We start from the raw sequence: 57,671 nt of genomic DNA, 5'->3' as shown, positions 1-57,671 counted from the left end.
CTTATAATGAAGAAGGTAAATTCTTACCATGGGTAATGCGTATTTCTCATAATCTGGTAGTGGATCATTATCGAAAAACAAAAAAAATGCCTATGTTCAGAGAAACAGAGGAGTTTTCTATTTTTTCAATAATGTCTGATGATTCGTTGACTATAGAAAATAAAATCATAGCGGACCAAGTCCAAATGGATTTACAAAAACTAATAGAAGAACTTCCAGCCGATCAAAAAGAAGTTTTGGTCATGCGTATGTACCAAGATATGAGTTTTAAGGAAATATCAGAGTCTACCGGAGTGAGCATTAATACTGCCTTAGGGAGAATGCGTTACGCTTTGATGAATTTGAGAAAAGTAATTGATAAACACCAAATTGTTTTAACCAATTAACAATATCTTGAAAGTTGCTGCGTTGTAATAGAAAACAAAAAGGTATTACTTTATGGCAAAAACTTACTCAAAAAAATCATTAGTTTCCCAAACGATGAAACCAAGTAAAGAAACAATTTCTTTTTTATTAGGCTATTCCAAAGCACTAAGCATAATAAAAATACACGATAAAAGTTTCGAAATTATATCGAATTAGGACTAACTTGATTGAAAAAAAAATCACTTTTCAATTGTAACCAACTTAAAAATCCCACCGTATTCCAAATGGAATCGGTGGGATTTTTTATTTTTTGCTACTTTGCTTTTTGAGATAAGTATCAAGTACAGTTTTGCGACCAATAGTTTTGGTAATCACATCTTTTTCTAAATCCCAGCCACGAGCTGGAGAATATTCCCTCCCGTACCAAATAATCTGTAGGTGTAAATCATTCCATATTTCCTCGGGAAAAATACGTTTCGCATCTTTCTCCGTTTGCACTACGTTTTTTCCATTGGTCAAATTCCAGCGGTACATCAATCTATGAATGTGAGTATCAACAGGAAATGCAGGAACTCCAAACGCCTGAGACATTACCACACTCGCTGTTTTATGTCCCACAGCCGGCAGTTCTTCTAAATACTCAAAACTTTGAGGCACTTTTCCACCATGTTTGTCAATTAGTATATGAGATAATCCATGAATTCCTTTCGATTTCATTGGCGATAGACCGCAAGGTCGAATGATTGCTTTAATTTCCTCCACTGACATTTTAATCATATCGTATGGATTATCTGCCTTGTCAAAAAGCAAAGGGGTAACTTGATTTACACGCACATCCGTGCACTGTGCCGATAACAAAACGGCAATTAATAAGGTGTAAGGATCTTTGTGATCCAGCGGAATAGGGATCGTTGGATATAATTCTTTTAACGTATTTATAACAAAAGTTACACGTTCTTGCTTATTCATTTTTGTATTTTTATACGTGTAAAAATAGTGTAATTTTTAGTATGTGCCTAATCCAGCTGTACATTGCAAGTCCTCCTTCAAAAAACTTTTTTTCTAAGGTCATAAATGAGCTTCCTGCCGGTCGCTCTATATTACCAAGAAAAAATAGTTTTTTTTAGTCTGGGCTTTACATTGCCATCTGGGGCAGTAAATAGTGTATAGAGGTGTACTTCGATACATTTGAGAGTAGTACTTTCAATTAAAATTAATAGAAATAGCATTAGTAAAAATAGCTAAGTTTTAAAAAGCAATAGCAATGTTGCGAACTTTACGGTTAACAAACAAACAAAATTATGACAACATTAAAAAAAGGCGATAAAGCCCCTGATTTCTCTGCCTTGGATCAGGATGGAAAAGCACATCAATTAGCCGATTACGCTGGAAAAAAACTCGTAGTTTTCTTTTACCCGAAAGCAAGTACACCTGGATGTACAGCAGAAGCTTGTGATTTAAGAGATAATTTTGAGCGTTTTCAAGCTAATAATTATGCTTTGTTGGGTGTAAGCGCTGATTCAGCCAAAGCGCAAGCCAAGTTTAAGGACAAGTACGAATTTCCTTTTCCCTTACTAACCGATGAAGATAAATCCGTTATTCAGGCTTTTGGGGTTTGGGGTCCCAAAAAATTTATGGGGAAAGAATATGATGGAATCAACAGAACCACTTTTGTAATAGACGAAAACGGAATTATTGATGAGGTTATCGAAAAAGTAAAAACTAAAGAACACGCTGCGCAAATATTAAAGTAAATCTTTAGTAGTAAAAAAATAAACCTCTTTTAGAATCTAATTCTCAAATATTTCAAAATTAAAATAGACAGAAACAAACATAAATATTTGTTACTGTCTATCTAAAATAATAAAATACATATAAATACAAAATCCTTGACTGTTTACACAATCAAGGATTTTGTATTTAAACTATAATAAAGGTATTAATTAGTTTCTTTCAAAACTTTATTTGGATCATAGCCAAAGAGTTGGTGTTCTTTTATTATTTCGGCAATACCAGAAGGAAGCATGGTTTCCCAGCCCATTTTGCCTTGATTGATCATGTTTAAAACTTCACGGGAGAACACTTCTAAAATAGAAGGATCATAATCATTTATATCAACTACTTTCCCATTGAACTTAAAGAATTTATACAGTTCTTTCATTCTAGGATGTACCTTCAAGTTTTCTGAGGTAATTATTTCACCGTTTTCACCAATCATTGGATACAAGAACACCTTCATATCGCGATAAAATAATTTACCAAAAGCTTCTAGTATTCCACCACTTAAATGACGGTAATATTTCTCGTCAAAAATATCCACCAAATTATTCACACCCATGGCTAATCCCATTCTTGCCTTGGTATAATTAGCAAAATATTCTACTACTTTATAGTATTCTTGAAAGTTCGAAATCATAACTGTTTGCCCAAGAGAGCAGAGTAACTCCGCTCGATCCATAAAATCTCTTTCATCGATTTCTCCATCAGAACGAAGGTTTGACAGCGTGATTTCAAAAATTACAAGTGTATTTTCTTTATTTACCTTGTTTTCATTCAGAAACATTTTCAATGATTTCTCATACATATCCATGTTAACCTTTGTCACCGGACGAAAACTTCCACGGAAAGCAAGAATATTTTTTTTGTACAAGATGGCTGCTGGAAGAATGTTCTTGCCGTCAGGATTAAACATTACTGCATCAGTCATGCCATTTTTAACAAGTTGCAGACTCATCAAACGATTATCAACATCGGCAAAACGAGGACCTGAGAAGTTGATCGTATCTATTTCTAATTGATCTTTATCTAGATGATCATACAAATAACGCAATAAGCGTTTTGGATCGTTGTATTTGTAATACGCTCCATAAATTAAGTTTACTCCAAGAATTCCGAGGGTTTCTTGTTGTAAACGAACATCCGTTTCTTTAAAACGAATGTGGAGTATAATTTCGTTATAATCCTCGTCAGGCTCAATTTGATAACTAATACCTACCCAACCATGGCCTTTGAATTGTTTGGCAAAGTCTATTGTGGCAACGGTATTGGCATAACTAAAAAACATTTTATTGGGATGTTTTTCTCGGCTCAAACGTTTTTCTATTAAATTGACCTCATGAGATAGCATTTTTTTGAGTCGGCTTTCAGTAACATATCGGCCGTCTTCTTCAATGCCATAAACGGCATCACTAAAGTCTTTGTCATAAGCTGACATAGCTTTTGCAATTGTTCCAGAAGATCCACCAGATCTAAAAAAATGTCTTACAGTTTCCTGTCCAGCTCCAATCTCTGCAAAAGTACCGTAGATATTTTCATTTAAATTGATACGTAGTGCTTTATCTTTTATTGAAGGGATTTGTTCGATGATTCGATCACCTTTTAATTTTATTTCTGTATCCATTTTCTTCTAATATGGCTAATTTTTTTCAAAGTTAATGAAATAGGTTTCTAATGAAAGATAATTAACCCTATTTTTGTAAATAAAATCAAGAAATTTGAAGGTATATTTTTTAGGAACTGGTACGTCACAAGGGATTCCTGTCATTGGGAGCAATCATCCTGTATGTAAAAGCACTGATAGTAAAGACAAAAGACTCCGTGTTTCTGTTTGGATTTCGTGGGGTAATTATTCTTATGTAATTGATTGCGGACCTGATTTTAGACAACAAATGCTTTTTTCACATTGCCAGAAGGTTGATGGGATTTTATTTACCCATGAACATTCAGATCACACGGCAGGAATTGATGATATACGGCCATTTAATTTTAAGCAAGGGGAAATACCAATTTATGCGCATCAAAGAGTCATTGATAATCTGAGAAGACGCTTTGAGTATGTTTTTGAAACCGTTAATAAGTATCCTGGAGCGCCGTCTATAGAAACCATTGAAGTGATTAATAATAAGTCCTTCTCAATTGGAAATAAAACCATAATTCCCGTTAATGTGATGCATGGAAATCTTCAAGTTTTTGGTTACAGAATAGACGATTTTGCTTATTTAACAGATGTCAAAACGATTGAAGATAGCGAAATTTTAAAGCTTAAAAATTTAAAAGTATTGGTTATAAATGCTTTACGAGAAGAACCACATGATACGCATTTCAATTTGAAAGAAGCACTAGATTTTATAACTTTGGTCCAGCCTGAAAAGGCCTATATCACACACATAAGTCATATTATGGGATTTCATGAAGAGGTGCAAAAAAATCTTCCAAAAAATGTTTTCCTAGCCTATGATAATTTAGAAATTACACTATAATACCAGTCCAAATGAAAAAATCATTATTTCTCTATTTATCTATTCTTGCCGTGCTTTTTGCTGTGTTTACTTATTCTTTCTTGGGTAGCGAGGTCAAATTTGAACGAGAAAGGTACAAAAAAACAACTACTAAGCTGCGGGACAGTATCAATTTGTTAACTACTAAATTAGCAGATGCCAACTATTTTTCTTTGGAAAAAAATGAAAATGCTCAAAATTATTTTGATTCGGGAAGTTCAGAAAAGATGATTCAATACGAGAAATTAATTCCTGTTGTTACTGAAAAATTATTGGATTTAAACGCCAATCCAAAAGGAAATCCTTACACAGGACAAGATCAAATAGGTGCGAATAAATTTATCATCAATAAAGTAAAAGTCTTGAATCACCGATGGATTATCGCAGATTTTAGTGATGGGGATATTTGGGGGGAAGTTTTATTGAAGTACTTTGTCAATGAAGATGAAAGTATATCTTTTGAAGTAAATCAGTCTTTGTTATACCAGAAACAAAAATAGCCAATAGGTTAATCGGAGAAAAATCCTTTACTTAAGATTATTCGACATTCGATTATCTCCTTTCTGAGGATTTGTATCAGGTTTTATTTGGCCATTTTAATTTTCAATCGCAGATAGTTCACTTAGTGAAACTGCGATTGAAAATTATTTATTTAAGATCCACAAGCCAACTTTTGAAATCATAAAAATTTTGCGGAGCCACTCCATGGCCTATTGGATACTCCTTGTACGTTATGTCAATTCCTAAATTTTCTAATATTACAGGTGTTTTCTTGGCCCAAGCTACGGGGATAACTTGGTCTGAAGTACCGTGCGAAGCAAATATTTTTAAATTGTTAAAATTATTTTTAAGGTAATCATCGCTAACAATTTCTAAATTTAAATAGCCGCTCATAGCCACTACTTTCTGTACCTTTTCTGGATAGGAGAGGGCAACAGCATAACTTAAAATCGATCCTTGACTAAAGCCAATTAAAGTTACTTTTTCAGGATCAATTGGATAGGTTTGAATTAATTCGTCAATAAATCCTGCAATTAAATCTCTGGAAACTTTAGCTTGATCGTGGTCGGAAAACTTATTTTGGTCTGCATCAAAATTGATATCGTACCAGGCATAGCTACCATGTTGCATGTTGTACGGTGCGCGGGCTGAAATTATATAATATTCATCAGGAAGCTCATCTGCAAATGAAAATAAATCAGCTTCGTTGCTGCCGTAACCATGCAGTAGAAGCAAAAGTGGGTTTTTATCTAATATTACTTTGGGCTCGCGTATTTTATATTCTAAAGATAAATTCATTTTTATTTATTGTTTTAAGAATCTTTATCAAAGTTTTAAAAAGTGATAAGGATAAAGTACTTTGAAATTAAATTTAGGATATGTTGGATAACCATTTTTGAAAATAAGCTCCTAGTAAGGGAACAGGCTTTGTTTCACCTTTTATGGCGCTGGTAATCCCATAAGACCATAGAACTAGTACAAAAATCCACATGGGTGCTGAAATCATTAAACTATCAAAATTACTGATGATAAGTCCTAGTGATATAAATGTTAAAGTGAGTCCGAGTCCTTGTCTAATGTGGAAGGACGCAAAGGCATTTTTATCTTCTGAATTCATAGACATGGCTATAAAAACGCCAATTCCTAAAATATAACTCGTTATAGCAGCTGTTTTTCCTGATTCAGTGGTAGTATTATTATTCATTTTTTTATGCTAAAATTAATTTTGCTTGATTCACAATCCCATATACTTTTCCTTTTATTTTTGTTCCTAAAAATGCAGAATTTTTAGATTTTGAAAGGATTGCTGTTTTTGTAAAAATACTTTTTGGTTCTGGATTAAATAAGGTCATGTTTGCTTTTGAACCTTCATCTATAGTTTGCATTTCAATACCAAATGATGTTTTCCCGGCGGTCAATTTCTCAATTACAATTTCTAATGGCAAGACAGTCATCAACGCACCAAAAGCGCTTTCTAGTCCTATTGTTCCATTTTTGGCTCCATCAAATTCCATTTTTTTATGCTCAATATCCATTGGGTTATGATCGGAGGTAATCATGTCAATCGTTCCATCTTTTATCGCTTTTAGTAATGCATTTCTATCCGTTTCCGTTCGAAGCGGCGGTGAAACTTTATATCTAGTATCAAAACCTTCTAATTTTTCATCTGTCAACACTAAATGATGCACGGCAACACTGCACGTTACCTGCAGACCATTGGCTTTTGCATCTTTGATTAATTGAGCGGATTTTTTAGTAGAAATCGTAGGTATATGTAACCTCCCACCAGTGTATTCTAAAAGGAATAAATTTCTTGCGATTTGTAATTCTTCGGCAAGGTTTGGAATTCCTTTTAATCCTAATCGAGTAGAAACAATGCCTTCATTTGCCACTCCATTTCCTTTTATATTTTCGTCTTGGGAAAAAGCTACAATTAATCCATCAAAATCCTGAACGTATTGCAATGCGATTTTTAGCAAATTAGCATTGTCTAGACTTTTATTGTAATCTCCAAAAGCGATGGCACCTGCTTTTTTCATGTCGTATAATTCGGCCATGTCTTTTCCGGTACTTTCTTTGCTTAAAGCGCCAATGGGATAAAGTTGTGTTGCACATCCTAATGCTTTATTTAATACAAAATTTACTTGGGACTGATTGTCAATAATAGGGAAGGAGTTGGGTTGTAGCGCTATTGCTGTAAAACCACTTTTAGCTGCTACGGTAAGCCCATTTACTATCGTTTCTCGGTCTTCAAAACCCGGTTCTCCTAGGCAAACACTAGAATCAAACCAACCTTGAGAAACATGCAAATTATCAAGTTGTATCTCTTCGGCATTTTCAGAATTTGAAAGCGAGGTTCCTATTTTTTTTATAAAACCATCAACAATTAAAATATCTACTGTCTTATTGTGAAAAGGACTTTTTGAATCGATAATTTTGGCGCTTCTGATGATAAATTTCATAAGTTTATTTTAATTATTTGAACTTCGTTAACTATTTTACGAATCTTATAATTGCCATTTCTGCAATGAGAAATAACAGTGCAAAGATAACAAACCATTTCCAGATTTGATTATCCGTTCGATCAGATTGTAGTGTATCAAAAAACGATTGTATGGATTCAGTTGTTTTAAAGTCGGAGAAATTGCTTTGATTGGCTGAAGCCAAATCACTTTCGGTTCTGCCATAATTAAAACTTATGTTTTCAATCCATTGTTTTTTGCGGAGGATTATAAAATTACCCGCCTGTTTAGGAAAATCATTGAAAGTCATTTTAACTTTGTTTGTCAGGATTTGTTGCAGAGGAATAAATTCTTCATCGGAACCTTGTACCGTCAAAATTGCGTCTTTATCCAAGGATACTTCAGTCCAATGAGGGGTGTTATTTCCTATAATCAAAGCATCAATACCATTATTTTGATTGTTCGTTGCCATTTTATAAAAAGTAGGGACAATAAGCGGAGATTGTTGAAAATTTGAGTTCTCAAGAGAAATCGGAGCTGCAAAGACGGCTACTTTACCGCTTGAATTGTTGGTTGAAGTCAAAAAAATGCTTTGATCTTCATAGGATAAAATAGCTGGATTTGAACTCGTTAAAGAAAACGATTTTTTTGTTTTAGGATATTGAAAATTAATTACTTTTTTCTCGAAAACACTATTGTAAATGGGATGATTGAAGTTGATTTTTGTAATTTGTTTTTCGTTATTCTCTAGCGTATTAAATTTCAGGGACCCAAAATTGGATGCAAAAGAATTCAGATTTGTGATGGAACCTTCTGCCGAAGGAATCAGAATTAAATTCCCGCCTTTTTGTACAAAAGATTTTAAAGTGGTTGTTAAAGCTTGGGGGATTTCATCTAATTCATTTAATACAACAGCATCTTGATCCTCTAGTTTGTTATAATCCAAGGAGCTTAAAGTATAGGTGTCGAAATTGAATTCTTCTGCAGTATAAATCCGAGAAAGGAAATTGTTTTTCGCCGGTTCGCCAATGCTGATAACATTTGTTTTTTTTATTTTTGAAATACTAAAATAATAGGTGTTATCATAAATCAAGCCATTGTCAATAATTGAAACATAGCCATGAAAAGCTTGTTTTGGAATGGTGAAATTAATACGTTTTTTGGATGTATCCAGTGGTACTGTCGTTTTTGCAATAAGCGTATTATTGTTGTATAACGAAACTGGAATGGGATCGAAATCTCCACCATATCCGCTTAGTTGGATACTTATCTCATAAAAATCATCAAGTGTTTTATCGATGAAAACGCTATCAATGGAAACGTTGTTTTTTTGCTCTGCCTTTGGGATGATAAAAATAGGGACATCTTTTAACGCGACATTTTTCAATTGTTTTTGATCAAGTCCAATTCCGTCGGTAATGATTATGATATCCTTTTTATAAGAACTTTTATGGGCTTTTAATTGGGCTAGGATATTGTCCAACTGAAAAGGAAAGGCGCTGTGTTTTAAATTTTGTAAAGTAGTTCGAATCGACTTAATATCTGTATTCCAATAATTTTCTGCATAAGTAAGCAAAGAGAAATTTTTGTTTTCAGGGGTTTCTTCCAGCAAATCTTGGACCGCTCGTTTTAGTAGCTCTCCTTTTTTACCTTTGGCTTGCATGCTAAAGGAATTATCCAAAATGATATACAATTCATTGTTGGCATTTTTATTGTCTTTGGATTCAAAGAAAGGTTGTGTAAAAGCAATGATAAGACAAAATAGCAACAATAAACGGCACGCAAGAACCAACCATTTCTTAATTTTAGAGCTTTTTCTAGTTTCAATAGAAAGTGCTTTTAAGAAGCGAACATTGGTAAAATATTCTTTTTTGAAACGACGTAATTGAAACAAATGAACCACTATTGGTATGATCAACGCGAACAGAAAGTATAGAATTTCGGGATGTTTAAAATGCATTCTGTGGTTAAGTTTACTTCACTAGATTTTATTTTCAACGGTGTTCATTGAATTTTCTGAGTCAAAAATACAAATTTGTTGACAGTTTTAAGTGAAGATGTTATAATTTTTCAAAGCAAGAAACAATTGACATTCATTATAAATATAATATGTATTTTAGCTTTTAAATAAAATTTACAAACATGAGAAATTCGTTTGCTGTAGTTCTTTTAATTTTAATTTTTTCGAGTGTTCAAGCACAAAAAAATAAATGGAATTTATTGGTTGGAACCTATACCCAAAGTTGTGATAGTAAAGGAATTTATGTTTATGAATTTGATTCAAGAACAGGTGATTTCAGTTTTAAAAATGCTACTGAAAAGGTGATAAATCCAAGTTATTTGTCGGTTTCAAACGATAATAATTTTGTGTATTCCGTAAATGAATTTGGAGCTGAAAGTACAGTAAGTTCTTTTCGTTATAATTCAACAAGCGGAAAATTAGCATTAATCAACAAGCAAAGTTCAAAGGGAGCTGATCCATGTTACATTATCAATGATGAAAAAAATGTGATAGTTGCTAATTATTCTGGCGGGACTATTTCCGTTTTTGGTAAAAATTATGATGGAAGTCTTGCTGAAGCAAAGCAAGTAATCCAGCATTACGGAAAAGGAAGTAATACACAAAGACAAGAAGGTCCGCACGTACACATGGTTCATTATTCACCAGATCAAAAGTTTGTCTTGTCCAATGATTTAGGGAATGACAAAGTGTATTCTTATGCCTATAATCCTAATGCTGAACAAACTCTTTTAGAGCTGAAAGATAGTGTTTCATTACAATCGGGAAGTGGACCCAGACATTTGACATTCAGTAAAAATGGAAAGTTTGTCTATTTATTACAGGAACTTGATGGCGCCTTAACGGTATTTAGTTATTCCAAGGGTATATTGACAAAGATTGATGAAACCACTATTTTAGCTAAAGATTTCAAAGGAAAATTTAGTTCTGCGGATATTCATATTTCTCCGGATGGGAAGTTTTTATATGCTTCTAATCGTGGTGAAGCCAATAACATAACAATTTTTAAAATTCTTAAAAGCGGAAAATTACTATTGAAAGGCCAAACTAGCACGCTGGGAAAAGGACCCAGAAATTTCGCAATTGATCCAACTGGGAATTTCCTTTTGGTAGCACATCAATATACAAATGATATTGTAATTTTTAAAAGAAATAAAACTACTGGAGCTCTAATGGATAGTGGAAAAAAGATTGCTTTGTGTTCTCCGGTTTGTTTAGTTTTTACAAAGATTTAAAACTATAAATTCAAGAAAAAAGGGTTGAAAAATGATTTCCATTTTTCAACCCTTTTTTAATATATATTCTTGTTTTTATTTTTTGTCCCCGATGGTCAGAAAGAAATCAGGATTAAGAAACGGAATGTCGATCTCTACTTATTCTTGTCTTTTCTCTTTTTATCTCTTGTTTTTAGCATGTTTCTATTTACAGAACCATGTGTTTTTTTCTTAGTTACCCCAGGTCCACCTAAGTTAACTTTCTTATTTTTTTTACTTTTCTCCTGAAAAGCACCATCTCCGTCTAGTTTTTGTTTTTTCATCATAAACTTAATCGGCTGTCTGTCTTTTTCAGGTTCAATTAATTTTGAGGAAATTTCAACTGTGTCTGGAAAAGATTCGATGGCTAATTCCATATTCATCAGCACTTCGATTTCTACTTTATATTCCTCTTCGCGAGGGGCAATCATGCTTATTGCGGTTCCTTTTGCATCGGCACGACCTGTTCTACCTATTCGGTGCATATACAATTCAGGTAATTCGGGCATTTCGAAGTTTACAACATGTGTAATGTTAGAAATGTCCAGACCTCTTGCCATAATGTCCGTCGTAATTAGACCACGTAAGTTTCCTTCTTGGAACGAAGCCATGGTACTCAAACGATAATTTTGAGATTTATTGGAGTGGATTACTCCAAATTGATCCTCAAAATCTTCCTCGATGCGTTCATGAACCATGTCTGAAATCTTCTTATTATTCACAAATACTAAAACTCGACTCATGTCTTCGTTGTTTTGTAATAGGTGTTTTAGAAGATTTATTTTGGTATTAAAATTAGGAACTTGATAGGCTGTTTGCTTGATATTCTCTAATGGTGTTCCTGAGGCAGAAAGTGTAACTTCTTGAGGGTAATCAAAATAGTCATTCAAAATAGCATCTACTTCATCCGTCATCGTTGCCGAGAACAGAATGTTTTGACGTTTTTTAGGCATCATGGCCAAAATTGATGTAAGCTGAGTACGGAAACCTAAATTTAGCATTTCGTCAAACTCATCAATTACTAACTTTTGCATTTCTTCAAAACGAATCACATTATCTAATGTTAAATCCATGATTCTTCCTGGCGTACCTACAAGAATATCGCAACCTTTGTAAACAGCTGTCTTTTGGGTATTGATGTTAACACCTCCAAAAATTCCAATCGTTCGAACCGACATGTATTTTGTCAATTTCTCCACTTCTTCCACCACTTGAACTACAAGCTCCCGTGTAGGAACCAGAATCACTATTTTGGGAGTATGTCCTGGAGTGAATTTGTATAGTTTAAGCAAGGGCAAGAGATAAGCAAATGTTTTACCAGTCCCCGTTTGAGCGATTCCCATCATATCTCTTCCTGACATTATCACAGAAAAAGTTTTTTCCTGAATAGGAGTAGGAGTTGTAAATCCTAGATCGTCTATCGCTTTTTGTACGGATTTAGGAAGATTGAATTGCTCAAAAGTAGTCATTTGCTTAAATTTTTTGCAAAGATAGTCTTTTTGAAAGTAATGCGGAAAACCAAGCGGATTCAAACCATTTTTGATTCTATTCTCAACTTTTTTAGGAAGCTAATTATTTAATAATCGCTTTACACGTAACACTAATTCATTTGGATTAAACGGTTTTGCAATAAAATCATCAGCACCTAATTTAAATGCTTCGCTAACAGAATTTTCTTCTTCACCTAAACTCGATAAAGCAATTATAACTTTTTTATCAAAATGGCTTTTGACAAAACTGATTACCTCCAAGCCAGATTTATAAGGCAATAGCAAATCAGTGATCACCATGTCTGGATTTATGTCATGCAATTGCTCAATAGCATTCAGTCCATCTTTCAAGACGGTCAGCTGATATCCTTCCTTACTTAAAATGAACACAAGTATTTTGATCATTAGTTCATCATCTTCAATGATCAGTATTTTTTTGTCGCTATTCATCTTTAGATATTTTATTTTTTATAAAGCTCAATCTCGTCAATCATTACCATTGGTTTTTTATTTTTTCGCTTTCGCCAAATAGGTAAATCATCTTGGTTTTGTATGACTAATTTAATTTTGTCAAAAGAATGGAAGCTTGTATCTGTTAGCTCTATATCGCTAATTTTTACTTCATAATTTTCTATTACATCTACGATTTTTTTTTCAGTTATCAAATTCCATTTTTTGTTTTTATATCCAAATAGTGTAATTTTTTTTGGAATAAAAATCCAATTTCGTTGGTTGTCCAAAAAGTGAAGTTGAATGTGATTAAAATCTAATCTATTGGTTATCAATTCTATTTCGGGATTATTTCCATACCATCCAATCCAATTGATATTGTAGTCCGTATGCCCTTTAATTCCATCTACTAGTGAGGAGCTTCCTTTTGCAGAATATTCAATTGCTGGCGGTGTTAGAAAATTAACTTCTAGTTTTTCTCCAAGGTGGGTGGCTGTGTTTTTAGTAATTTCTAGCCAGTTTTCGAAATATTTATTGGGCGATAGTCCCTCCTCGCTCAGTTCATAAATTCCAAATGCGTTGCAGGATTCTGCAAATTGTAGTACTCTTTCGGTAAGTCCTGCTTTTACTTCTTTTTTTCCTTCAGTATTGATCACAAACATTCCGTGTTTGTCCGTGCCATAAAACTTAGACTGTTCAAAAAATACATATTCTAGCGTGAGTCTTAATTTATTTATTCTGGAAGATAAAACAGGATCTTCACTTACTGACATCGCCGCTTCATTCAGTAATTGATCATATTGGTCGATCGCTTTTGGTGATAAAAATGTATTTCTGTTTTGAATTGGACCAGAGTAAATGTCTAAAGGTCGGTTTGAATTTTCTTGATTTTCAGTCAATAAATGGAGATATTCTTTCACCGAAGAGGCGGCATTACCATAGAATCCTCTCAAAAAGTCATCTGTGGTGGCTTCCAAATCTATTTCGTTGTTCCACAATAATTTAGCTAAAAGATACTGTCTCAATTCCGAAAAATCACCAGGAACATCTGCATAACCTTGGACAAATAGTCCTTTCACATTGTTTTGTTTGAAAAGTTTGTAATTATCCGAAAAAGTATGAAAGTTTGGAAATGGAGATAAGTAGTTTGAAAATTGAACCGTATAATCCCATAAATACAAATTAGAGGTAGTTTTTCCCCAGTTGTGCAATACTTTAATAAAGGTTTTGTTGTCAAGATCGGCTGTTATTGATTTTCCTCTATTCAATTCGATTGGACAAAATAAGGTATAAATATTAGGTTGTATTTTTAAATTTATGGGGGCTTTATAAGTATGTTGGTATGCTAGAGTGGCTATTTTTGTTTTAGGAAAATGTTTGGCAATTTTGTTCAGAAAAAAGTATAAAGAACCTTGCGGTCCACCGTGTTTTTCATTTAATGATTTGCATTTTTCGCACTCACAGTAAACGGCATCATCATTTTGACTTACCGATATAAATGATGCATTGGGATTTTCAGCAATAATTTTAGAAATTTTTTTTATGACCTTTTCAACTGCAAGTTCACTGGTCATACAAAGCGATTCTGGTCTTCGCTTTCCCTCATAAATGGCAAAAAATTCAGGATTTGTTTTAAAAAATTCTTTTGCAGGTAACAGGGTCTGAAATGAATGTCCCCAGATACTAAAATCATTTAGATGCCAGTCTAATTTATGCCAATCCCTGAAATCTTCATCAAAGGCATCTGGATAGAGTAGCACTCGGTATTCAAAAGAAGGATGGTGTGTTTTCTCCGTATTCTGTCGAAAAACTACTCTTTTTAATTTTGGGATATACAGGTCTGTTGCAGTGAATTTTCTAAATCCCCAATTTTCAAGTAAAGTATAAATGGCATATCGAAGAAGTTTTTCATTAGGTGCAATCAAATAAATATCCTTCTCATCACTTTTGATGCTGAAACTATTTTGGTCTTTTTTATTTTTTAACTTTGAAATAACGAGGTAAATGGAGGAAGCCATTTTTTTAGGTTCATTGTTTGTTTGTACTAAAAATGGATTTATAAAACTTTTATCTAAGTAAGTTTTTAAAATTTTCGCAGCAGGCTTTGCAATTTCATCGTTAGTGATAATCGTATTTTCATTCCCTGTTTCATTCTCAATTATAATATTAGATTGAGCCATAGCTTGCGAGTTAAAAAGAACTATAAAAAATAGCGTATAAATTATTTTCAGCCGTAGGATAAACATATTTTTAGAATTTATATTGCAACATTAGCGATAATTCCAATTCGTTTTGTGTTAAGTTTCGAACATATTCTTGCTTGTTATAAGTAACTTGAAGGCCCGCTATGTAGTGTTTGTGGAACATTTTGTAATATCCTGCACCCATGCGATATGAATCAAGCGAAATTCTTTCATTGAATTGTCCCAGAGTGGTTCTCTCTTCTGGAGAGGAACCATAACCAGAAGTCAAAGTTACATAATCAAATCGAGTATCAAAGTAATACCTGATGTTTAGACTGACTGCGGGATACCAATTATTATTGTCGCTTTGAATAAAAGTTCTCAGATTAATCCAATACGAGCCAATGTATTTTCCCGCCCCAAGAACAACAGTTGTGAAGTCATTATCTTGGGTTTTTAAGTAGCGAATGCCCAAATCGCCTTCCCAACCTTTTTTAAAATTCTGATAAAAGGAATATCCAAGTCTCAATTTGGGAAAAACAAGATCGTTGCTGTAAGCTGCACCCAAATAGGAATAGTTGTTTTTGCTAGTAAAAAGATAAGATTCTAATTCATATTGAATGCCATTTGCAATACTTTGTCCCGAGGATAAACGATCTGCGTAATTGATATGACCGGTCAATGATCCCCACTGACGCTCTCTTATGTATTGAAAACCTAACAGATGCCATGGACCATATCCTTTTCTATCAAAAGTGGTATAACTGTACGTTGCACCCAGTCGGTCTGATTTTAACTTTGACTCCATTTGAAAAATAAGTTGCGTCACAGCATCGTCATTAGGGTTTTTTAATTGTAATTTTTTTAAATATTCATATTCTCTTTTTTGCTCTTTTTGCAATTGTAAAACCGTTAATTTTTTTTGTTCAAAATTTTTACTCTCTGGATGTAATTCGATGGCTTTGTCAATAATACTTTCAGCTTCTTTATAATTTTTAGTTTCTAATTCAAGGTTTATTAAATAATTTAAAGCGTCATAATTCGTTGGAGATTTGTCAATGTAATATTTATAATAAAACCGTGCGCTGTCATTCTTTTTTACTAAATCATAATTTCTTCCTAGAAGCAAATAGTAATCTAGATAAGTAGGAGCGATTTTTTTTCCTAATAATGCTTTTTGGATGTTTTTTTCATAATTCTTAGTGGTTTGCATATCTTTTATAATGACCGTGAGCAAACTATCCGAATCAATTTTTTGTGCGGATAAATTTTGGTTGGACATAAATACTAGAATCAGAATCAAACTGGCGGTTGTTAGAATTTTGTTTTGGATCATGACGTTACTTTTTGTGTGTTTGCAAATCCTTTTCGAACCATAACGCCCCACTTTTGTTCTGTTTGTCTGAAAAACAACCAATATCCCTTTAATGAGGCATAAACATTTAATGGATGGTAAACAAAGGGCTCTATTATGGCCATAAAAATCAATATTGCTAATTCTTTGTAATTAGCGTAGCTTTTATACAATAAATCGTCTATAAAAATAGAAATCAGCGTGATCATTAAATAAAAAAGATAGACGAACAATGCTACCGAAACGAGATATTCAACATTAACTGAATTGTATAAAAAACCAATAATCAGCGCAAGAATTCCCAGAATTTCTATGATAGGAACTAACAATTCGAATACAAAAAAGAAAGGTAAAATTAAAAAAGCTGTTTTTCCATATTTGGGATTTAAAAACATTTTTCGGTGCAAGTATAGCGTTTGTATCAGTCCTCTCGCCCAGCGTGTCCGTTGTCTGAGTAGTACTTTTTTAGTTTCAGGAACTTCGGTCCAACACAAGGATTCTGGAATGTATTGGATTAAAAAAGGTTCTTTTTTTTCATGCATGTGTTTTCGCATTCGGGTGATAAGTTCCATATCTTCTCCTAATGATTTATGCCAGTAACCGCCAACTTTTATCGCTATTTCTTTATCAAACATTCCCAGACCACCTGAAACTAATAACAATCCATTAATTTGGCTCCAAGCCATTCTCCCAAATAGGAAGGATCGGACATACTCTAATTCCTGAAATCTAGGATACCAATCTTTAGGAAAATGTACCTGATGCAAAAAACCTTCTTTCACCTCGCAAGAATTAGAAATTCTTATTCCGGCTCCTGTCGCGATTACTCGTGTTTCATTTTCCATAAATGGTTTCGCTAATTTTAAAATGGTATCAGTTTTTAAAATGCAATCTACATCCGTGCATAAAAATAAGGGATATTGAGATGAATTGATTCCTGCATTAGAACCGTCTGCTTTACTTTTTCCGTTCACTTTATCCACCACCATCAACTTTGAATATATAGGGTTTGTCGATTTATAGTGTCCTCGAACGGGCATAGTCACGATTCTTTCTTGGTAATAAAAATCAACTTTAACCAGTTCAAATTCGGTTATCAATTTGGTTAAAGTATCATCTGTACTACCATCATTGACAATAATAATTTCGTACCTAGGATAGCTTAATGACAGCAAAGATTTAACATTATAGACAATACTAACTCCTTCATTAAAAGCAGGTGCTACAACTGAAACGCCTAGTAAATGATTTGAACGTCTTAATATATCTTCCGAAATGTATTTTTGGTATCTGAGATGTTTCAGTATCGCAAAATAGGAGAGAATTGATAATACGATGTAAATTAAAATATAAGTAAGCGAAAAAAGCGAAATAAAAATTTCGTAGTAGTAAATAATTTGATGGGTGAAATTATATATCATTAGATATAAATTGCTCTTACATGTTTTGTCATTTTTGAGGTGTCATAATCTTGGGAAGCTAGCACATCTAACCCTGTTTTATCTATTTCATTTAAACAGTCAACTGCTTTTAATTTTAGATCTTTATTGGTTTCGTAGGATAATATATTTTCTAGAAAAGACAGCATACTTTCATCGCCAATTACCTTTAATGTATCTAATATTTCTATTTTGAGCTCAGGGGTTACTTGGTCAAAAAGCCGCAGTATATCCTCTTTAGCTTCAATCAAAAAGAGTTCTCGGATGGCAATTAGAGCCTCCTTTTTTACGCTGTTATCTTCTAGTTGAATCAATTCAATAATTTCTTTGGCGCTGCTTCTATAATTGTAATAAACCATTATTTTAAGTCCTAATTTTATAACTGAAGCGTTAGTGGTCAAAAGCCATTGGTCAATGTTTTTAGGAATTGGAATTTTCTTTTCATGCAATATGTCCATAATTTTTATCATATTCAATTGCGAAATCCCTGAGGATAATTCCAGAAAACTTTCCATGTGATTTTCTGACAAGGAGATATAGGCCATCTTGGCATTTGATTGAATTACAATATTGGGGTGTTTCAAATACGTTTTGATCAAAGACCCTCCTTTTTTATACTCTAAAGCTTGGTAGTGAAAAAACCCTTCACATTTATAAAAACTTCTAAAATCGCGAATTAATCCTTCAGAATATTTATCAAGATTTAAAGCTTGGTAAAAAATTGTGATTTGCTCGGATACCTTTCCCTTCAAACTACTCTTAAAACGAATCATGTCATTAATGATCATTTCCTTACACCAGGATTTATGAAGAGGAATCTCTTTTTTAAAAAGAGATAATTTTGTTCTGAATTTTTCACTATTCGGTTTGGAGAGAATCATCTCCGTCAAAAACGTCTCTGCTTTATTGCTTATTGATTCTTTAAGGGGTTTATTACGCTCATATCGTATTCTTCGTAATAGTAAAATTAGGGCTAGTAACACCGTTAATAGCACCATAAATGGGATTATATAGGTTTCTAGGTTTTTTACGAATAAGTCCATGATTAGCAGTGTTGATGAGTTAATATTACAAATAAAATAAAGCTAAAAAAAATATTTTCGACGTATAACATTTAAATCCTTTAAAAGACATATTCTAAAAAAAGACCGGAATAATATTTAATAAGATGTAGTTTTTTGGAATTCATTTTAACAAATCCCGATGCTTTTCCAAGGGACTTAGTAGTTTAGTTATTTTTACAGTAGTTAAAAGTGAAACGGTACGCTTTTTTTAAACATTAACTCCAAATTCGGATCTAATAAATAAGCAAAATTCTTCTTTCCTGGAGTAAAAGAAGAATTTTACAAAATTAAAATTGTACTTGAAAAGCGGAGTCTCTTTATTTGAACTTTAGATTCCATGAGACGGTTAGCGAATAAATCCAAAAATAATGGCCAGGATCAAAAGCTATTTCTTGATGTGCTACGTCAAATTGTGCACCCCAAGCTTCTTTGTTTTTGTTAGCAGTAAAAAAGTAGCCCACATTAAAGCGCTGTGTTTTTAGGTTAATAATGGCGGCATCGGTAGCATCAAATATAAATTGATTGGCTTCAGGAGACACTCCCATACTAAATAAAAAGCTCAAATAGTTTTCGGCATTGCTGCGGTATTTTCTATAATTTAAAGCTGCTGATGTGCTAGTAACTCCGCCACCTGGAGTGAAATTTGGCCGCAAGGACCAAAAACTGTTTCCAGTATACCAACCAATAGATCCCGTGTAAATTGTAGTTGTTGAACTGTATTTTAAAGTTCTAAAACCGGCCGAAATTTCTAGACTATGAGGCAGTGATTTGTATAGTTCAGCACCATATCTTAAATCGGGAAAAAGAAAAGTATTGGCAAAGCCTACATTTACGTAAGCATACAGGCCTTTTGCAATTTTAGGGTATAAATCAAATTCTATTTGAGATCCATTTTCGTTAAAACGGCGGTTAAAATTATATTTTCCAATAATGCTGCCATATTTTGTTTGCTTAGCATAACTCAATGTGTAGTATTGCATGGGGTCAAAGGTTTTAGAGTATATATCTACCGCAGCTCGCAAGCCTATATCGTTAGTTCGCAGGGTACTGTTTAAATCGCTCAGAAACTCTTTTGATTTTTTATCATCCGGATTTTGTGCAATATATGTTTTAACAGTATTTCGCGCCTCTACGGCGTTGTTTGTATTAGTAAGAGCAGTTGCCTTTAATAAAACAATTTCTAAATCATTTGGGAATATTTTTAATGCCTTGTTAGTCATTTCTAGAGCTTCATAGGGCGCGTCACTCCATGATTCGTTTTTAATTGCTGCAATCCAAGTGGCTTTGTGCTGTAAATCTTTCTCTAAAATACTTGCAAATACTTTTCTAGCTTTTTTATAATCTCCATCCCAAGAATAAGTTGTTCCTAAAAATAAACGGATATCATGATAATCAGGATATTTAGTCAATATATTTAGCAAAGTATCTTGCGCTTGTTTTCTTTGCTGGTTGAACGCTAAGTTCCGTGCTGTTTCAAAGGAAGTATCCGGGTTTCCATTATAGGCTTTTTGCTGTCCCTGCATTTGAAAGAAGCACAACAATACTATTAAAAAAGTCAGTTTTGTAATTATTTTTAGAATCATTTTTTTAAGGATTTTTTAAAATTGGAGTATTCTTTATTTTGAGGATTTAATGCTATAAGACTGTCAATGGTCTTGTTTGATTCTTTAAAATTATTCATTCTTTTATAGGCTTGTGCCAATTTATAACCTAATTCTGGGTTGTTTATTTGATTGCCTAATGCTTTTTTACCAATAGCAATTGCTTTTTTATTTTGCCCAGACCACCAGTAAACATCCATTATAGCTAAGTAGGAATCACCATAATACGGCGTTCTGCTTATAACTTCCTGTAATTCTATTTCAGCATTTTTATAATCGCCATCCCAAGCTAAGGTGCGGCCCTTTAGTGTTCGCACGTCTCCATAATTGGGAAGATCGTTCAAAATATAATTGCATAATAGTCGTGCTTTTTCACGTTCTTTTTTGAAAGCTAAATCTCGAGCCAAAAAGAATATATGGTCCGGATCCAATCCTTTAGTTAGTTTTTTGACGATCGAAAGCTCTTCTGCTGTAAATTCATACGTTGGTTTATTATAGCTGGAAGCAATTTTGGTAATTTTGTTCTTTTTTGTTACGTATGAATTTAGTTTTTTAAAATTATTAAATGAACTAATCACTTTGTCGGTTATATCGCTATCTGTTTCGCTAAGATTGAAATTTTCATCAATTTTAAACAGCGCTCCATCAGAATAAAAATAGTCCTTATAAATATAATCACTAATACTTCCTTTGTATCTCATCAACGCAATGTTGTGGATGTTTCGAAATTCCCTAACAGTGTCTAATCCTTTACTGATCCAAGTTGTTTTTTCTGGTTTGTTGAATTTGTAATTGTTCGTTAGAAAAGAAACTAAACTTGGTGTAACATCAGAATGAGAAGAAATGGATTTAAATTTTGCTGTTTTCTTCAATAGGGGACTGTAAATGAAAAACGGAACGTGAAAACGAGATAAATTATCCTTTTGAGGTACGGGAATTAAGCGGTGGTCTCCAGTAATTATGAAAATAGTATTTGCATAATCCGGTCTTTTAGAATACGTTTCCATAAAGGTTTTGATTGAACTATCTGTGTAAAGAAGACATGCAAATATGTCTTTGTATTCCTTTAGTTTATTTTTTTCAAAATCCGATTTGGTTTTTAGAATGCGTTCTACTTTTTCTAAATATTTTTTTTTTGATGGAAAATCAAAAGGTTCGTGATTGGTTAGCGTCATTATGATATCCAATCTAGGTTGTTTATTGTCTTTTAATTCGGATAATGTTTTGCGGTATATTTCAGCATCTGGATACCCCCAAGAAAAACCACCTGAATTTGCTTTAGTCTTAGTATATCCGGGGCCAAATTTGTTGATGTCTATAATTTTATCGATACCATTGTATTCTAAAAAGGTATTTTTTCTGTCAAATGTCGATTCATCACCACAGTAATAACTGGTAGCATATCCATTTGATTTTAGAAAACTGATTAGCGAATTGTGTTTCGGTAGCGGATTTAATTCCATGAAACCATTTTCTCCAAACGGTAAGGAGCCCATCAATGAAGGTAACGCGCCAAAGGTACGTCCTGCGTTACTTACAAAATTTTCCCAATAAAGTGATTTCTCTTTCAAGGAATCGAGGTAAGGCGTGAAGCCTTTATAATCGCCATCATCTGTAAAATCACTGCCGAGTCCTTCTACAATGATGAATACGATATTCGGATTATTTTTATTAATAGTGAAAAAGGGAGCCAAAACATCTTTAGTGTTTTCGGAGGCTTCTTCTAATGGAAATTCTTTCTTAAAAGTCATGCTTCCTTCATTTGCAAAAGCTTGATCATTTTTGGCTCTTATAATGTCAATCAATAAGAAATTTAGTTTATTCTGTGCAACCGGTTTTTGATTGCTAGCAACTAAAAAATTCAAACTACCAAATAATAAAATGACTACAAGAACTATTTTTGCGTTGCCTTTAGGCCCATATTGTTGCAACATTCGGTTTAATCCTAAATAAACAATAGGAAGAATTATAAACGGCAAAAACAGTAAAAAAGATAACGATAAAGAGGCAGTAACAGTGGTGTACATATCACTCCAAGAATATCCAAGAAGATCAGCTCCAAGATTAATGTGCGTCGTAAGGCTATATCCTATTAAACCAAGTTGGATTAAGGCAATAATGGAAAATAGGAATCGGATAACCATAATTCCTAAAGAATTTTTTACTTGTTTTAATACCGCATAAAGAGGTAAAAATAATAAACCAATAAGTATTCCTGTAAATAAATCATCCAATAATTTGTATAGGAATAATTGTATTTCGAAATTTTTAAAAATTTCAATTAAGCTTAATAGCCAAAATATGAGGATTAATGAAACGGTAGAATAAAGATATTCCAAACTGTTATTATAATTAAATTTAATTTTCATTGCGCTATAAATTATGCTTTAGTCATTCCTTTTCGGGTCATTTCTCCCCATTTCTTTTTTTTGTTAAAATAATAATCAAAATTTCCTCGTATTGCGGCATATAAGATGAAAGGATGATTAACAAAAGGTTCTAAAAAAGCAATTTGTAATAAACGAATGCCAGTTCCTTTCTTTTTGTACTGGTGATAGGTTAACTCTTCTGTAATCAATGCTATTAAAGAAAAGAAAACTGTAAATAAATAGGCTAAAATAATCAGGGCAAATGCATAATCCCATCTAATCTTATCAAATACAATGAGAATTCCAAAGTACAGTATGCCAACAAATTCAATCACAGGTGCCATTCTTTCGAAAAAGAACCAATAGGGATAACTTATTAAACCCAGCACCTTATATTTTGGATTAAATCCAATTTTGCGATGTTTTCTTAAGGTTTCAATTGTTCCTCGAGTCCATCTATTTCTTTGAGAAATAAATATTTTATAGTTGTCAGGAGCTTCTGTCCAACAAAGTGGGTCTGGAATATAGGCTACTTTATATATTTTGTTCTGTTCTTCCATGTAGCCTCTCATCCGCACCACAAGTTCCATATCTTCACCAACGGTATTTCTATCATAACCGCCAACCTTAATTGCAATTTTTTTATCAAATAAACCAAAAGCGCCTGATATAACCAATAAACCATTCAGTCTACTCCATGCCATTCTACCTAACAAAAAAGCGCGAATGTATTCTAAAATTTGTCCCTGTTCGATTAGTTTTTTGGGAAAGTTTACATCCTGTAATTTACCTCCTTTGACCACACATGAATTTGCAATTCTAATTACTCCTCCAGCAGCGATAACTTTTCTATCTGTTGTTTCTAGAAATGGTTTAATCATTTTTTGGAGGGAATCTTCTAGTAGGAGACAGTCTACATCTATACAAGCCACATATTCACTGTTACTAATGTTAAGTCCCATGTTTAATGCGTCGGCTTTTCCTCCGTTTTCTTTATCAACTACAATTAGTTTTTCAAATGCAGGATTAGTTGATTTGTAAATTCCGTTTCTAAGGGGTTGGGTTGGGATTTGTTCATTGATGAGGTAATCTACCTGGATTAAATTATATACTTCAATTAATTTCTCTAAGCTATCGTCTTTACTGCCGTCATTTATTATAATTACGTCATAATTTACATAGTGATTTGACAATAAAGAACGTACATTCTCAACAATATTTAAACTTTCATTGTATGCTGGTGCTATAATTGAAATGGAAGGAGCGCTATTAGAAGACATTATTTCTTTGTAATTAACATAACTGTTTTTACGCTTATATTCAATAGTCTCTATTGCAGAAATAAACGCAAGAACAAGGTAGGACGCAATGGCAGCCGCACTAAAAACAAAAAACAAATAGTGAAATAATTCAATTATATTTTGTAATACATGATCTCCCATACTTAATTGTTTTCTATAAAATTAACGATTCTCAAATAGGGATCGTTAACGGATTCGATTTTTAAAGCACAGAATTTTTCTCGATTAATTTCTTTTAAAATTTTTAAGGCCATAATCTTTATTTCAAAAAGGTCATGATTGATATATTTCATAATAAAGGATTCGTCATCACTTTCGTATAAATTTTCCATCATTTTAAAAACAGCGATTTGCTCTTCTTGACTGCGTTTCTCCAAATCCGTTTTTAAAATTTCTTTGGCTTCCAATACATTTAAATAGCTTAGTACATCAATTGCATCTAGTCGTACTTTTTTATTTCTGTGATGCAACAATTGAATGATCTCGTTTTTTGCTTCCAATTGATTGTAAATTTTGGCTAATTTTAGCGCAAAAATAATCACGGAGTCGTTAGAGGAATGCAACCAAGACGTGATATTAGAAATGTTTTGATTTTCTAATTTTTGCACTATTTCCAATAATTGAATCTGATCCCATTCTGAAAGTGGTGTTTCTAATAAATCTAAAAAAGTAAGTCCTTCAAAATCAAATAAATTGACCATATACAATTGCATTTCCTTTCGGACTTCTGGTCTAGGATGATTTAGGTGAATTATTACTTGATCATAAGCTTCTTTTATCTGAAATTGTTTTAATTCTCGGATTCCTTTGGCAATCACAAACCATTTTTTATGACTTAATCGAGATAAAGCATAATCGACAAGTTCCGTTTGATAATAAAGATTTTGGATAGAGTCCGCAACTTCACCCGAAATTTCATTTTTCAACTTGACCAAAACTGCAATTAAAATTTTCCTTTTAAAAGGTTCTTTGGCATCGTTTTTTAATAGATCAATAATCGCTTGTTGTTCTGAACTGATTTTTTCTTCTTCATTTCCGGCATACAGGTAAGTGATAAGAGCGGACTCATATTCTTGTTCATAAGCGGCACTAATCCTTTCTTTTTTTCTTAGATGGCCTCTTAAATATTTCAAATAAAAAACGAGACCAATAATTAATATTGAAAACAAACCAATTATAATCCAAGCACCTTGAATGATAGTTGGAGAATGATTAAAATAGTCAGTTAAAATCTGGTAGGTATTCATAGGGAAAATCAGGGGTAATTCATTTGGACTTATTTAACTCAACAAGCGTTTTACTCTTAGGACTAGCTCGTTTGGACTTAAAGGTTTACTCATAAAATCAGTGGCGCCTAGATCAAATGCTTTAAGTACAATTTGCTCTTGTCCTGCTGCTGAAAAAACAACAATAGGAGTTAGGAGATTTAATGTATTTCGTACATGGCTGATCACTTCTAGTCCGCTGACAAAAGGCATCATAATGTCTGTTAATATTAATTCTGGATTATGTTCTTCAATTAATTCAATTGTTTTCTTACCATTCTCCGCTATAAAAAGCGTATATCCTTCTTTTTCTAATTTAAATTTAAGTAACATCGAAAGCATCGAATTATCTTCTGCGAGAACAATTTTTTTAGCACCATTCATATTAGATTCTCTTTGTTTTTTTGCGAAAGCAAAAATATTATTTTTCGTAGGTTGTTGGTAAAAGCTTGGGGCTTTCTTCCATTTGTGTTGTGATTATTATCAAAGTAAATTTTTAATACATCTTTGATTTTTACTATTTTTTATTTTATGCGCATGAGCTCTAATTACACTATAGGAAACACTGTACTTACGTAAAATTATCTCTGTTGGTTTTAGCGAGTTGATTTCAGTGATTTATCACCAAAGTTCATTTTAATCACACGTGCATCAAAATACGAACTATTTCTTGGTTTTGTAAATAGGGATACGCTACTCAACGTATTGATATTGTGAAATTTGTTCAGAATTTAAAGAACTCTACACAAAATAAATAATGTTCAAAATAGAGCGATGGCTACTTATTTACACGAACAGGATTCATAAATAACGGTAGATTATTAGAATGTACGAGTGAAAAAAGAAAAAGAAGTTTTATGATATTTATACTCAGATTTTTGGGAAGATTTAACCAGAAAATTGAATCTTTTAATCCGATCTGAGAATGATTTGATTGGGTTCGAAAAAGACTATTAAATATAATACTATTTCGCAGCAAAAGACATAAGTAGGTTTTCATGTTTTTGTTAATTTTAAGTTGAATTTTGTAAGTACATATATCACAATCACAATATTGGGGACTATTGTATCGCAACTATATGGTATAAAGATAGATATAATTGTAATATAAAAACTTAAATATGCCTGTAGAGTACTAAAAACCCTCAAATACACCTAAACCAAATAAAGCAAAGTCGTATTTAACAGGATCTATACTATCTAATTTTCGAAGTTGCGAGTCTAACTCTGCGACTGCTTTTCCATCATTTTGCTTCCGAGTCAGTAACCCTAATTTCCGTGCTACATTTCCAGAATGTACATCTAATGGGCAGGATAAAGATGCGGTAGAAATGGTTTTCCAGATTCCGAAATCGACTCCCTTATTGTCTTGACGGATCATCCATCTCAGGTACATGTTGATTCGTTTTGCCGCAGAATTATTAAGCGGATCCGATATGTGCTTTTGGGTTCGATACTGATGTGGAATTTCGAAAAATATTTTCTTGAATTCGTGGATGCTTTTTTGCATGGAGTGGGCTTCCTGATGTTTGCTAAAAACTGCTTCTAAGCCACCATGATTGGTATAGATATGTTTCAAACTTCTAATAAAGCTGGATAAATCACCTCCATTGAAAGTTCTATGTACGAAAGATTCCAATTGATCTAATTCATTTTCGCTGTGTGACATGACAAAATCATACGGCGCATTTCCCATCAAATCCATCATACGGTGCGAATTTTTGATGATCATTGTGCGATTTCCCCAAGCAATAGTGGCACTTAAAAAACCGGCAATTTCAATATCTTCTTTTTGTGAAAATAAATGCGGAATTTGTACTGGGTCACTTTCTATGAAATCAAATGTATTGTATTGAAGTACTTTTTCGTCAAGAAAATCTTTAAGTTCTGATTTTGTCATGATTGGAGCGCTTGGAAGCGATGTAGAAAATTTAATAAGAAATAATAATACCATCAACTAGATCTAGTATTAAAAGAATATAAATTCTTTTAATAGAAGCTAAAAGTACCTGCGTACATTTAAATTAGTATCCCTTAAAGTTCGTGTTGAAATGACAGTTAGTGTTGCTAAAAAAAAGAATAGGTCTAATTACTAATTTGTCCATCTACCATCACTAATTTTCTATCGGCCATATTGGCTAACTCTTCATTGTGGGTAACAATGACAAAAGTTTGTCCTAGTTCATCTCGTAATTTAAAAAATAATTGATGTAAATTTTCTGCAGAAGCCGTGTCTAGATTTCCTGAAGGCTCATCAGCAAAAATGATCGCTGGTTTGTTGATTAAGGCTCTAGCAACGGCTACGCGCTGTTGTTCTCCTCCAGAAAGCTCATTGGGCTTGTGGTTGATTCTATGCGAAAGTCCCAGATAAGTCAATAATTTTTTGGCTTCAGTTTCTGTTTCCTGTTTGGATTTATTGGCAATAAATGCAGGAATACAAACATTTTCTAACGCTGTGAATTCTGGCAGTAACTGGTGAAATTGGAATATAAAACCTAAATTCAAATTTCTAAATTTGGATAAGGTTTTGTCATTCATGGTGAGGATGTCTTCATTATTGATGCGCAATTCAATTCCATTTTCAACAGTTGGTTGGTCCAAAGTACCAAGAATTTGCAAAAGCGTCGTTTTTCCAGCACCGGAAGCGCCAACTATAGAGACTATTTCTCCCTGTTTAATGTGTAAATCTACTCCTTTTAAAACATGTAGTTGATCGTAATATTTATGTAGGTTTTTGGCTTGTATCATTTTGAAACTATTTTCACAAAGAAACAAAGATTTTAATGATTATTAAATGCAACGCCTATTATTTTGCCTTGACAAAGTATAAACTTTAGTTAATAGGCTCAATTTCTTGCTATTTTTTAAATAAATTTGAGTTAAATTGACATGTTATGAAAAAAGTAATTGGAGTTTTTTTGGCACTGCTGCCTTTTTCATTTTGTGCAAAAGAAAAGAATATAATGGTACCAAAAAGTATAGAGACAAAAAATATGGAAATACAAAACGGAAAAGAAGTAGCCACTTTCGCAGGAGGCTGTTTCTGGTGTACAGAAGCAGTTTTTTTAGAATTAGATGGGGTAAGTAAGGTCGTTTCAGGCTATATTGGAGGGCATACCGTAAACCCAAAGTATAGCGAGGTTTGCGATGGAGAAACAGGCCATGCTGAAGCGATTGAAATTACATATGACCCATCCGAAATAGGATTTGGGGAATTATTAGAAATATTCTTTGCTACACATGATCCAACAACCTTAAACCGTCAAGGAAATGACGTTGGAACACAATATAGAAGTGAGATATTTTACCACAATGCAGCCCAGAAACAATTATCCGAGGATTATATCTCTTTGATGACAACTGAAAATACGTTTGGAAAACCAATTGTTACTAAAATTTCGGAAGCAACAGTTTTTTATGTTGCTGAGGATTACCATCAAAATTATTATAATTTGAATAAAACACAAGGGTATTGCAGTTATGTGATTACGCCTAAAATTGATAAATTAAAAAAAATATACCAAGATAAGCTCAAAAATTAATTGGCATTAGATTTGTAGGTATTCTGGAAAATAATAATCTAAATGCTATGACAGAACAAGTGTCCGTTAGTGCAGTAAATAATAAAATTAGAAATCTGATATTAGGAATTCTGTTTGATGCCATTGGAATGCTTTCGTTTACCGTTCCTTTAATCGGTGAATTTTCAGATGTGATTTGGGCTCCATTAGCCGGTTTTTTGATGACTTGGATGTATAAAGGTACAATAGGACGGGTAGGAGGAGTAGTAACTTTTCTTGAAGAGATTTTACCATTTTCGGATTTTATTCCAACTTTTACCTTCACCTGGATTTATAATTATGTAATTAAAAACAAAGATGCCTCGTAATTCGAGGAATTTTTTGTTAGTCGTTAAAAAGAAATCCTAGTCCCAAGCGTTTGAGCATTTTTTTTTCGAAAGCCCAAAAGAATTTGAACTGTCCAAACAAAAAGCCAATCAGCACTAAAAGTATTTGGTAAATGGGAAAAATTAAAAGTAACCGAACAGGCGTAAACCAATATCCTAAATCTTCTTTTGTAATTCCAAGCCAAAAGCAAAAAGGTTTTGAAAGCCATGCTGAGGCAGATCCAGTTATAGCAAAAACAATAAATATAATAGTAAGTTGGAAATTAGTTTCAATGCCCCAACGTTTTTTTAGTTTGTTCATTTTAATTTATAATCAGTACAAAGGTAGTGATACTGTTTGTGAATAGGTACTATCACATTAAAAAATGGACGATAGAAGTTCTGAAGTGGTATTTCACCAGAAAATGAAAGAGTAAATTTCAAAGCAAAAAATTTCAATCTTATCTGATGGGTACAAAACCAAAAAGTATTTGATTGTACGTATTTTGAAAATAAATCATATAATTATAAATCAAGTAATTCACTTCGTATCCGTAATTAATCGTTGGATCATAATTGATGGTCATTTCATATAAATTAGGATCATAGCGTTGCGGTTGCATAACACGGCTGTTCCATTCCATAACATAAAGCTGATTTTTAGCCGCGAGAAAGGCTTGAGAATGATAACCTCTTTGAAAAGCTCTTGAATTGAGCCAGCTATTAAATCCTGAATCAATTATAATTACTTCATATTCAAGTTCATCATTGGCAATTCGGACTGTGTCGCCTTGAGCAGCAACAGATTTTTCAGTACTTGGAAATGCAGTTTTTGAAGTGGTGCAACTCAAAAACACACAAATAAAGACGATTATAATGTAATAACTGTTTTTCATGACGAAAAAATTGAACTATAAAGTTACAAAAACAAATGATTGATTGATAGGGTTTTGATCAAAAAAAGAGGCTGTTTTTATCAAACAGCCTCTTTATTCACATTAAAAAGAAAAAATTAACGTAACAAACTAATAATTTGTGAAGCTAATTCAGTGCCTATTCTATCTTGGGCTTCTCCTGTTGCCGCTCCAATATGTGGAGTCAACGAGATTTTATGGTTCATCAAAATAGCCATTTCAGGAGTTGGTTCGTTTTCAAAAACGTCTAACCCTGCAAATAATACTTTTCCACTGTCTAATGCTTTTACTAATGCCACTTCGTCAATTACACCGCCACGAGCACAGTTTACTATTCCTACACCATCTTTCATAATGGCAAGTTCTTTTTCGCTAATGATGTAACCATCTTGAGCAGGAACGTGTAATGTAATGAAATCAGCTTCTTTAAAAACCGATTCCAATGATTGTGAAATGATTGTAGTGGTTATTGATTGTCCGTCAAAAAAGGATACTGTAACATCCACTTGCGGGATAAAACTATCGGCTGCAATCACTTTCATTCCCAATCCTAACGCCATTTTAGCGGTAGCCTGACCAATACGGCCAATTCCAACTATTCCAAGTGTTTTTCCTCTTAATTCGATTCCGTTTGCGTAGGCTTTCTTCAAACCATCAAAGTTCGTATCGCCTTCAAGCGGCATATTTCTGTTCGAATCATGCAAGAAACGAACACCAGAAAATAAGTGTGCAAAAACTAACTCTGCGACTGATTCTGAGGATGAAGCCGGAGTATTGATTACGTGAATTCCTTTGCTTTTAGCATAATCCACATCAATATTGTCCATTCCTACACCACCGCGACCTATAATTTTCAATCCTGGGCAAGCGTCAATAATGTCTTTACGAACTTTAGTCGCACTACGCACCAGAACTACACTTACATTATTTTCATTAACAAAATTAGCCACTTGTTCTTGCGCTACTTTTGTCGTTATCACTTCAAATCCACCTTTTTCTAAAGCTAGAATTCCACTTTTTGAAATTCCGTCATTGGCTAATACTTTCATTTGTGTTTTATATTTTAAGATTGAAAAATTTAAAGATCCAATCTGAGTTGTTTAATATGGTGATTGATTAAAAAATTGATTTTTCAAATCTTTAGATCATTCAATATTTTAATTTTTAAATTGCTTTTTCTAAAGCCTGCATTACATCAACCAATACTTGAACGCTTTCTAACGGAAGCGCGTTGTACATAGAAGCTCTGTAACCACCTACGGAACGGTGTCCAGGCAAACCTGAAATTCCCGCTGCTTTCCACATTGCATCAAATGTGGCAGCATGTGCTTCATCATTTAATAAGAAAGTAGCATTCATGTTCGAACGGTCCTCAACAGCTGCAGCACCTTTGAATAAAGGGTTTCTGTCTATTTCTCCATAAAGCAACGCCGCTTTTGCATTGTTAACTTTTTCAATAGCAGCAATTCCACCAAGGTTTTTCAACCATTGTAAGGTCAATAAAGAGGCGTAAACAGGGAAAACAGGCGGCGTATTGTACATACTTTCTGCTTTGATATGTTTGGCGTAATCCAACATACTTGGTATTATTCTACCATTTTTACCTAGAATTTCTTCTTTAATAACCACTAAGGTTGTTCCTGCCGGACCCATATTTTTTTGTGCTCCGGCATAAATAATATCAAATTTAGAAAAGTCTAATGCTCTAGAAAATATATCCGAACTCATGTCGCACACTACTGGCATATCAACTGACGGAAATTCCTTCATTTGTGTCCCAAAAATAGTGTTATTACTTGTGCAGTGGAAATAATCAGCATCCGCTGGTACAGTATATCCTTTTGGAATATGATTGTAGTTTTGTTCTTTCGAAGAAGCCACGGTAATAGTTTCTCCAAAAAGTTTTGCTTCTTTTATCGCTCCAGCAGCCCACGTTCCCGTATCCAGATAAGCAGCTTTTCCGCCCTCTTTCATTAAGTTGTAGGGAACCATTAAGAATTCTAAACTCGCACCTCCAGCAAGAAATAAGGCGCTGTAGCCTTTTCCTTCTAGACCTAAAAGTTCAAGAGCAAGTGCTCTGGCTTCATCCATAACGGCAACAAAATCTTTACTTCTGTGCGAAATTTCTAAAAGCGATAAACCGGAATCATTAAAATTTAAAATTGCTTGTGCTGATTTTTCAAAAACTTCTTGCGGTAAAATACAAGGTCCTGCGCTGTAGTTGTGTTTTTTCATGGTGTAGTTTATGTCCAAAAAATTAAAGTGCAAATTTCGACAATAGGAGTTTAAAAAGCGTTAATTAATTCGGAATAATTGCACTTTTTTCGACTATATTGTTAACAAAAACGAAATAGTATCGGTGTTATCTGCATAATTCCATAATCGGGGATTTTGAGTTTGTCCAAATGCCACGCTGTTTTCTATAGTTTCATCAGCAACGACACATTGTAATAGCTCATTTTCAGACTTTAATCTTGTTTTTAAATCATTAATATCCTCGTAAAACTCGTAAAAAACACTCGAAATAGGCGAGGCATGACTTTGATCTTCTTTCAAGGTAAGAAATCCGTTATCTAGTAATTTGAAATTACTCATCAGGAAAACGGCTTTGTTGTAATCGTAATTGTTAGCGTATTTTTCGTAATGAATGACGTCTTGGTAGGTAAATATCGCTTCGAAAAACGGAACAAAGGAATATCCTTTTGGAACAAAAAGTTTAGAAACATTGCGGCAACCCAATCCAAAATAACGAAAGATATCTTCACCTAAAGCGGTAAGTTGTTCTTTGGTTTCATTTCCGGTTAAAACGGCCACTGAATTTCTGCTTTTTCGAATAATGGAAGGTTTGTCTTTAAAATAATATTCAAAATATCGAGCTGTGTTGTTGCTTCCGGTGGCAATAACGGCATCAAAATTCTCTAATTTCCCCTCTACAAAAGTAATATTCTGAGCTAATTCTGGCTGAACTGCAATAATGTATTTCGCTAAAAAAGGTAACAAATGCTGATCGTTTGAGGATGTTTTTACCAAAACAGTATTTCCGGTAATCAAAACCGAAAGGAAATCGTGAAAACCCACCAACGGAATATTTCCGGCAAGAATTAAAGCGATTTTTTTAGGCTCTTGAATTGGAATTGAATAGCTAGAAAGCCATTGATTCAGGTTTTCTTCTGTTAATGCTTCTGCCCAAGATTGGATAGAGAAATAGACGTTTTCAGGAGTATACCAACCATTATGCGATTGCGATAATTGTATCAAGTCAACAAAGGCATCAAAAAACGTTTCGTTGTGCAAAACAGCCGGATTTTGTAAAGTGTTATTTTCGGAAAACTGACTTAAAAATTTTCCTAATTCAACAAAAACACTTTTTTTTGTTTCTAATGTCATAATGTTTGCTTATGAATAGTTTTGATTGTAATTTTGCACAAAAATAAGCTATAAAACGTATAGTTAAAAGATTAAAAGAGGAAAGATATGAGAATCTTAAATCCTAAATCTTATTTCCTTAATATCCTAAATTAAAAACATGGCAATTATTATAACAGACGAATGTATCAATTGTGGTGCTTGTGAACCCGAGTGCCCAAATACAGCAATATATGAAGGAGCAGACGATTGGAGATACAAAGACGGAACAAAACTAAAAGGAAAAGTGATTTTGCCTGATGGTTCCGAAATTGATTCTGATGAAGCTCAAACTCCAATTACTGACGAAGTGTATTACATTGTTCCGGGAAAATGTACCGAATGTAAAGGTTTTCACGATGAGCCACAATGTGCTGCTGTGTGTCCGGTGGACTGTTGTATTCCGGATGACAATCACGTGGAAAGTGAAGAGACTTTATTGAACAGACAAGCATTTTTACACAACGAATAGGCAGAAGATCTTAATTTTGTGCAAATAAATCCTGAGCTAGCTCAGGATTTTTTGTTTATTTTTTTCGTGCGATAATTACGAAAGTATCAAAGGCATAGGTTTTTCGATCGATTGTTTTTATAACTTCAAATCCATTTAGATACAGAAATAATTGTATTTCATTTAAAGTAAAAACACGAACGGTAGAAAAATCATCTGCAATTATTTCTTTTTTATTATTTTGAAAAGTATAGTATTGCGCACTCCATTCCAATAAAAAATTTTCTGACGAAGTTGTTCTCCATTTGCTAGATCGATAATAGATCAAATCTTCAAACGGGGCCTCATGAAGTATAGCATCATTCTCTTTGATAAAAGGAATAAAACGATTGGCATCAATAAAATCAAAAATAAGAGTTCCCTCTTTGTTTAGGTTTTTATATATGGATTGAAAGGTGTTATTTAGATCTTTATTTGTGATTAAATAGCTAGTTGAGCGTCCTGTAATTAAAATAGAATCTACTGGTTGTTCTAATTTAAAATCCCTCATGTCACCATGCAAGAAAATCCCTTTTTTGTTTCGCTCTTGCGCAATTGCTATCATGCTTTCGCTATAATCTAGACCAATGTAAGTAGTGTTATTAGCTAAAAATCGCTTCGAAAGATTGCCTGTTCCACTACCAATTTCTAAAACAGTTTTACCATGATAATCCTGAATTAAATTATTGTAGAAGTTAAACTCCTCATCGTAATCTATAAAAGTTTGGTACATGGCATCATAAATTGCTGCCATTTTTCCGTTGTAAAGATTTGCCATGCTACTTGTTGTTTTACGTAAAGTTTTGAAGAAATATACCAAATGAAAAAGGGCTGTCTAATTGTGACAGCCCTTTTCTTAATTATTTTAGGATAAAATTAGAATTTATAGTTTAAAGATAAATTAAACATAGTTCCCAATTGGCTAAAGTGGTATCCATCATACGTCATTTGCGAATAACGACCATTGAAAGTCACAAGATTAAATTGCTCTCTTTCAGATGTTACAGTTGATGTACCGTTTAATATTTTAGTACCGTCTGCATTTTCAGCTTTAAATTTCCATTCCGGTAATACATTTAATAAGTTGTTTACATTTAAGGCTAGTGTTAGTTTGTCACTAGCAGAATAACTAACTCCTAAGTCAGTCACCATTTTAGTTAAAAACTCAACTCTCAAATCATTTGACATACCAGCATTCTTAAATTTTGTAGGTCCAAATACAGTATTGTTCAAAGTGAATCCAAATTTTCCAAGTTCATATTCTGCACCACCAATAATTTTAAATTGTGGTCTTGAAGTAAACAATAGTGCTTCTTGTGTTTTATCAATTACTGATTGGTTAACTGCTACTACACTTGCAGGGTTTTTTACAGGTCCATCAATTTCGTTTTGTAAAGTATAGTTACCAGAAATATTAAAGCCCATTTTTCCAGACCCTATAATTAGATTTTTGTATCCTGCAACTAGATCAATACCCGATGTTCTAGAATCAATACCGTTCACAAAAAATGCTGATGTGTTAGTAGGTGAAAATGTAATAGGGTTTCCTAAAACAATTCTATCTTCAACTTTAATATTGTAATAATCTATTGTAAGATTAAAATTCTTATTTGGTTTCAAACCTATTCCAGCGGTAAAATTAGTAGACTTTTCTGAGTCTAATTTTGGAACACCACTTGCTCTAGCAGCTGATGATACATTATTTATTAAACCTTGCACAACAATACCTTGTCCTGGAACAAATGAGGATTGTGATTTTTGAGTATAAATCTGGTGTAAAGATGGAGCTCTAAAACCTGTTGATAAAGAGGCTCTTAATGTAATTTTATCGTCAGAAAATTTATATCTAGTACTTGCTTTCCATACAGTTGCACTACCGAAATCACTGTAGTCTTCATATCTAACAGTACCATTAACTAAGAAATCTTCTGTTATGTCTAATGCAACATCTAAATAAAGACCTAGGTTGTACCTGTTGAATTTACCAGAATTTTCTGGAGTATTACCTTGAAATGAATCGGCTCCACTTCTGTTTCCAGTATATGAAGCTAGATCTCCTGCGAAAATTTCAAAATTTTCAGTTCTAAATTCAGATCCAAAACCTAAGCTTAATTGATCACTTAAATTTTTGGAAATATCGATATTCCCTACATAATGATTAAAAGAAGTTCCTCCCGGTTTGAAAGTAATTGGAGTGTTAATTCCATATAAAAAGTTTTCTCCAGGGTCTTTCGCATCATTACCATTATCGTCAATAAATGACCTGTTTTGAGAATTTGAAACGGTGTATATTTGAGTGTTTCCTCCAGTTGTTAAACTTACATCTGTATTCCAACCATTTTTTGTTGATTTGTAACCTATAGTTGCATTATAATCGTTAAGATCACCTTCAAATGTTGGTACATATCCTTGGTAGGATGCTGCAGTTCCGTTACCAAATAATGTTGCTAGATAAGGCATGGCATCTACTGATCTCCAATACGGAGTTCTGTAATTTGCAAATGAATTTACTTTCTTATACACATAAGCGGCATTATAATACATTTGATTATTTTCGTTGTAATCAACTCCACCATTTACTAAAAACTTAGCAGCTGCTGTTTCTGGAGATCCATTTACGTTTCCAGCATCAGGTTTTAAAGCTAAGAAAGCATTCACATCTGCAGGATTAGCACCAAAATCAGCGATTTCGCCATCTGCATTTACTTTTCCTGGTCTGTTCGCTAATGCAACTTTTGAAAAGTCTACCGTATAATTGATAAAGCCTTTATTTCCAACGGTTGAACCATTGTTTAAGCTTACTCCATACATTTCTCCATCGCCTTCACTAGTTATCCCTGTTCTCAATGTTACAGATCCTAGAGAAGCGTTCTTTTTTAATATGATGTTCATTACACCCGCAATGGCATCAGATCCGTATTGAGCAGAAGCTCCATCACGAAGAATTTCAACTCTTTCGATAGCATCGGTAGGAATCGCTGAGATATCTGAACCTGTTTCTCCACGTCCTGGAGAAGTCTGTGTATACACAAGTGAACTCATGTTTTTTCTTTTTCCATTAATCAAAATTAACGTTCTACTTGGTCCCATATTTCTAATTTCATACGGATCCAATAATGAAGTCGCATCATTTACAGGTGTTTGAACGGTGTTGAATGATGGAATTTTGTACTGTAATGCTTTATCAAATGAAGCTTGTCCAGTTGATGTCAAGTCTTTTGAAGATAAAACATCAATAGGCAGCGCTGATGTGGTATTACTTCTTGGCGCCGTTCTGGTTCCTGTTACTACAACTTCATCTAAGTTTTGTCCACCTTCTTCTGATAAAACCACGTTCAGGGTAGCATCTGTGACTACTTTTTCCAATTTAGAAAAGCCTACATAGCTAAAAACTAAAGTAGCTCCTTCTTTTACTTTAATCTTGTAAGCTCCATCCATGTCAGTAGAAACTCCGTTTTGCGTTCCTTTTTCTACAATGTTGACTCCTGGCAATGCATTGCCCGTGTTATCTTTTACTACCCCCGAGACCTGTTGTTGCGCAAAAACAAACGAGACGTTTAGTAGGAATAATAATAATGCAAATTTTTTCATAATACTTTAATTTTAGTTTTTGGTTTGTTTTAAAATCGATCGCAATATAATTTTTTTTAACATAATTGTAACATATTTTTTAAATTTTTATAAAAAACATATTAGCCTTTTTTAATGTCCTATTTTTAATTATTTAAAACATTTTTAAAATGGTATATTTGCAAACTTTTAGAGCCCATACTTTATCTAAATTTTAATATCGTATCAGTTATAAAAGCAGCATGTAATCGTACTTAATTCTATCATTAAAATAGAAAAGGGACGATGCAATATTCCATTAAAAATAAATATTATCTACCGATGAAAGCAGGAATTGTAGGATTACCAAATGTTGGAAAATCAACATTGTTTAATTGTTTGTCAAATGCAAAAGCGCAAAGTGCCAACTTTCCTTTTTGTACAATCGAACCTAATATAGGTGTAGTAAATGTTCCTGATTCCAGAATGGAAAAATTGGAAGAATTGGTTAAACCGGAACGCGTACAAATGGCAACAGTAGATATTGTTGATATTGCAGGTTTAGTTAAAGGAGCCAGTAAAGGCGAAGGTCTAGGAAACCAGTTTCTTGGTAATATTAGAGAATGTAATGCGATTATTCACGTATTACGTTGTTTTGACAATGATAATATTGTTCACGTTGATGGAAATGTAAATCCCATTCGTGACAAAGAAACCATCGATATTGAGTTGCAATTAAAAGATTTAGAGAATGTTGAAAAACGTTTAGAAAAAGTAAATCGTGCCGCCAAAACAGGGAATAAAGAAGCGCAAACCGAAAAAGCACTTTTAGACCGAATTAGAGAAACATTACTTCAAGCAAAATCAGCTAGAACGGTGACTCCGCAAAACAACGATGAAGAAGTTTTAATGGAATCTTTTCAATTGATTACTGCAAAACCAGTATTGTACGTTTGTAATGTAGATGAGAATTCAGCTGTAAACGGAAATGCATACGTAGATCAGATACGGGAATTAGTAAAAGATGAAGATGCCGAAGTGATCATTCTTTCTGTAGGAGCTGAGGCTGATATTACCGAATTAGAAAGCTATGAAGAGCGTCAAGTTTTTCTTGAAGATATGGGATTATCTGAGCCAGGCGCATCAGTTTTGATTCGTGCAGCGTATAAATTATTAAAACAACAAACTTATTTTACCGCAGGTGTCAAAGAAGTTCGTGCTTGGACCATCAATATTGGAGCAACCGCACCTCAAGCAGCTGGTGTTATTCATACTGATTTTGAAAAAGGTTTCATCCGCGCTGAAGTAATTGCTTATGAAGATTTCGTTCACTACGGCTCTGAAGCCAAATGTAAAGAAGCCGGAAAATTCAAAGTAGAAGGAAAAGAATATGTAGTTAAAGATGGTGATGTAATGCATTTCCGTTTTAACGTCTAATCATTGCGAGGAACGAAGCAATCTCATTACGAAAACATCAAACCTGCAGAAGAAATTTTGCAGGTTTTTTTATATCTAACATTTTTTTGGACCTAATCCTGCTTTTCTCTTCAAACGAAGTTCACTGAACTCCAATTAAAATAAAAGTTTAGTGAAGTAATCTTTTCCCATTCATCTATTTTTTCTAAGTCATAAAAGGAGTTTCCGTTGTTCGCTCTTTTATGTCAAGAAAAAATAAGATGGATTTGAAAAATGCTTTCCGTTTCACTCTGCGGTAAAATCGATTTGGAGGAAAATGAAATTTTGTTTTTTTCTTATTTGTTTTCGTAATCTGTGAATCAGTGGCGAATTATTTTGTTGTTATTTTATTTTTACTACTTTTAATAAAAACTAATCATCATGAAAATTATAGCCTTTGGCGCAAGCCCCAGTAAAAACTCCATCAATAAGAAATTAGCGACCTACGCTGCTCATTTATTTGAAAATAGGGAAGTGGAAGTTTTAGATTTAAATGACTTCCAAATGCCAATTTATAGCGTGGATATCGAGAACGAAATAGGACACCACGCATTTGCGCAAGCGTTTTTAGATAAAATTGCTACTGCTGATATTTTGGTAGTTTCCATGGCAGAAAATAATGGAAACTATTCCGTGGCATTCAAAAATGTTTTCGATTGGTGTACTAGAATAAACGCCAAAGTTTTTCAGCAAAAACCAATGTTATTGATGGCAACTTCACCGGGAGCTAAAGGTGGAGCCAGTGTGTTGGGAATTGCTAAGAACGCTTTTCCTTTTTACGGTGGAAATATAAAAGCTGCCTTTTCACTGCCTAGTTTTGAGGCTAATTTTGATGTAACAAACGGTAAAATTTCAAATCCGGAATTGGATAATCAATTGAAAGAAATTATTAAGAATTTTTCAATCGTTTAATTTTCAATCTTTAAATCTTTCAATATACGAATGTCAATATTATTCTTAATAACTTTGACGTCTCCCTATTTTAAAATTTATCGAATTACACTACATTAGCACCAAATCCACAAATTTTACAATGTCCGATCAAAATCAATATACCGAAGATAACATTCGGTCACTCGACTGGAAAGAACATATTCGCATGCGTCCCGGGATGTACATCGGGAAATTGGGAGACGGTTCCTCGCCAGATGATGGTATTTACATTCTTCTAAAAGAAGTCCTCGACAACTGTATCGACGAATTTGTCATGGGTGCCGGAAAAACTATTGAGGTAACCATCAAAGACAAAACCGTTACTGTTAGGGATTATGGTCGTGGGATTCCATTAGGAAAGGTGATTGATGTAGTTTCTAAGATGAATACAGGAGGAAAATACGATTCTTTGGCATTTAAAAAATCCGTTGGTTTGAATGGAGTTGGTACAAAAGCAGTAAATGCTTTGTCAAATTATTTTCGTGTAGAATCCGTTCGGGATGAGAAACAAAAAGCAGCAGAATTTTCAGCAGGAAACTTAGTGCTCGAAGAAGCTATTATTGAAACTACGAAACGTAAAGGAACGAAAGTTACTTTTATTCCGGATGAAGCGATTTTCAAAAACTATAAATTCCGTTTCGAATATATCATCAAAATGCTTAAAAACTATTGTTACCTAAACAATGGTTTGACTATTTTATTCAATGGCGAAAAATATTTTTCGGAAAATGGTCTGAAAGACTTATTGGAAGAAACCATTCATGCGGATGATTTGGAATATCCCATCATTCACTTGAAAGGGGAAGATATAGAAATTGCCCTAACCCACAGTAAATCACAATACAGCGAAGAATACCATTCCTTTGTAAACGGACAAAATACAACGCAAGGTGGAACGCATCTTGCAGCGTATCGCGAAGCAATTGTGAAAACCATAAGGGAGTTTTACAATAAAAGTTTCGAAGCGTCAGATGTTAGAAAATCTATTGTCACAGCAGTTAGTATCAAAGTAATGGAACCGGTTTTTGAGTCACAAACCAAAACCAAATTGGGATCAACTGATATGGGTTCTGAGCCAGGAATGCCTTCGGTGCGTACTTTTGTAAACGATTTTGTGAAAACTAAATTAGATAATTATTTACATAAGAATCCTCCAACTGCCGATGCACTGTTGCGGAAAATTCTTCAAGCTGAAAGAGAACGTAAAGAACTATCCGGGATTCGAAAATTAGCCACAGATCGGGCCAAAAAAGCGAACCTGCACAACAAGAAATTAAGGGATTGTCGCGCCCATCTTCCGGACACGAAACATCCTAAAAATCTGGAAAGTACCCTATTCATTACCGAGGGAGATTCGGCTTCCGGATCCATAACCAAATCACGTGATGTAAATACACAAGCTGTTTTCAGTTTGCGTGGTAAGCCTCTGAATTCGTATGGAATGAGCAAGAAAATTGTTTATGAAAATGAAGAATTCAATTTATTACAAGCAGCTTTGGATATTGAAGACGGGTTGGAAAAACTGCGGTACAATAACATTGTAATTGCTACCGATGCCGATGTCGATGGCATGCACATTCGATTGTTGTTGATTACGTTCTTTCTTCAGTTTTTTCCGGAGTTAATCAAAGAAGGACATTTATATATTTTGCAAACGCCACTTTTTAGGGTTCGAAACAAGAAGGAAACCATTTATTGCTATTCAGATGAAGAAAGGAAAGCAGCAATAGAAAAACTAAAACCAAAACCGGAAATAACCCGATTTAAAGGTTTAGGAGAGATTTCTCCGGATGAGTTCAAAAATTTTATTGGAGAAACCATTCGTTTAGATCCGATTATGATGGATAAGAATACCTCGATTGAACAATTGCTTTCTTTTTATATGGGTAAAAATACGCCAGACAGACAGGAGTTTATCATCAAGAATTTGAAGGTGGAGTTGGATGTTTTGGAAGAAGTGAAATAATGCAGATTTAACAGTGTCAGATAATCTTAAAAATAAATTTTTATTCTCTCAAGTAGTCGCGCTATTGCAAAATGCCCGTCAACAGGTTTTACGCACCGTAAATTCAACAATGGTGTATACCTATTTTGAAATAGGAAGAATGATTGTGGAAGAAGAACAGAACGGAAAAGAACGAGCTGAATACGGAAAGCAATTATTAAAAGGACTTTCTCAACAGTTGACTGTTGAGTTTGGAAAAGGGTTTTCAATTGATGTTTTAGAAAGAATTAGAAAATTTCATTTAATTTATTCAAAATCCGCTACAGTGTTGCGGATTTTAGAAATTCGAAATACGCAATCACTGACTGCGGAATTCAAATCCCAAAAAGCTCAGACAGTGTCTGAGGATTTAAATAAATTTGATTATCAAACATTTTCGTCATTTTTTAAATTGACATGGTCTCATTATTCATTCTTAATGCGAATTGACGATGAGAAAGAAAGACGTTTCTACGAAATAGAATCTGAGAAATACAACTGGAGTGTTCGCGAATTAAAGCGACAATATGATTCCGCTCTTTACAAAGGATTGGCTTTAAGCCGAGATGCAGCAGGAGTTTTGAAACTTTCTGAAAAAGGTCAGATTATAGAAAAACCTAAAGACCTTATCAAAGATCCATATATTTTGGAATTTTTAGGTTTGCCAGAATTACATTAGTATTCTGAATCGGAATTCGAGGAGGAAATTATCAATAAGCTAGAACATTTTTTATTAGAATTAGGTCACGGATTTACTTTTGTCGCAAGACAAAATAGAATTACTTTTGATGATAAACATTTTCGAATCGATTTGGTTTTTTATAACCGAATTCTTAAATGTTTTGTCCTGATTGACTTGAAAATAGGCGAATTAAAACATCAGGATTTAGGACAAATGCAAATGTATGTCAATTATTACGACAGAGAAATGCGTTTGGAAGATGAGAATAAAACCATAGGAATTGTACTTTGCCAAATCAAAAGTGATTTGGTTGTAGAATATACTTTACCTGAAAATAATGAGCAAATTTTTGCTAGCAAATACAAAACGATTCTGCCAAGCAGAGAAGATTTAATACAATTAATTTCGGAATCAAGATAATGAAAGACGAAGAAGACGATAACATATTACCAGAAGATCAAGAAGAAGAAAATACCGTTGGTGAAGATACTTTTGAAGATATAATTTCTACAGGAGGGCAACATTTTTACGATAATCAAGAAGACGGAAACGATACTATTACCAAAGTTACGGGAATGTATAAAGACTGGTTTCTGGATTACGCTTCGTATGTGATTCTGGAACGTGCCGTTCCGGCAATTGAAGACGGTTTCAAACCAGTGCAACGCCGAATCATGCACTCGTTGAAAGAGTTAGATGACGGCCGTTACAATAAAGTGGCCAATGTTGTTGGACACACCATGCAATACCATCCTCACGGTGATCAAAGTATTGGTGATGCCATGGTGCAAATTGGTCAAAAAGAATTATTGATAGATTGTCAGGGAAACTGGGGAAATATTCTAACAGGTGATGGTGCTGCGGCTTCCCGTTACATTGAAGCGCGTTTGTCTAAATTTGCTTTGGAGGTTATTTATAGTCCAAAAATTACTGATTGGGGAGTTTCTTATGATGGACGACGAGCGGAGCCGAATAATCTTCCGGTAAAGTTTCCTTTATTGCTGGCTTCCGGTGCCGAAGGAATCGCTGTGGGTCTTTCCACAAAAGTATTACCTCACAATTTTAACGAATTAATAGATTCATCGATAAAAATATTAAAGGGAAAACCGTTTACGATTTATCCCGATTTTATGACACAAGGGATTGCTGACGTGTCCAATTATAATGACGGTTTGCGCGGCGGTCGGGTGCGGGTGCGTGCTAAAATTGGTCAACTCGATAAGAATACTTTAGTGATTACCCAAATTCCGTTTTCTACCAATACGACGACTTTAATTGACAGTATTTTGAAAGCCAATGATAAAGGTAAAATCAAAATCAAAAAAATTGAAGACAATACCGCTGCTGAGGTAGAGATATTGATTCATCTTTTTCCGGGTGTTTCTCCAGATAAAACCATTGATGCCTTGTTCGCATTTACAGCTTGTGAAACATCGGTAGCGCCATTGGGTTGTGTGATTGAAGATAACAAACCATTGTTTATTGGCGTTTCCGAAATGTTGAAAATTTCAACCCACAGAACCGTTCAATTACTGAAAAGTGAACTCGAAATTCAATTGGGTGAATTGGAGGAACAATGGCATTTTCTTTCTTTGGAACGTATTTTTATCGAAAATAAAATCTATCGTGACATTGAAGAAATGACGACTAGAGAAACGGTAATAAAAGCCGTTGATGATGGTTTAAAACCACACACAAAACACTTAAAACGTGCTGTTACCGAAGATGATATTCTGCGTTTATTGGATATTCGCATTATGCGTATTTCTAAATTCGACAGCAATAAAGCGCAGGATAAAATTGAATCTCTGGAAGGTGATATCGAACAAGTAAAGCACAATTTAGAGCATCTGATTGATTTTGCAATTGCTTATTTTACCAAGTTGAAAGAGAAGTACGGAAAAGGACGCGAGCGCCAAACAGAACTCCGTATTTTTGATGATATCGAAGCTACAAAAGTAGTGTTGCGTAATACTAAATTGTACGTTAATAAGGAAGAAGGCTTTGTAGGTACGAGTTTGAAAAAAGATCAATATGTGACGGATTGTTCTGATATTGATGATGTAATTGTTTTTCTTCGTGATGGAAAAATGATGATTACTAAAGTGGATGCTAAAACCTTTGTAGGCAAGGATATTATTCACATTGCTATTTTTGACAAAAGCGACAAGAGAACGATTTACAACATGATTTATCGTGACGGAAAATCTGGTCCTTCCTACATAAAGCGTTTTAATGTTTCGGGAGTTACGCGTGACAAACCGTATGATTTAACGAATGAAACCACTGGCTCACAAGTGCTTTATTTTTCTTGTAATCCAAACGGGGAAGCAGAAGTAATTACTATTTTACTCCGCCAAATAGGAACAGTCAAAAAACTCAAATTTGATATTGATTTTGCCAGTTTAGCCATTAAAGGTAGGGCTTCCAAAGGGAATTTGGTAACCAAATATCCTATCAAAAAAATCGAATTGAAAGAGAAAGGGATTTCAACTTTATTACCTAGAAAAGTTTGGTTTGATGATACGGTTCAACGACTAAATGTAGATGGAAGGGGAGAGTTGCTTGGCGAATTTAGACCAAGTGATAAAATTTTAATTGTTTCGCAAAACGGAAAAATAAAAGTAATTACGCCCGAGTTATCCACTCATTTTGATGAAGATATGATTGTTCTTGAAAAATGGATTCCTAAAAAACCAATTTCAGCCATTTATTACGATGGAGAAAAAGAGCGCTATTACATCAAACGCTTTTTGGTAGAAACTGAAAACAAAGAAGAAAGTTTTATTACAGAGCATCCTAGCTCTCATCTAGAAATCGTTTCGACTGATTATCGTCCAGTTGCCGAATTGATTTTTACGAAAGTAAAAGGAGTGCAAAAAGAAAACATGACCGTAGACATAGAATCCTATATTGCCATAAAAGGATTTAAGGCGCTAGGGAATCAATTAACAACAGATAAATTGAAGCAAGTAAACCTTCTAGAGTCGCTGCCTTATGACATTCCAGTTGCCGTAATTCCAGAAGAGTTGGAAGTTTTAGGAAATACTAGTGCCGATGATTCCGATATTCAATTAGACGATGATGGTCAAATAACTTTAAGTTTAGAATAAAAGAAAAGCGCTCCATGAGCGCTTTTCTTTTGAAATATTATTTCTTTTTCTTTCGCATTTTCATATTCAGGAATTCTACCCCTAGTGAAAATGCAATGGCAAAATACAAATACGCTTTTGGCACTGCGCCTACAGTTTGTCCCGCTAATACGGCTTCAGATAAATGCATGCTTTCTGTGATTAGCATGAAACCAATCAAAATCAAGAATGCTAAACCTAAGATTTGGATAGATGGATTATTGTTGACAAATGTTCCAACTGGAACAGCAAACAACATCATCACCCCTACAGAAATTACTACGGCAGTAACCATGATATACAAAGCTCCTTCCAGTCCATTAGTCATCCCAACGGCTGTAAGAATACTATCAACAGAGAAAATAAGGTCAATCAATAAAATTTGAAAAATGACATTACCAAATGATTTAGCAGCTGAAGTTTTTAACTCTTTTTCCTCTTCTCCTTTATGATCTACTTTTTCATGTATTTCTTTGGTGCTTTTATAAATAAGGAATATTCCACCACTTAGTAATATCAATGCTTGACCATTAAAATGAGCACTAAACCAACCCCAGTCAAAACTAAAAAGAGGTTCCTTCATTTTGATCAGCAAGGTAATTCCAAATAACAATGCAATGCGCATAAACATAGCCAAAAACAAACCTAGTTGCGTCGCCTTTTTTCGTTTTTCAGGGGGTAATTTCCCCGTTACAATCGATATGAAGATAATGTTGTCAATTCCTAAAATGATTTCTAGAAAAGTCAATGTCAATAAGGCAACCCACGCGTCCGGATTTAAAAATACTTCCATTCTATTTTTGTTATAAATTATAAAACTTAATCGGCAATTTTCGTAACGGTTCCTCTTTGTTTAGCATCTGAACCAACCATACCAAATTCAAAGGTATATGAATTTTTTGTAGTTGTCAAGATTTTCATACCAATAGCTTTTTCTTCCGCCATGTTTTTTGGATGTAATTTGAGCAATACATATTCACAATCATTCACCCAGCGTATGGAAGCCGTATCTCTTTTTCCTTCAAAAGTTTCGATTTCGATGCTATCATTGCGTTCAAAAACGGTCGTTTTCTTTACCCCTTCAACTTCGTATTCAAATTTGAATTTCCCAGTTTTAAAGTCCTTACAGTTGCGCTCCGCATCATAACAGGACAATAGGGAGACTAGCGGAAGTAGTAGTAGTATTTTTTTCATTAGTAGGATGTTTGTTTTTTTAAATTTTTATAAAGGATATTAAAGTTGCGGTCTTAATCGAAGGTTTGTGGGCTAGAAATGTAATTACACAATTTTAATATCGTATTTGTCTAAAAGACCACTAATTCCTTGACTTGAAAATTTAGTTTTTTTCATCGGATTGAACTCAGGATCAATTTTGTAATTGTAAGCTGTTGTAAAATCAACTCCTGCCAATTGCGTGTCATTGAAGACCGTGTTATCTAAATTACAATTTTCAAAAACCGAATTCGTAAGATTGGTCCCAACAAAATTGACCTCTTTCATCGAGCAAGTAGTGAATTTTGTCTTTGGCATTTTTTTATTAGCAAAGGAGGAATAATCTAAAACGCAGTCCTGAAAATTGACATTGAACAAGAAATCAGTACACTTGCTAAAATGGATTCCTAGCAGTTTGCAATCTTTGAAACGAACTGTTTTTAAACTCGTTCCAGTTAAATCGGTCATGGCTAGATTGCAATTGATGAACTCGCAATCCATAAAAGTATTGTTTGAAAAATTACTGTTGGAGAAATCGCAATTCTGGAACACACAATCTTCAAATTCTCGATTGTTAATTCTTTTGCCGATCCAGATGACCTTGTCAAATGTTTTTTGAATGTGGATTAAGTCTTCCATTAGTCGTCAGATAAGCTTCTTACAATAGTTTTTAATCCCAAATACATCAGGAACATAGCGGCAAGACACACAATTATTCCAATGGCTAAAACCAAATAATGCCAGACATTCCCTTTGTTCATAAAGGCATTATAAATCAGTGCTGGCCCTAAAAAGAGAAGCGGTAAGGAACCTGATAAATATTTAACTCCTTTGGATAATAATTCTTTATTCGTTGCCATTTATTTTAGTTTAAAATAGTTTAAAGTAACAGGATTTAGGTTAGATTATAATGCTATTTTTTGTTAAAACCAGCCACTGCTTTTCGCACGCTACCGTATTTTTTCAATAGTTTGCTAGCTTCTTCATAGGAAATTGGAATTTCGCCCATGATCATTTTTATGCCACGATCCACTAGTTTTGTGTTGCTAAGTTGCATATCGACCATTTTGTTTCCTTTTACTTTTCCGAGTTGAATCATAGTAGCGGTCGAAATCATGTTTAATACTAATTTCTGTGCAGTTCCAGCTTTCATTCTGGAGCTTCCTGTTACAAATTCCGGGCCCACTACCACGTCAATAGGGAATTGTGCTGTTTGAGAAAGCGGACTTTCTGCATTACAGGAAATACTTCCCGTACTAATATTATTTTTGTTGCAGGCTGCTAATCCACTAATAACATAGGGCGTTGTACCTGATGCAGCGATACCTACTACAACATCATTTTCATTTATATGGTGTTCCAGTAAATCTTTCCAGGCTTGGGTAGCGTTGTCCTCGGCATTCTCTACTGCTCGTCGAATTGCAGTATCGCCACCAGCTATGATTCCGTTTACCAAGTCGAACGGCACTCCAAATGTTGGCGGACACTCGGATGCATCCACAATACCTAATCGTCCTGAAGTTCCAGCACCAATGTAGAACAATCTACCGCCTAACTTCATTTTAGCTACAATTTGTGTCACTAAGTTTTCTATTTGTGGCAATGCTTTTTCTACGGCAAGCGGAACAGTTTTGTCTTCTTGATTGATATTAGAAAGCAATTCTTGAACTGACATTTTTTCTAAATGTTCGTATTTTGAGGATTGTTCGGTGGTTTTTGTGAAGGTCATTTTTCATATAATTGGACGACTCCAAAATTAACCTTTTTTATCACAATCTCGAAATTTTCTATTTTTAGTTTCAAGTCACTGCTATCCGAAAGTCTAAAATAAAAAGAGCCTTAGAATCCCGTATTTTTGATTTTGCGAAACAAATAATACTTTATGGGACTCTTCAGGCGAAACAAAAATATCAAAAAACCAGTTATTAGACAAATTATTGAACTTGTTCCTAGATGAATGATCGCATCTTGTGCTAAAAAACACAGTTCAGACAAAGGATGTAGTAAGTACAAGACTTACGACCAATTTGTTGCTTTAACTTACGGACAGCTGAATAAGTGCTATACTTTAAATGATATTTCCACTGGAATTGGGGTTAGCGAGACTTTTATTGAAGATTTAGGATTGACTCAAAGTCCAGCAAGATCCACTATGAGTGATGGCAATAAAAAACGAGATTGGAAAGTGTTTGAATCCTTATATTATAGGCTTTTGAAACATTATGAAAGGATCTTGAAAAGCGAATCTCAACGTAATATTATCAAAGAGATTAAAGACCAAAATATAAAATTGATTGACAGTACCACAATCAGCCTGTGTTTAAAAATGTTTGATTGGGCAAAGTTTCGGACAGCAAAAGGGGGTTTAAAAATACACACGTGCTGGGATGACAATTTACAAATTCCGGACTTGGTAAATATAACAGAAGCAAAAATACACGACCGGTACGGCATAGGTCAGTTAGTTTTTTCCAAAGGAACAATTATAGTGGAAGACAGGGCTTATTTTGATTTTACATTGATGCTGCATAGAATTCAAGCTGAAAATATTTTTGTTACTCGCATTAAGACAAATACAGTGTATAAATCTATCCAAGAATTGGACTTGCCTGATGCGGAAGATCAAGATATTATTAAGGATGAAATTATTGTTTTAAACAGCAACAAAGCCATAGAGACAGGGATTAGTGAACAAAAACTAAGATTAGTGCATGTTTATAAGCAAGACGAAAACAAGGTAATTGAAATCATAACCAATAATTTAGAATGGTCAGCTAGAACAATAGCTGATTTGTATAAAAAGAGATGGGATATTGAACTTTTTTTCAAGGCAATGAAACAAAACCTACAGATAAAAACATTCCTAGGCACAAGTGAAAATGCGGTTAAATCGCAAATTTACATCGCATTGATTAGCTACTTATTAATTGAATTGATAAACAGAACCATATCTAAAAAGACAAAGTCTTTCTCAAATCTGGTCGAAAAAATCAGAATCTGTTTTGCCGAAGGAACTGGTGGATTGATTAATATTATTATGAAAAAAGGAGTTCGTGATTCCTGGAAAAACACTTCTACGGTTTCTTATGATCAAAATAAATATAGTATCTATACTTTAAGAGATAACTTTTTTTACAATAAAAACAAGTTTAGATTTGCTGCTAGCATTAATGCAAAAACAGGTTATTTGAATGCTACAGATGATTTAAAAATGTATTTTCCTGATGGACTTTTCCATATGAAAAGTGTGACAAAGGTAAAAACTGAAAATCTTTCCGGTAAATTGGCTTTAGATTATGATCTTTCAGAATGTACTACTATTGGATTTCAATATTTAAACGATGGAAATAACCCTGATTTTAAATCGGATATTAGAATTGAGAATTACAATACTCAAAATGAATTGGATAATGTTACACTGAACAATAGCTTCACTGACAAAGGATCAAAAAATCAAACCTATAATGCGCATTTGATTACCAAATTAGATTCTTTAAAAAGGAAGTTATCTTTTGATTTGGACTATTTTAATTACGATTCGAAATTCGATAGAAATTTTGTCGCAAATAACTTCACGCCAGAGATGGCATTTGTAGATGTTAATCAGTCGGGAAGAAACATTTCGAATCAGGATATTGACAATTGGAGTTTTAAGGCAGATATGGAACATCCGCTTCAAGCGTTGAATTTGTCTTACGGTGCAAAAATGAGTTTTACAAATAGTGTAAGTGATGTACTTTATTTCAATACAATTACAGGAACTCCGGAATTAGATCAGAATCAATCCAACCGATTTAAATACACTGAAAATAATCAGGCTATTTATGTGAATACGGATAGAAAACTCAATGAAAAATGGAATTTCCAAATGGGATTAAGATTGGAGAACATTCAAACAAATGGATTTTCTGAAACAATGAATCAGGAAACAGGAAATAATTATTTGAAATTATTTCCAACCTTTTATGCTTCTTACAAGAAAAACGAAAACAATACTTTTAGTTTGAATTACGGAAAAAGAATCAACAGGCCACGTTTTGACTTATTGAATCCATTCAGAATTTACATCAACAGCAATAGTTATTCCGAAGGAAATCCGTTTTTAAGTCCATCATTTAGTGATAATTTTGAGTTGGTACATTCGTATAAAGAAATTTTGAGAACAAGTGTTTTTGTCAATGCAATTACAAACGGATATGGTGTTTTGTTTACCTCAAATCCGGAAACCAATACGCAGATTGTAACCCGTAAGAATTATTTTAAAAACTTAAATTATGGAATAGGGGAAAGTTACTCGGTAAGTTTTGCAGATTGGTGGTCTAGTGAAAATTCATTGTACCTTTTGGGAGCAAAAACAGAATTTATTAAAGATTTCAACGCCACTCCATCAAACAGTTTACAAATTGATTTTTCTACAAATAATACTTTTTTATTAGGTAAAACGACAAAATTGCAAATCGATTTTACGTATACAACGCCTTTTAAATCCGGTTTATATGAAGTAGGATATACTTCAAGTTTTGACATTGGTTTCAAACAGGATTTGTTTAATAAAACCATGCAGATTGCATTTTTGGCAAATGATCTTTTAAATACTTCCTATTTAAAAGATTTTACTTCAGTTATAAACGGTGTAAAACAGGTATATGAGGAGAAACAAAGTAATCGATTTGTACGTTTATCTGTGGTTTATAATTTTGGAGACAAAAAAATCAATGTACAACAGAGTGATTTTGGAAATAAGGAGGAGAATAAACGAACTGGAGGTAATTAGATAATTGAAAGCTAGCAGACAGAAATCTATTTATTTCTGCTTCTTAACTTTATAAAATTATATAAAATACGCCAAAGTAATTCCTATCACAATCATTGAAACTTTTGCGATATTGAATTTGTGTCCTTCGCTGCTTTCGAAAATGATAGTGGACGAAATATGAAATAATATTCCAATAACAACGGCTGTTATTTCAGTATAATAGTCGTTTAAAATGGGTAAATAATCGGATAAAACAGTTCCTAGCGGCGTCATTATGGCAAACGTAACCATGAAGAAAAAAATTGCTTTTTTATTGAGGCTTGAGTTGATAAAAAAAGTGGTCAGAATTATGGCTATTGGTAAATGATGAATTGCTATTCCAATGGCTAAATCATTGTGGTGACTGAGTGGAAATCCTTCTAAGAAGGCATGAATGCAAAGGCTAATGAATAGCAACCACGGGATTTGAGTCATTATTGTGTGCCCGTGAACGTGTCCATGTTCAGCTCCTTTGGAAAAAAATTCTAATATGATTTGGAATAAGATGCCCAACATAATAAAGAGACCAATAGAGGGCTTAGCACTTTCATAAATTTCGGGCAATAAGTGCATTACGGTTAAGGAAAGTAAAAATGAACCGCTAAAGGCTAATAGTAGTTTTAGGTTGGTCTTGTTCTTTGGTTTTAAAACCAATGCAATACTATATCCTATAAGCACGGAAAGTAAGGGTAAAAGGTAATTCATATTTTTTGCTTAACCATTGATTTGTATTCTTGTTTAATCGTTTAAGTATTCAACTGTTAAAGTGTTTAATTGATTAATTCTTTAACTTTTCAACCCTTTTCTCGATTAACCTGCTACCTATTTGAAAATCATAATCAGTCGTTCACTTTCGGTTTTATGGAATTTCTTCAATTTATAATCACCAAAAATGTCCAATAAATAAATCCCAGCTTCTTCCATTAATTCTTCAAAATCTTTAAGCGTTAAGGCTTTCACTTTCTCGGTAAAGTGGAATTGTTCGCCTTTGTCTTCAAAATTAATGTCTTTATAAATGTGGCCGTCTTTGAGGTAGCGCGTCATGTGAAATTCGATTCCATCAACAGTTTTCGTTTCTTCAGGAACAAGGGTTTCTAGCACTTGAGCGACATTCATAAAATCAATCACCGCAAATCCATATTCCGAAAGGCTTTCCTTGATTGCTTTGAGGGTGATGAGGTTGTCTTCGTCATTTTCGAAATAACCAAAACTGGTAAATAAATTAAAAATGGCATCGTATTTCTCTTCAAAAGTTTCTCGCATATCATGCACTTTGAAATGCAGTGTTTCATTCGTGTTTATGCTAGCTTCAGCAATACTGTTCTCCGATAAATCTGCACCAAGGACGTCAAAGCCCAGCTGGTTCAAATAAATAGAATGACGGCCTTTGCCACAGGCTAAATCCAGTACTTTTGCTTTTTCAGGAAGATTTAGATAATGCGTGAGATTATCCATGAAAATTTGTGCTTCTCTGTAGTTACGGTCTTTGTATAAAATATGGTAATAAGGAGTATCAAACCAAGAAGAGTACCACTTTTCGGTTGAATTTAGTTCGTTTTTGGTAGACGGTTTTTCAGCTTCAGACATTTATTCTTTTTCAATTAATTCGATTCAGGCAAATTTAGTGTATTTTTGCAGAAAATAACTATTTCACAGCCATTCAAATGGGGTAACAGTGGGATATATTTTTTACCACATAGAAAATCTAATAGAAGAGGATTTTTTTTAGATTTTTTTCTGCTTACCGATGTTTTCTCCTAAAAATAAAATATATTTTTGTTTAAAAGTAGAGCATCTCTAGTGAGAATTAGATAAAATGGGTTGTAAGAATAAAAATAGGATCCACAATAGGATTGCATTTGGATGAGGGTTTAATTAGAATTTACTTTTTGGAATTTATAGAGAAAAATGGAAAATAATTATAAGATGGTTGCCAAAACCTTTTTTGGTTTTGAGGAGATATTAGCAAAAGAGTTACAGATGCTGGGCGCACAAAACGTGGAGCAAGGGGTGAGAATGGTAAGTTTCAAAGGAGACAAAGGTTTTATGTACAAAGCGAATTTAGCGTTGCGTACGGCTTTGAAAATCTTAAAGCCTATTTATTTTTTTAAGGCTAACAATGAGCAGGCATTATACAAGGGTATTTCAGGGGTAAATTGGTCCAAATTAATTGGTGCTAATCAAACTTTTGTGATTGATACTACGGTACATTCCGAATATTTTAATCACTCGGAATTTGTTTCCCAAAAATGTAAAGATGCTATTGTCGATCAGTTCCGAGAAAGAACCGGTCAACGTCCAAGCATTGATAAAGTACATCCTGATTTAAGAATCAATATTCATATCGATAAAGACCAAGTTTCTGTTGCACTGGATACTTCAGGAAATGCGTTGAACCAACGTGGGTACAGAACGGCTACCAACATTGCACCAATAAATGAAGTTTTGGCTGCGGGAATTCTTTTACTTTCAGGTTGGGATGGTCAAGGTGATTTCTTGGATCCTATGTGCGGTTCGGGAACTTTTCTAGCCGAAGCAGCAATGATTGCCTGCAATATTCCAGCAAATATCAATCGTAAGGAATTTGCTTTTGAAAAATGGAATGATTGGGACAATGATTTATTTGACAGTATTTCTGATAGTTTATTGAAACGGGTTCGTGAATTTCATTACACTATAAAAGGATACGATAAAGCACCAAGTGCAGTTCAAAAAGCCAAAGACAATATCAAAAACGCCAATCTTGACGACTATATTTCAATCGAAGAAAAAAACTTTTTCGATACTGAAAAATCCTCGGAAGGGAAATTGCATGTTGTTTTCAATCCACCTTACGATGAGCGATTGGATATTCACATGGAAGAATTCTATAAAAATATAGGAGATACCTTGAAGAAAAATTACCCAGGAACTAATGCCTGGATGATCACCGCAAATCTAGAAGCGCTGAAGTATGTAGGGCTGAAACCTTCAAGAAAAATTAAGCTTTTCAATGCTGGTTTAGAAGCAAGATTAGTGAAGTACGAAATGTACGAAGGGAGTAAGAGAACAAAGTTTCAAGTAACAACGGATGATGCTGAATAAGCAGGATTCAATTTTTTACTTTCGACTTTTGACTTTATAACTTTAAGACTTAAAAAAATGACCAAATTACAAATACGAGCATTTATCTATCAATTAGGATGTTTTGCCATTTTATTTATATTTGCTAGATTTGCAGTGGAGCAGTACACTAATTTAATTGGATTTTGGATTCCGTTAACTGCTTTCGTTATTGGCACTCTATTGTCGCCAAAATTCCAAGCAGTAAAAACTAAAGATGGAGAAAAATTATATATGAAATGGATTTTCATGAAAGGAATTAAGGAAATAGGATAGCTTAAAATCCTAAGATATTATTTTAAATATGGACCGCCAATTTGTTAATTTTTACCAAAAAAAAATTAGCAAATTGGCGGTTATTTTTTTCTACTTCTTTGGGACTGTAACAGGTTTTACTTTCTTCTTATAAATAGGAACAAAATAAGTAACCGTATAATTGAATCCTACTCCAAAACTACCGTCGTAGGTTCTATTAAATCCAGGAATGTATAAGTTGGAAAAATTATCTGGTTCCTTGTTGGTTACTAATCGGTTCAATCGAAGGCTGAAACCTACAAATACATTGTCAAATACTTTGGCTTTTATTCCAGCTACCACTTCAATCCAACTCGCTGATAATCCATCAAACTTTTTACCAGATGGAATTATTGGAGTTTCTGCAAAATACGGGTTTGCATTATAAATTCTGTAACTGTTTAATTGCTGATTAAAAGTACTGAAACCGTAGCGCATCCCAATAGAAATAATATTTTCCATGTCGAGCCAGTTTTCGTAAGCATTGTAATCAAAACCAACTTTTAAATACGAACCTTTGGTAGTGAAATTAACGCGGTCATCATCTGTAGTTTTGTTTTCGTTACCTAGCTCGGCGGCCAAAAAGTATTTTTTAGTCAATCTATAGTCCCCTACGAACTCAATTCCTTTGTAATTAATGTCATATAAACCTCGTGTTATTTTGTAGAGATCTAGCCCCACACGCACGCCATAGCGATCTGTTTTTAAGGGAATCGAGTCGCTCTTTACTATTGTAGGATCAATTGCGACTAATGGTAGCGGGGTATCAGGAATTTTCTGATCTGTTTTAGGAGATACTGAAACTCTTTTAACAACTGTAGTTTGCTTTACCGGTTCCCCTTTTGGCGTCGTTTCTTGCGCTTGTGCCAAAGTCAACGACAATAGGAGACAAATACTAAAAAAAGATCTTAATGTGTGTTTCATTTTCGTTTTCGATGTTATTTTTTTCTACCGATATAAATTTGATCCATTTTACATTAGCCGTTGTAGCATCGGTATGCGTATAGGGATTGGTTGGGTCTAAAGTAAAAATAGTTTTGTATCCACAAGCTCTAGAAACAAAGAGTTCTTGAGTACTGTAGTCAAATCGAATAATGTCCTGATCAACTAAAGCTGGATTTGTATTGCCAGAATTCAGCGTGAAACTATAAGTAGTAGTCGTTCCCACTGTTTTTAGCGGAATCGAAATGGTATTCCCACTAGTTATTTCAGCTCCATTAAAAAGAATTCCGGTAGTCATTCCCTCGCCTACCACTTTTAGATTGGATACGTTTTTTAAAACTGAAGGATTCAAAAAGTCATAGAAACCAATTACCAATCGTGGCGTTGTGGGTGTATTTGCATCACAAATATCATCTTTCTCACAACCTGAGAAAGAGAGTGCTAATGCCACTACTAATAAAATTATTTTTTTCATTTACAATTTTTTTGTGGAAACCTGTACATCATTAGTGTGCCTAAGAGGCATTTTTAATGCCAATACGATGTCAATTTTTAAAATCTACAATCAAAAATCGTTAATCAGCAATCAAAAATCAATTATCTTCTTTCTAAAAGCACCACATTTTCTACGTGATGTGTTTGCGGAAACATATCCACTGGGCGCACGCGTGTAACTTTGTATTTCTCGTCCATCAAGGCCAAATCGCGGGCTTGTGTAGCTGAGTTACAACTTACGTAAACCACTTTTTCAGGAGCAATTTTCATGATTTGTTCAATTACATCTTTATGCATTCCGTCTCTTGGTGGATCGGTGATAATTACATCTGGATGTCCGTGTTGTGCAATGAAGCTATCGTTAAACACTACTTTCATGTCCCCTACAAAGAACTCGCAATTTGTAATTTCGTTTCGTTCCGCGTTTAATTTGGCGTCTTTAATGGCTTCAGGAACACTCTCCACGCCAATTACTTTTTTAGCTTTTTTAGAAACAAACTGAGCAATCGTGCCCGTTCCAGTATACAAATCATAAACAATTTCATTACCCGTCAATCCAGCAAAATCTCTTGTTATTTTGTACAATTCATACGCTTGATCCGAGTTGGTTTGATAAAATGATTTAGCATTAATACTAAACTTCAATCCTTCCATTTCTTCTAAGATGTAATCTCTTCCTTTGTATAATTTGATGTCGGTATCATATAAAGTGTCGTTTGCTTTACTGTTGATAACATATTGTAAAGAAGTAATTTGTGGAAACTTCTCATAGAGTTGATCCAAGATTAATTCTCTATTGGCTTTGTCATTTTCAAAAAACTGAATCAAAACCATGATTTCTCCAGTAGAAGCAGTGCGTAACATCAAGGTTCTCAACAAACCAGAATGTTCTCTTGGGTTAAAGAAGGTAAGTCCATTTGCATTAGCAAAATCCCTTACTTCATTGCGAATAGCATTTGATGGATCTTCCTGTAAATGACATTTATTAATGTCCAAGATTTTATCCC

The 57,671-nt window shown here is 33.8% G+C and carries 53 protein-coding genes and 2 pseudogenes (2 of these 55 cut by a window edge); 19 read left to right on the top strand and 36 right to left on the bottom strand.

The window, feature by feature from the left end:
* Both BLS90_RS07630 and BLS90_RS16825 read left to right on the top strand, forming a co-directional pair.
* Positions 1-386: the 3' portion of an RNA polymerase sigma factor gene (locus tag BLS90_RS07630; protein ID WP_073351656.1), read on the top strand. The gene continues 199 nt to the left of window position 1, outside the view; the window shows 386 of its 585 coding nt (coding positions 200-585); its start codon lies off the left edge, out of view; it ends in the stop codon at positions 384-386.
* Between the two features lie 52 nt (positions 387-438).
* Positions 439-582: a hypothetical protein gene (locus BLS90_RS16825; RefSeq protein WP_175455445.1), complete on the top strand. Its 144-nt coding sequence runs from the start codon at positions 439-441 to the stop codon at positions 580-582.
* Between the two features lie 87 nt (positions 583-669).
* Here the strand turns inward: BLS90_RS16825 and BLS90_RS07625 are convergent, their stop codons facing one another.
* Entirely contained in the window at positions 670-1,335 is a 666-nt protein-coding gene (locus BLS90_RS07625) for an endonuclease III domain-containing protein (protein ID WP_091257070.1), read from the bottom strand.
* 332 nt (positions 1,336-1,667) lie between these two features.
* On the opposite strand from BLS90_RS07625, the gene bcp reads away from it, so the two are divergent.
* A complete protein-coding gene (gene bcp, locus BLS90_RS07620) occupies positions 1,668-2,120 on the top strand; it encodes a thioredoxin-dependent thiol peroxidase (protein WP_091257069.1) in 453 nt (150 codons plus the stop codon).
* Between the two features lie 185 nt (positions 2,121-2,305).
* Here the strand turns inward: bcp and BLS90_RS07615 are convergent, their stop codons facing one another.
* Positions 2,306-3,766 carry a TonB-dependent receptor gene (locus BLS90_RS07615; protein WP_091257068.1) on the bottom strand — a complete coding sequence of 487 codons (1,461 nt, stop codon included), beginning with the start codon at positions 3,764-3,766 and terminating at the stop codon, positions 2,306-2,308.
* Between the two features lie 94 nt (positions 3,767-3,860).
* Between BLS90_RS07615 and BLS90_RS07610 the strand changes: the two genes are divergently transcribed.
* Positions 3,861-4,625 carry an MBL fold metallo-hydrolase gene (locus tag BLS90_RS07610; protein WP_091257067.1) on the top strand — a complete coding sequence of 255 codons (765 nt, stop codon included), beginning with the start codon at positions 3,861-3,863 and terminating at the stop codon, positions 4,623-4,625.
* Between the two features lie 11 nt (positions 4,626-4,636).
* On the top strand, positions 4,637-5,143 hold the full coding sequence (locus BLS90_RS07605) for a hypothetical protein (RefSeq protein WP_091257066.1): 507 nt from the start codon (positions 4,637-4,639) through the stop codon (positions 5,141-5,143).
* 148 nt (positions 5,144-5,291) lie between these two features.
* Here BLS90_RS07605 and BLS90_RS07600 read toward each other — a convergent pair whose 3' ends face one another.
* The 4 genes from BLS90_RS07600 to BLS90_RS07585 form a co-directional block, all read right to left on the bottom strand.
* Positions 5,292-5,942, bottom strand: coding sequence for an alpha/beta hydrolase (locus BLS90_RS07600; protein ID WP_091257065.1), 651 nt, complete (start codon positions 5,940-5,942; stop codon positions 5,292-5,294).
* A 73-nt stretch (positions 5,943-6,015) separates the two neighbouring features.
* Positions 6,016-6,348: a hypothetical protein gene (locus BLS90_RS07595; protein ID WP_091257064.1), complete on the bottom strand. Its 333-nt coding sequence runs from the start codon at positions 6,346-6,348 to the stop codon at positions 6,016-6,018.
* Between the two features lie 4 nt (positions 6,349-6,352).
* Positions 6,353-7,606 carry a dihydroorotase gene (locus BLS90_RS07590; RefSeq protein ID WP_091257063.1) on the bottom strand — a complete coding sequence of 418 codons (1,254 nt, stop codon included), beginning with the start codon at positions 7,604-7,606 and terminating at the stop codon, positions 6,353-6,355.
* Positions 7,607-7,637: 31 nt separating this feature from the next.
* Positions 7,638-9,566 (bottom strand): vWA domain-containing protein, encoded by a 1,929-nt coding sequence (locus BLS90_RS07585; protein ID WP_091257062.1) that lies wholly within the window; start codon positions 9,564-9,566, stop codon positions 7,638-7,640.
* A gap of 182 nt (positions 9,567-9,748) precedes the next feature.
* Here BLS90_RS07585 and BLS90_RS07580 point away from each other — a divergent pair, with 182 nt between their 5' ends.
* Entirely contained in the window at positions 9,749-10,861 is a 1,113-nt protein-coding gene (locus tag BLS90_RS07580; RefSeq protein ID WP_091257061.1) for a lactonase family protein, read from the top strand.
* Positions 10,862-10,995: 134 nt separating this feature from the next.
* Here the strand turns inward: BLS90_RS07580 and BLS90_RS07575 are convergent, their stop codons facing one another.
* From BLS90_RS07575 to BLS90_RS07515, 13 genes are all read right to left on the bottom strand, one after another.
* Entirely contained in the window at positions 10,996-12,348 is a 1,353-nt protein-coding gene (locus tag BLS90_RS07575; protein WP_073351679.1) for a DEAD/DEAH box helicase, read from the bottom strand.
* A 99-nt stretch (positions 12,349-12,447) separates the two neighbouring features.
* The gene (locus BLS90_RS07570) at positions 12,448-12,819 is read right to left on the bottom strand and encodes a response regulator transcription factor (RefSeq protein ID WP_091257060.1); all 372 of its coding nucleotides are present in this window, start codon (positions 12,817-12,819) and stop codon (positions 12,448-12,450) included.
* Between the two features lie 11 nt (positions 12,820-12,830).
* A complete protein-coding gene (locus tag BLS90_RS07565; protein WP_091257059.1) occupies positions 12,831-14,999 on the bottom strand; it encodes a DUF4838 domain-containing protein in 2,169 nt (722 codons plus the stop codon).
* 70 nt (positions 15,000-15,069) lie between these two features.
* Positions 15,070-16,338 carry a YaiO family outer membrane beta-barrel protein gene (locus tag BLS90_RS07560; protein WP_220083873.1) on the bottom strand — a complete coding sequence of 423 codons (1,269 nt, stop codon included), beginning with the start codon at positions 16,336-16,338 and terminating at the stop codon, positions 15,070-15,072.
* Positions 16,335-17,777 carry a glycosyltransferase family 2 protein gene (locus tag BLS90_RS07555; RefSeq protein ID WP_091257058.1) on the bottom strand — a complete coding sequence of 481 codons (1,443 nt, stop codon included), beginning with the start codon at positions 17,775-17,777 and terminating at the stop codon, positions 16,335-16,337. Before BLS90_RS07555 ends, BLS90_RS07560 begins: the two co-directional genes overlap by 4 nt.
* Positions 17,777-18,838 (bottom strand): HEAT repeat domain-containing protein, encoded by a 1,062-nt coding sequence (locus tag BLS90_RS07550; protein WP_091257057.1) that lies wholly within the window; start codon positions 18,836-18,838, stop codon positions 17,777-17,779. The genes BLS90_RS07555 and BLS90_RS07550 overlap by 1 nt, the downstream gene beginning before the upstream one ends.
* Positions 18,839-19,176: 338 nt before the next feature.
* Positions 19,177-20,442 (bottom strand): YaiO family outer membrane beta-barrel protein, encoded by a 1,266-nt coding sequence (locus tag BLS90_RS07545; RefSeq protein WP_091257056.1) that lies wholly within the window; start codon positions 20,440-20,442, stop codon positions 19,177-19,179.
* Positions 20,439-22,829 carry an LTA synthase family protein gene (locus tag BLS90_RS07540; RefSeq protein WP_091257055.1) on the bottom strand — a complete coding sequence of 797 codons (2,391 nt, stop codon included), beginning with the start codon at positions 22,827-22,829 and terminating at the stop codon, positions 20,439-20,441. The genes BLS90_RS07545 and BLS90_RS07540 overlap by 4 nt, the downstream gene beginning before the upstream one ends.
* A gap of 11 nt (positions 22,830-22,840) precedes the next feature.
* The gene (locus tag BLS90_RS07535; protein ID WP_091257054.1) at positions 22,841-24,271 is read right to left on the bottom strand and encodes a glycosyltransferase family 2 protein; all 1,431 of its coding nucleotides are present in this window, start codon (positions 24,269-24,271) and stop codon (positions 22,841-22,843) included.
* A gap of 2 nt (positions 24,272-24,273) precedes the next feature.
* Complete coding sequence (locus tag BLS90_RS07530) at positions 24,274-25,377, bottom strand: HEAT repeat domain-containing protein (protein WP_091257053.1); 1,104 nt, start codon at positions 25,375-25,377, stop codon at positions 24,274-24,276.
* Positions 25,378-25,410: 33 nt separating this feature from the next.
* On the bottom strand, positions 25,411-25,779 hold the full coding sequence (locus BLS90_RS07525) for a response regulator transcription factor (RefSeq protein WP_091257052.1): 369 nt from the start codon (positions 25,777-25,779) through the stop codon (positions 25,411-25,413).
* Positions 25,780-26,530: 751 nt separating this feature from the next.
* Positions 26,531-27,295 carry a TIGR02757 family protein gene (locus tag BLS90_RS07520; RefSeq protein WP_091257140.1) on the bottom strand — a complete coding sequence of 255 codons (765 nt, stop codon included), beginning with the start codon at positions 27,293-27,295 and terminating at the stop codon, positions 26,531-26,533.
* Positions 27,296-27,480: 185 nt separating this feature from the next.
* The gene (locus tag BLS90_RS07515; protein ID WP_073351700.1) at positions 27,481-28,143 is read right to left on the bottom strand and encodes an ABC transporter ATP-binding protein; all 663 of its coding nucleotides are present in this window, start codon (positions 28,141-28,143) and stop codon (positions 27,481-27,483) included.
* Between the two features lie 245 nt (positions 28,144-28,388).
* Between BLS90_RS07515 and msrA the strand changes: the two genes are divergently transcribed.
* Together msrA and BLS90_RS07505 are read left to right on the top strand one after the other, a co-directional pair.
* Entirely contained in the window at positions 28,389-28,937 is a 549-nt protein-coding gene (msrA, locus tag BLS90_RS07510) for a peptide-methionine (S)-S-oxide reductase MsrA (protein ID WP_091257139.1), read from the top strand.
* A gap of 47 nt (positions 28,938-28,984) precedes the next feature.
* Positions 28,985-29,284 carry a hypothetical protein gene (locus BLS90_RS07505; protein WP_091257051.1) on the top strand — a complete coding sequence of 100 codons (300 nt, stop codon included), beginning with the start codon at positions 28,985-28,987 and terminating at the stop codon, positions 29,282-29,284.
* Positions 29,285-29,300: 16 nt separating this feature from the next.
* On the opposite strand, the gene BLS90_RS17095 is transcribed toward BLS90_RS07505, so the two are convergent.
* The 5 genes from BLS90_RS17095 to BLS90_RS07480 form a co-directional block, all read right to left on the bottom strand.
* Complete coding sequence (locus BLS90_RS17095; protein WP_091257050.1) at positions 29,301-29,603, bottom strand: DUF6787 family protein; 303 nt, start codon at positions 29,601-29,603, stop codon at positions 29,301-29,303.
* A 139-nt stretch (positions 29,604-29,742) separates the two neighbouring features.
* Positions 29,743-30,177, bottom strand: a complete 435-nt coding sequence (locus BLS90_RS07495; protein WP_091257049.1) for a DUF6146 family protein — start codon at positions 30,175-30,177, stop codon at positions 29,743-29,745.
* Between the two features lie 116 nt (positions 30,178-30,293).
* Positions 30,294-31,244, bottom strand: coding sequence for a D-2-hydroxyacid dehydrogenase (locus tag BLS90_RS07490; RefSeq protein WP_091257048.1), 951 nt, complete (start codon positions 31,242-31,244; stop codon positions 30,294-30,296).
* Positions 31,245-31,359: 115 nt separating this feature from the next.
* Positions 31,360-32,430: a 3-phosphoserine/phosphohydroxythreonine transaminase gene (serC, locus tag BLS90_RS07485; protein WP_091257047.1), complete on the bottom strand. Its 1,071-nt coding sequence runs from the start codon at positions 32,428-32,430 to the stop codon at positions 31,360-31,362.
* Between the two features lie 93 nt (positions 32,431-32,523).
* Entirely contained in the window at positions 32,524-33,582 is a 1,059-nt protein-coding gene (locus BLS90_RS07480; protein ID WP_091257046.1) for an acyl-CoA reductase, read from the bottom strand.
* Between the two features lie 139 nt (positions 33,583-33,721).
* Here BLS90_RS07480 and BLS90_RS07475 point away from each other — a divergent pair, with 139 nt between their 5' ends.
* Positions 33,722-34,072: a 4Fe-4S dicluster domain-containing protein gene (locus BLS90_RS07475; protein WP_091257045.1), complete on the top strand. Its 351-nt coding sequence runs from the start codon at positions 33,722-33,724 to the stop codon at positions 34,070-34,072.
* A 55-nt stretch (positions 34,073-34,127) separates the two neighbouring features.
* On the opposite strand, the gene BLS90_RS07470 is transcribed toward BLS90_RS07475, so the two are convergent.
* Both BLS90_RS07470 and BLS90_RS07465 read right to left on the bottom strand, forming a co-directional pair.
* The gene (locus tag BLS90_RS07470; RefSeq protein ID WP_091257044.1) at positions 34,128-34,868 is read right to left on the bottom strand and encodes a class I SAM-dependent DNA methyltransferase; all 741 of its coding nucleotides are present in this window, start codon (positions 34,866-34,868) and stop codon (positions 34,128-34,130) included.
* 98 nt (positions 34,869-34,966) lie between these two features.
* Positions 34,967-37,681 carry a TonB-dependent receptor gene (locus tag BLS90_RS07465; protein WP_091257043.1) on the bottom strand — a complete coding sequence of 905 codons (2,715 nt, stop codon included), beginning with the start codon at positions 37,679-37,681 and terminating at the stop codon, positions 34,967-34,969.
* Positions 37,682-37,981: 300 nt separating this feature from the next.
* On the opposite strand from BLS90_RS07465, the gene ychF reads away from it, so the two are divergent.
* From ychF to BLS90_RS07440, 6 genes and pseudogenes are all read left to right on the top strand, one after another.
* The gene (gene ychF, locus BLS90_RS07460; protein WP_073351719.1) at positions 37,982-39,076 is read left to right on the top strand and encodes a redox-regulated ATPase YchF; all 1,095 of its coding nucleotides are present in this window, start codon (positions 37,982-37,984) and stop codon (positions 39,074-39,076) included.
* Positions 39,077-39,475: 399 nt separating this feature from the next.
* Complete coding sequence (locus BLS90_RS07455) at positions 39,476-40,006, top strand: NADPH-dependent FMN reductase (protein WP_091257042.1); 531 nt, start codon at positions 39,476-39,478, stop codon at positions 40,004-40,006.
* Positions 40,007-40,127: 121 nt separating this feature from the next.
* Positions 40,128-41,993 (top strand): DNA topoisomerase IV subunit B, encoded by a 1,866-nt coding sequence (locus BLS90_RS07450; RefSeq protein WP_091257041.1) that lies wholly within the window; start codon positions 40,128-40,130, stop codon positions 41,991-41,993.
* A gap of 13 nt (positions 41,994-42,006) precedes the next feature.
* Positions 42,007-42,690: a DUF1016 N-terminal domain-containing protein gene (locus tag BLS90_RS17090; RefSeq protein ID WP_245705061.1), complete on the top strand. Its 684-nt coding sequence runs from the start codon at positions 42,007-42,009 to the stop codon at positions 42,688-42,690.
* A gap of 12 nt (positions 42,691-42,702) precedes the next feature.
* Positions 42,703-43,113 (top strand): annotated as a pseudogene (locus BLS90_RS17085) (PDDEXK nuclease domain-containing protein); the annotation flags it as partial.
* On the top strand, positions 43,113-45,806 hold the full coding sequence (locus tag BLS90_RS07440; protein ID WP_091257040.1) for a DNA gyrase/topoisomerase IV subunit A: 2,694 nt from the start codon (positions 43,113-43,115) through the stop codon (positions 45,804-45,806). The pseudogene BLS90_RS17085 and the gene BLS90_RS07440, both read left to right, overlap by 1 nt.
* Positions 45,807-45,843: 37 nt before the next feature.
* Here BLS90_RS07440 and BLS90_RS07435 read toward each other — a convergent pair whose 3' ends face one another.
* The 5 genes from BLS90_RS07435 to murQ form a co-directional block, all read right to left on the bottom strand.
* Positions 45,844-46,617, bottom strand: coding sequence for a TerC family protein (locus tag BLS90_RS07435; protein WP_091257039.1), 774 nt, complete (start codon positions 46,615-46,617; stop codon positions 45,844-45,846).
* Positions 46,618-46,643: 26 nt separating this feature from the next.
* Positions 46,644-47,018, bottom strand: coding sequence for a DNA topoisomerase IV (locus tag BLS90_RS07430; RefSeq protein WP_091257038.1), 375 nt, complete (start codon positions 47,016-47,018; stop codon positions 46,644-46,646).
* An 84-nt stretch (positions 47,019-47,102) separates the two neighbouring features.
* Positions 47,103-47,675 carry a pentapeptide repeat-containing protein gene (locus BLS90_RS07425; RefSeq protein WP_091257037.1) on the bottom strand — a complete coding sequence of 191 codons (573 nt, stop codon included), beginning with the start codon at positions 47,673-47,675 and terminating at the stop codon, positions 47,103-47,105.
* Positions 47,675-47,896 (bottom strand): DUF6095 family protein, encoded by a 222-nt coding sequence (locus BLS90_RS07420; RefSeq protein ID WP_091257036.1) that lies wholly within the window; start codon positions 47,894-47,896, stop codon positions 47,675-47,677. The genes BLS90_RS07425 and BLS90_RS07420 overlap by 1 nt, the downstream gene beginning before the upstream one ends.
* A gap of 53 nt (positions 47,897-47,949) precedes the next feature.
* Entirely contained in the window at positions 47,950-48,765 is an 816-nt protein-coding gene (gene murQ, locus BLS90_RS07415) for an N-acetylmuramic acid 6-phosphate etherase (protein ID WP_091257035.1), read from the bottom strand.
* A 153-nt stretch (positions 48,766-48,918) separates the two neighbouring features.
* Between murQ and BLS90_RS07410 the strand changes: the two are divergent.
* Positions 48,919-50,145: pseudogene (locus BLS90_RS07410) on the top strand (IS4 family transposase); the annotation flags it as partial.
* 102 nt (positions 50,146-50,247) lie between these two features.
* The gene (locus BLS90_RS07405) at positions 50,248-51,810 is read left to right on the top strand and encodes an outer membrane beta-barrel family protein (RefSeq protein ID WP_394331025.1); all 1,563 of its coding nucleotides are present in this window, start codon (positions 50,248-50,250) and stop codon (positions 51,808-51,810) included.
* Between the two features lie 57 nt (positions 51,811-51,867).
* Here BLS90_RS07405 and BLS90_RS07400 read toward each other — a convergent pair whose 3' ends face one another.
* Entirely contained in the window at positions 51,868-52,536 is a 669-nt protein-coding gene (locus BLS90_RS07400; RefSeq protein WP_091257034.1) for a ZIP family metal transporter, read from the bottom strand.
* A 117-nt stretch (positions 52,537-52,653) separates the two neighbouring features.
* A complete protein-coding gene (locus tag BLS90_RS07395; RefSeq protein ID WP_066081607.1) occupies positions 52,654-53,418 on the bottom strand; it encodes a class I SAM-dependent methyltransferase in 765 nt (254 codons plus the stop codon).
* A 321-nt stretch (positions 53,419-53,739) separates the two neighbouring features.
* Here BLS90_RS07395 and BLS90_RS07390 point away from each other — a divergent pair, with 321 nt between their 5' ends.
* Both BLS90_RS07390 and BLS90_RS07385 read left to right on the top strand, forming a co-directional pair.
* A complete protein-coding gene (locus BLS90_RS07390) occupies positions 53,740-54,915 on the top strand; it encodes a THUMP domain-containing class I SAM-dependent RNA methyltransferase (protein WP_091257033.1) in 1,176 nt (391 codons plus the stop codon).
* Between the two features lie 57 nt (positions 54,916-54,972).
* Positions 54,973-55,209 carry a hypothetical protein gene (locus tag BLS90_RS07385; RefSeq protein WP_091257032.1) on the top strand — a complete coding sequence of 79 codons (237 nt, stop codon included), beginning with the start codon at positions 54,973-54,975 and terminating at the stop codon, positions 55,207-55,209.
* 90 nt (positions 55,210-55,299) lie between these two features.
* Here the strand turns inward: BLS90_RS07385 and BLS90_RS07380 are convergent, their stop codons facing one another.
* The 3 genes from BLS90_RS07380 to rlmD all read right to left on the bottom strand — a co-directional run.
* Positions 55,300-56,151, bottom strand: coding sequence for a DUF6048 family protein (locus BLS90_RS07380; RefSeq protein ID WP_091257031.1), 852 nt, complete (start codon positions 56,149-56,151; stop codon positions 55,300-55,302).
* A complete protein-coding gene (locus BLS90_RS07375) occupies positions 56,123-56,644 on the bottom strand; it encodes a DUF6452 family protein (RefSeq protein ID WP_091257030.1) in 522 nt (173 codons plus the stop codon). Before BLS90_RS07375 ends, BLS90_RS07380 begins: the two co-directional genes overlap by 29 nt.
* Positions 56,645-56,766: 122 nt before the next feature.
* Positions 56,767-57,671: the 3' portion of a 23S rRNA (uracil(1939)-C(5))-methyltransferase RlmD gene (gene rlmD / locus BLS90_RS07370; protein ID WP_091257029.1), read on the bottom strand. It continues 508 nt past the right edge of the window; 905 of the gene's 1,413 nt are visible here — the last part of the coding sequence; its start codon lies beyond the right edge, outside the window; it ends in the stop codon at positions 56,767-56,769.

This window comes from Flavobacterium omnivorum (assembly GCF_900099915.1).
Taxonomy (GTDB): Bacteria; Bacteroidota; Bacteroidia; order Flavobacteriales; family Flavobacteriaceae; genus Flavobacterium; species Flavobacterium omnivorum.
Note: the sequence above shows the minus strand (reverse complement) of the source record. Positions and strands in the feature narration are given on the sequence as shown.

Excerpts from the sequence above, each read along its gene's own strand:
- BLS90_RS07425 (WP_091257037.1), bottom strand. The coding sequence starts at position 47,675 with ATGGAAGACTTAATCCACATTCAAAAAACATTTGACAAGGTCATCTGG.
- BLS90_RS07535 (WP_091257054.1), bottom strand. The coding sequence starts at position 24,271 with ATGGGAGATCATGTATTACAAAATATAATTGAATTATTTCACTATTTG.
- BLS90_RS07420 (WP_091257036.1), bottom strand. The coding sequence starts at position 47,896 with ATGGCAACGAATAAAGAATTATTATCCAAAGGAGTTAAATATTTATCA.
- BLS90_RS07565 (WP_091257059.1), bottom strand. The coding sequence starts at position 14,999 with ATGGCTCAATCTAATATTATAATTGAGAATGAAACAGGGAATGAAAAT.
- BLS90_RS07575 (WP_073351679.1), bottom strand. The coding sequence starts at position 12,348 with ATGACTACTTTTGAGCAATTCAATCTTCCTAAATCCGTACAAAAAGCG.
- BLS90_RS07465 (WP_091257043.1), bottom strand. The coding sequence starts at position 37,681 with ATGAAAAAATTTGCATTATTATTATTCCTACTAAACGTCTCGTTTGTT.
- BLS90_RS07625 (WP_091257070.1), bottom strand. The coding sequence starts at position 1,335 with ATGAATAAGCAAGAACGTGTAACTTTTGTTATAAATACGTTAAAAGAA.
- BLS90_RS07495 (WP_091257049.1), bottom strand. The coding sequence starts at position 30,177 with ATGAAAAACAGTTATTACATTATAATCGTCTTTATTTGTGTGTTTTTG.
- BLS90_RS07600 (WP_091257065.1), bottom strand. The coding sequence starts at position 5,942 with ATGAATTTATCTTTAGAATATAAAATACGCGAGCCCAAAGTAATATTA.
- BLS90_RS07530 (WP_091257053.1), bottom strand. The coding sequence starts at position 25,377 with ATGAATACCTACCAGATTTTAACTGACTATTTTAATCATTCTCCAACT.
- BLS90_RS07430 (WP_091257038.1), bottom strand. The coding sequence starts at position 47,018 with ATGAAAAAAATACTACTACTACTTCCGCTAGTCTCCCTATTGTCCTGT.
- BLS90_RS07380 (WP_091257031.1), bottom strand. The coding sequence starts at position 56,151 with ATGAAACACACATTAAGATCTTTTTTTAGTATTTGTCTCCTATTGTCG.
- BLS90_RS07550 (WP_091257057.1), bottom strand. The coding sequence starts at position 18,838 with ATGGACTTATTCGTAAAAAACCTAGAAACCTATATAATCCCATTTATG.
- BLS90_RS07450 (WP_091257041.1), top strand. The coding sequence starts at position 40,128 with ATGTCCGATCAAAATCAATATACCGAAGATAACATTCGGTCACTCGAC.
- BLS90_RS16825 (WP_175455445.1), top strand. The coding sequence starts at position 439 with ATGGCAAAAACTTACTCAAAAAAATCATTAGTTTCCCAAACGATGAAA.
- BLS90_RS07580 (WP_091257061.1), top strand. The coding sequence starts at position 9,749 with ATGAGAAATTCGTTTGCTGTAGTTCTTTTAATTTTAATTTTTTCGAGT.
- BLS90_RS07525 (WP_091257052.1), bottom strand. The coding sequence starts at position 25,779 with ATGAATGGTGCTAAAAAAATTGTTCTCGCAGAAGATAATTCGATGCTT.
- BLS90_RS07405 (WP_394331025.1), top strand. The coding sequence starts at position 50,248 with ATGTATTTTCCTGATGGACTTTTCCATATGAAAAGTGTGACAAAGGTA.
- msrA (WP_091257139.1), top strand. The coding sequence starts at position 28,389 with ATGGAAATACAAAACGGAAAAGAAGTAGCCACTTTCGCAGGAGGCTGT.
- BLS90_RS07560 (WP_220083873.1), bottom strand. The coding sequence starts at position 16,338 with ATGATCCAAAACAAAATTCTAACAACCGCCAGTTTGATTCTGATTCTA.
- ychF (WP_073351719.1), top strand. The coding sequence starts at position 37,982 with ATGAAAGCAGGAATTGTAGGATTACCAAATGTTGGAAAATCAACATTG.
- BLS90_RS07470 (WP_091257044.1), bottom strand. The coding sequence starts at position 34,868 with ATGGCAAATCTTTACAACGGAAAAATGGCAGCAATTTATGATGCCATG.
- BLS90_RS07480 (WP_091257046.1), bottom strand. The coding sequence starts at position 33,582 with ATGACATTAGAAACAAAAAAAAGTGTTTTTGTTGAATTAGGAAAATTT.
- BLS90_RS07515 (WP_073351700.1), bottom strand. The coding sequence starts at position 28,143 with ATGATACAAGCCAAAAACCTACATAAATATTACGATCAACTACATGTT.
- BLS90_RS07475 (WP_091257045.1), top strand. The coding sequence starts at position 33,722 with ATGGCAATTATTATAACAGACGAATGTATCAATTGTGGTGCTTGTGAA.
- BLS90_RS07400 (WP_091257034.1), bottom strand. The coding sequence starts at position 52,536 with ATGAATTACCTTTTACCCTTACTTTCCGTGCTTATAGGATATAGTATT.
- BLS90_RS07455 (WP_091257042.1), top strand. The coding sequence starts at position 39,476 with ATGAAAATTATAGCCTTTGGCGCAAGCCCCAGTAAAAACTCCATCAAT.
- BLS90_RS07385 (WP_091257032.1), top strand. The coding sequence starts at position 54,973 with ATGACCAAATTACAAATACGAGCATTTATCTATCAATTAGGATGTTTT.
- BLS90_RS07440 (WP_091257040.1), top strand. The coding sequence starts at position 43,113 with ATGAAAGACGAAGAAGACGATAACATATTACCAGAAGATCAAGAAGAA.
- BLS90_RS07555 (WP_091257058.1), bottom strand. The coding sequence starts at position 17,777 with ATGATATATAATTTCACCCATCAAATTATTTACTACTACGAAATTTTT.
- BLS90_RS07395 (WP_066081607.1), bottom strand. The coding sequence starts at position 53,418 with ATGTCTGAAGCTGAAAAACCGTCTACCAAAAACGAACTAAATTCAACC.
- murQ (WP_091257035.1), bottom strand. The coding sequence starts at position 48,765 with ATGACCTTCACAAAAACCACCGAACAATCCTCAAAATACGAACATTTA.
- BLS90_RS07595 (WP_091257064.1), bottom strand. The coding sequence starts at position 6,348 with ATGAATAATAATACTACCACTGAATCAGGAAAAACAGCTGCTATAACG.
- BLS90_RS07570 (WP_091257060.1), bottom strand. The coding sequence starts at position 12,819 with ATGAATAGCGACAAAAAAATACTGATCATTGAAGATGATGAACTAATG.
- BLS90_RS07505 (WP_091257051.1), top strand. The coding sequence starts at position 28,985 with ATGACAGAACAAGTGTCCGTTAGTGCAGTAAATAATAAAATTAGAAAT.
- BLS90_RS07605 (WP_091257066.1), top strand. The coding sequence starts at position 4,637 with ATGAAAAAATCATTATTTCTCTATTTATCTATTCTTGCCGTGCTTTTT.
- BLS90_RS07375 (WP_091257030.1), bottom strand. The coding sequence starts at position 56,644 with ATGAAAAAAATAATTTTATTAGTAGTGGCATTAGCACTCTCTTTCTCA.
- BLS90_RS07590 (WP_091257063.1), bottom strand. The coding sequence starts at position 7,606 with ATGAAATTTATCATCAGAAGCGCCAAAATTATCGATTCAAAAAGTCCT.
- BLS90_RS07545 (WP_091257056.1), bottom strand. The coding sequence starts at position 20,442 with ATGATTCTAAAAATAATTACAAAACTGACTTTTTTAATAGTATTGTTG.
- BLS90_RS07520 (WP_091257140.1), bottom strand. The coding sequence starts at position 27,295 with ATGACAAAATCAGAACTTAAAGATTTTCTTGACGAAAAAGTACTTCAA.
- BLS90_RS07490 (WP_091257048.1), bottom strand. The coding sequence starts at position 31,244 with ATGAAAGTATTAGCCAATGACGGAATTTCAAAAAGTGGAATTCTAGCT.
- BLS90_RS07435 (WP_091257039.1), bottom strand. The coding sequence starts at position 46,617 with ATGGAAGTATTTTTAAATCCGGACGCGTGGGTTGCCTTATTGACATTG.
- BLS90_RS07585 (WP_091257062.1), bottom strand. The coding sequence starts at position 9,566 with ATGCATTTTAAACATCCCGAAATTCTATACTTTCTGTTCGCGTTGATC.
- serC (WP_091257047.1), bottom strand. The coding sequence starts at position 32,430 with ATGAAAAAACACAACTACAGCGCAGGACCTTGTATTTTACCGCAAGAA.
- bcp (WP_091257069.1), top strand. The coding sequence starts at position 1,668 with ATGACAACATTAAAAAAAGGCGATAAAGCCCCTGATTTCTCTGCCTTG.
- BLS90_RS07540 (WP_091257055.1), bottom strand. The coding sequence starts at position 22,829 with ATGAAAATTAAATTTAATTATAATAACAGTTTGGAATATCTTTATTCT.
- BLS90_RS07615 (WP_091257068.1), bottom strand. The coding sequence starts at position 3,766 with ATGGATACAGAAATAAAATTAAAAGGTGATCGAATCATCGAACAAATC.
- BLS90_RS17095 (WP_091257050.1), bottom strand. The coding sequence starts at position 29,603 with ATGAACAAACTAAAAAAACGTTGGGGCATTGAAACTAATTTCCAACTT.
- BLS90_RS07390 (WP_091257033.1), top strand. The coding sequence starts at position 53,740 with ATGGAAAATAATTATAAGATGGTTGCCAAAACCTTTTTTGGTTTTGAG.